Source organism: Nocardia otitidiscaviarum NBRC 14405, assembly GCF_000308635.1.
Lineage (GTDB): Bacteria > Actinomycetota > Actinomycetes > Mycobacteriales > Mycobacteriaceae > Nocardia > Nocardia otitidiscaviarum.
On record NZ_BAGD01000281.1, the window covers coordinates 1 to 55692 of the forward strand.

The window sequence follows — 55692 nt, forward strand, 5'->3', positions numbered from 1 at the left end:
TGCCCGATTCGTCCTTGTCCTCATCGACCGGTGTCTGGTTCGTGCGATCTAGGCACGTAATGTCTGCGACGTGGCGGTGTCGCTTTACCGAGCATTCTCGGGTCGTCGCCGCGGTAGGTGATCTCCCTCCACAGCAGCCACCGAATCCACGCCAAATCCAACTGGACGGTCAAATCGTCAGGGTCGTAACCCATCTCGCGAAGCGCGCGACGCTGATACATGGTCCGTGCACCAGTTAGACGCCGATCCGCAGGCGCCGGTTCCCTCAACACAGCGCTCGCGTGCCAGGCACATGCGACCCGCCGCAACCGGACCCGGTGTCGCGACCGCCGCGCTGTACCGCTACTGCCCCGACCGGGAGACCCTGGTGGCAGCGTTTCCGGGCGCCGGCTCGGACACGGTCCCGGCCGAGATCGCCGAACTACTCGACCCGCGCATCCGCCCGACATTGCACCGGATGTTCGCCGCCCGCCCGCCGAGTCCCGCACTGTCCTTCGACGACCTGCTCACGACCGGAGTCGGATTGCTGCTCGACGGCGTCGCGGTGCGGCACCGATCGGCGACGGAATAGTCCGGGGTGATTCCGGTAGCTCGCGGTGCCTACCATCGGCACATGTCCTACGAGGAGAGTCGCCGCGTGCAGCGGGAGGCCGTTGCGGAGTTTCGGGCCAATGGGGGGAAGTTGGGCGGGGTGTATGCGGAGTTCGATGTGTTGTTGCTGACCACCGAGGGGGATGGCGGGGAGCGGCGAACCGTACCGGTGGGGTATGCGCGGGATGGGGAGCGGTTGGTGGTGTTCGCGGCGGACAACGGGCGGGAGCGGGGGCCGAATTGGTTTCATGATCTGGTCGCGCGGCCGCGAGTGGAGGTCGAGGTCGGGCGCGAGGTGTGGTCGATGGTCGCGTCGGTGGCGGCGGGGGAGGAGCGGAAACGGTTGTGGGATAGGCAGATCGAGCGGTGGGGATTCCTCAGGGATATGCAGGATGCGGTGGAATGGGAGATTCCCGTTGTGATATTCACGCGCTGATGGCTGTGTCAGTCCGGTGACCGGTCTCACAGGGTCCAGATTCTCTGAATTCCAAGTTAATAACGGCCCAATAACTGTGATTGTCGAACTATTCGCGAAATCTATGAGTCCCGGTAGCTGTGTGGGTATGAGATCTGCTGATCGGGATGTATTCGGCTCGATTTGATTATTGTGATCAGCGGTGTCCTTCTTTCGATTCCACGGGTTGTCGACCGCAATTGCCGGTGTTAGCTTTCCCCTTGTCCCCGAAAACCCTCCTCATCAGTACAGGTGGTTCAGAAATGATTAACTTCGTCAGCGGAATCGATGCTGGTTCCTCGGTGCTCAACAGCGGTTCCGGCGTGCTCGGGAGCGGCCTGGACCTGGGCACCGCGATCGTCAAGCTGATCGGCTCGATCGTCGGAATCTTCGCCTGATCCATCACGAACGCGGCGGTGCATTGCCATGGGCATGCGCCGCCGCATTCGTATATATGTCGTAAATTTCAGGAATTCCAGCGGAAGGGGTATCGAGTATGCGTCGATATTCGTGCGGAATTCGCCGACGGCAGCGGTATGGACCGAGTGGTCCAGAACTGGACTACCATCGTGGTATGTCGAATGACCCGAAGACCACCCGGGGGCGCGCGACCCGGGAGCGGATTGTCGAGCAGGCGGCCGAACTCATCGGCGAGCGCGGGGTGGATGCCACGAGTCTGGACGTGGTGCGCGCGGCGACGGGGGCGAGCAAGAGCCAGCTGTACCACTACTTCGCCGATCGGGACGATCTGATCGCCGCGGCGGTGGGGTATCGGTGCGGGCGGGTGATCGAGGAATTGACTCGGTTGCTGGGTCGGGTGGCGAGTCTGGAGGGGCTCGAGCAGGCGCTCGCGGGGTTCGTGGCGGTGTACGAGCAGACCATGGCCGGATGCCCGATCGGGACCCTGGCCGGTGAGGTGGGGGATCGGAACGAGGCCGCGCGGCAGCAGGTCGCGTCGGCGTTCGACGCGTGGGAGCGGCTGTTCGCCGATGCCATCGCGCGCATGGTCGAGCGGGGTGAGTTGCGGTCGGGTGCCGATTCGGCGGCGCTGGCGACCGGACTGCTGGCGAGCTTGGAGGGCGGGTTGCTGCTGGGGCATGCGCGGCGGGACCCCGTCTCGCTGCGATTGGCGGTGGAGGCCGGGCTGGCGCGGCTGCGGATGGAGGCCGCCTGATTTCACTGTGGGCGGACGGCCCGTCACCACTCTGGACTGAATAGTCCAAAGACTGCTACCTTCGATTGGACTAAACAGTCCAATCGAAGGTGAATCATGGTTGCCGAAACCGACTCCACCCTGACCTCGGCCCGCGGCCGGTTGATCCTGCTACTCCTCTGCGCGGTCCAATTCCTCGATATCGTCGACTCCTCGATCCTCAATGTCGCCCTGCCCTCGATCCGCGCGGACCTGCCCTTCACGGCGCACGGCGTGCAGTGGGTGCTGAGCGGCTACCTGCTCACCTACGGCGGCTTCCTGCTGCTCGGCGGGCGACTGGCCGACCTGGTCGGACGCCGCCGCATGCTGGCCGCCGGATTCGTCTCCATGTTCTTCTTCCTCACCCTCTACATGCAGAATGTGCTCGGCTTCTCGCCGACCCAGGCCGGTGCCGCGTATCTGCCGGTGACCGTGGGCATGGGCATCGCCGCCGGTGTGTCCGCCAAGCTGTTCGAACGCGTCGGCACCCGGCCGGTGATCGTGGCGGGTGCGCTGATCGCCGCGGCCGCCATGTTCCAGCTGTCCCGCATTCCGGTCGGCGGCGACTACCGGTCGGATCTGCTGCCCGGCCTGCTGGTGGTGTCCATCGGACTCGGCGCGGTATTCGTGGCCGTGACGACCGCGGCCAACGCGGGGGTGCCCGCCGACCGGGCGGGCTTGGCGGCCGGACTGCTCAACAGTTCGCAACAGCTCGGCGCCGCAATGGGTTTGGCGATTCTGACCGCCATCGCGACCTCGCGGACCAACGAGCTGCTCGCCGGGGCGGCGGCACCGCCGGAGGCGTTCACCGCGGGCTTCCAGCGGGCGCTGTTCGTCTGTGGGATCTTCGCGCTCGCGGCGGCCGTGCTCGCCCTGCGCGCCGGTGAACTGCGTATCGGCAAGAACCGGTCGGACATCGATGCGGCCACTCCCGCCGTTGAGCTGAAGGGCCTGGCATGAGCGCCACCGACCGCACCCGGGTACTGGTCACCGGAGCCACCGGATTCCTCGGTGGCCGCGCCCTGCGGGCACTGTCCACGCGCACCGGTGTCGAACCGATTGCCGCCTGCCGCAACCCGATTCGGTTGCCCGACTGGTTCACCGGCCAGGTGCGATCGGGCGACCTGCTCGATCCGGACTACCGCCGCGAGGTGGTGCGCGATGTCGATGTGATCTGCCACCTCGGCACCTGGGGTGCCTTCTGGGGTCATCGCCGCGAAGAGCGCACCCACTTCCTGGAGCCCGCGGTCGACCTCGTGAATCAGGCGGTGGCGGCCGGGGCCCGTCGCTTCGTGCTGGCCGCCACGGTGGCCATCGCCCCGCCGAGCCGGGACGGCACGGCGGTCGGCGATTTCGCCCCGGCCAGGTACACGGGACTCTGGCCGCATGCCGACCGCTTGATCGACCTCGACCGGCACCTGCGCGAAAGCAGCGGTGCGGGAACGGAAATGGTCACGCTTCGGCTCGGGCACTTCGTCGGGGCGGGGAATGCGCTCGGTCTGGTGTCCGCGCTCGCGCCCCGCCTGCGCACCCGGCTGGTGCCCTGGTTGAACGGCGGACGTGCGCGTCTGGCCCTGGTCGGGGACCACGATCTCGGCGAGGGCGTGGCGCGCGCGGCGCTCGCGCCGGGACTCGATCCGTACGAGTCGTTCAATATCTGCGGTCCCGAATTCCCTACCGCCCGAACGGTTATCGAGTTCATGGCGGCCGAGATCGGCGCGCCCGCGCCGTGGTTCAGCGTGCCCTACCGTGCCGGATACGCCTTCGGTCGACTGATGGAGGCGCTGCATCCGGTGCTGCCCGGCGCGGATCCGTTCCTGACCCGGTCCCTGGTGCACGTCGCCGAGGACTGGTGGTGCCCCAGCGACTACGCCACGGCGAAGCTGGGATACCTGCCGACCCAGGATTGGCGCGATGCCGTGCGGGAGAACCTGCGATGGCTGCGCGACCAGCCGCATACCTGGCCGCGCCTGGCGCAGGCGGTCTGACCTGGGCAGCGTCGTTCCGGTGGGGACGGCGCGGGCGGTTCGCTCGCCTTGTCGGCTGCTGCCGCCGGGGCTACTATGTGATTCGCATCACGTCTCGGGAAGATCGGGTGCGGCGCGTATTCGACATCACAGCGGGTGGGGTGGGTGTCACACGGAAGCGGTGGGGGCGATCAGCGCTCGTCGACCGCGCTGATCAACAGGTCGAATCATTCGGAATCGAGATGTCATGTCCGACGGTACTCAAACACTCGCAGCCGTCCCCGCGACCGGATCGGAGGATCCGGAATTCGCCGCCCGGGCGGAGGCCTTCGGCAATCGCATGCTGGAACTGATCAACGATGGCTTCCTGACGCTCATGGTCAGTATCGGCCATCAGACCGGGCTGTTCGACACCATGAGCGGTCTGCCCCCTGCGACGAGTGCGGATATCGCCCGCGCCGCGAATCTGAACGAGCGCTATGTGCGGGAGTGGTTGTCCGCGCTCACCGTCGGGAAGATCGTCGACTACGACCCGGGCAGCCGTACCTTCGCCCTGCCCCCCGAACATGCGGCGGCGCTGACCAGAGCAGCCGGTCCGGAGAATGTCGCCGCCTTCACCCAGTACATCCCACTGGCGGCGAGCGTCGAACCCGATATCGTCGGCTGCTTCCGGCGGGGCGGCGGCGTGCCCTACTCGAAGTACGGCCGGTTCCAGCAGCTCATGGCGGAGGAGAGCTCCGCGATCCACGATGTCGCGCTGATCGATGTCACCATCACGCTGGTACCGGGCCTGCCCGAGCGGCTCCGCGAGGGTATCGACGTCGCCGATATCGGCTGTGGCAGCGGGCATGCGCTGAATCTGCTCGGCCGGGAATTCCCCAACAGCCGGTTCGTCGGTTACGACTTCTCCGAGGAGGGCGTCGCCACCGGTCGCGCGGAGGCGACGGCGATGGGCGTGACCAATACCCGGTTCGAGGTGCGCGATGTGACGAATCTGGGGGTGGTCGACAGCTACGACCTGATCACCGCCTTCGACTCGATTCACGATCAGGCGCATCCGGCGCGCGTGCTGCGCGGCATCGCCGACGCGCTCCGGGAGGACGGCACCTTCCTGATGGTGGATATCCAAGCCTCCAGCAATCTGGAGGACAACATGGAACATCCGCTCGGCCCGTCCATGTACGCCATTTCCACCATGCACTGCATGACCGTGTCGCTGGCGCTCGACGGTGACGGGCTCGGCACCATGTGGGGCGAGCAGCTCGCGACCCGCATGCTGCACGACGCCGGATTCGCCTCCGTCGAGGTGAAGCACATCGAGGCGGACATCTTCAACAGCTACTACGTCGCGCGAAAGAGATAGCGGCTCGCAATTCCTTTCTCCGAACGCCCTTCCCAGGGCGGTGTCACACGCGGTAGCCTATGACCGACCGGTCGGTCACTCCGTCGATGTGGTGACCGCCCGGTGCTTCGGCGGGAAGGGATGCGGTGGAATTCGTGACACGATGCGCGGCACTGGTCGCCACGGTGGCGGTGCTCCTGGGTGGGGTCGCGGGTACGGCCGCGGCCGAGCGGGACGAGCCGGTGCCCTACAGCTATCTGGCCGGACTGGCAGCACAGGCCGCCGCCCCGGGTCAGCCGCCGCCGGGCGCGAACGACTGGTCCTGTCGCCCGAACGAGCATCATCCGCGCCCGGTGGTACTGCTGCACGGGCTGGGCAATGAGACCGTGACATGGCAGACGCTGTCGCCCCTGCTCGCGCGGTCCGGATACTGCGTCTTCACCACCACCTACGGCACGGGTGCGCTCGGGCCCGCGGTGGGCGCGCTGGCTCCGGTCGAGCGCAGCGCCGCCGAGATCGGCGCGTTCATCGACCGCGTGCGCACCGCGACCGGTGTGGACCGGGTGGATGTCGTGGGGCATTCGATGGGTGCCGCGGTGCCCTTCTTCTACATGCACCACCTGGGTGGCGCGTCGACCATCGCCCGCCTGATCGGCCTGGGTGGGCCGTTTCACGGGACGACCGTCAGTGGGCTGGCCATGCTCGGCGACCGCATCCGTGATCTGCCGGGCGCGGCGGCGATCGTCGCGGACTGCGGACCCTGCCAGATGTCGCCGGGTTCGCCGATGATCGACCTGCTGCGCGCCGACCCGCGGCTGCTGCCCGACACCGAATTCGTCGGCATCGTCAGCCGATACGACGAGATCGCCACCCCGTACACGACCGGACTTCTGGAGGGGCCCAACGCGCGCAACGTGGTGCTGCAGGATATGTGCGCCACCGACTTCAGCGAGCACTACGGCCTGACATCCGACCCGGTCGCGGTCGCCGAGGTGCTCAATGCCCTGGACCCGGAGCGGGCGCGGCCGGTGGACTGCACCGTGGTCGCACCGCTGCTCGGGCCGTTGGCGCCACCGGTCGAGCACGGGGGTGTGCGGTGAACCGCCCCGCCCGCCTCGACATCGATACGCGCCACGGCCGCGTGGCGGTGTGGTTGTCCGGTCCGGAACGTGGCGATGTGCCGGGAGTGCTACTGCTGCACGCCAATCCGGGCGATCATCGCGATTTCGATGCCGTCGCGGCGGAATTCGCTCGGGAGCTGCCGGTAGCGGGTGTCGACTGGCCCGGCTACGGCGATTCGTCCGCCGCGCACCCGGAGGAGATGACCGCGGACAGCCTCGGAGAAGTGGCGGTCGAGGTGGTCGACGCGTTGGGGTGGAGGGGAATTCAACGCGTTGCCATTATCGGCAACAGTGTCGGCGGCTATGCCGCGGTGCGCGCGGCACAGCTCCGGCCGGAACGGGTGCGGGCGGTGGTGCTGGTGCAGCCCGCCGGATTCACCCCGGCGACCATCGCGACCCGTCTGGTCTGTCGAGCGATGGGGCGGCCCGCACTGGCGCGCCACCTCGTCCGGCCCAGTGCCCGCGCCTACCTGGGACCGCTGCGCGACGCCGGACACCGCGCCATCTACGAACGGGCGCAACGGGTTCCGGACGATCCGGTGCGGCTGGCCGTCTATTGCTCGCTGTGGCGCAGCCTCGCCGATCCGCGATGCGATTTGGTCGCCGAGGCTCCGCTGTTGCCGCACACCCCGGTTCAGGTGGTGTGGGGTACGCGCGATCCGATCAATCCGTGGCCGCTCAACCGACGCGGTATCACTCGCGCCCTGCCGCACGCTCGCATCTCGACGCTGCCCACCCGGCACGAACCGTTCAGCGAGCACCCGGGGCTGTTCCTCGACGCGGTGCGGCCGTTTCTCGAGCACCGGGCAGGATCGGTGTCATGAGATCCGCCGAACCGGGCCGCCGCGCCCTGCTGGACGCCGGCCGCACCCTGCTGGCCACCTCCGACCTGTCCAAACTGTCGGTCAACTCCATCACCGCCACCGCCGATATGGCCAAGGGCAGCTTCTACCAGCACTGGCCCAGCCGCGACGACTACATCCTCGCCCTGCACCGCGCCTTCCACGACCATCTGTTCGAGCGCGTCCAGGAGCGGATCGCCGACCAGCGGCCCGGAGCCGAACGCCTCGCCACCGGCATCCGGGCCTACCTCGACGGCTGCCTCGCCGAACCCGCCACCAAGGCCCTGCTCGTCCAGGCCCGCACCGAGGCCGCCCTCGGCGACGAAGTGGCACAGCGCAACAGGCAGGCCGCCGACGTCCTCACCGCCGATCTCACCGCGCTCGGCTGGAGCGACCCCGAACCGATCGCCGTCCTGCTCGTCGCCGCCATCGCCGAAACAGCGCTCATGGAACTGACGGACCGCGGCCCCCGTCCGGATCTCCGAGCCGCGCTGCTCCGTTTGGCCGCACCGCCCCGCGGCTGAGCGGGCCCGGCCTCGCAGGCCGGATTCGACGTTCCCGTCTGCCGGCATCCGTGCCCCACGATCATCGGCCGGAGTCGGTCCGCTCCGCACGCAGGATCAGCAGGGTGATCTCGCTGGGGGCGAAGACGCGGAGTTGCGGGCCCCAGAAGCCGGTGCCGCGGCTGGTGTAGAGCTGGGTCGCGCCGTGCCGGGACAGACCCGCCACCACCGGCTGGTCGAGGCGGACCAGGTAGCGGAAGGGCCAGATCTGGCCGCCGTGGGTGTGGCCGGAGATCTGCAGGGCCACGCCCGCCGCCTGGGCTTCGATGATCTGCTTGGGCTGGTGGGCCAGCAGGATGACGGGGAGGTCGCGGTTCGCGCCGTCCAGTGCGGCGGTGAGGTCGGGGCCGTGGCCGGGCAGGGTGGTCCCGGTGGGGTCGTCGATGCCCGCCAGGATCAGGCTGTCGCCGCCGCTGGTCAGCACCGCGTGCTGATTGCGGAGGGGCTGCCAGCCGATCGAGGTCATATGGTCGATCCAGCCCTGCGCGTCGCCGAAGTACTCGTGGTTGCCGGTGATGTAGTAGCGGCCGAGCCGGGCCTGTACCTTGCCGAGCGGATCCACCTGCCGGTGCCGCTTCTCGACCGAGCCGTCGGCGAGATCGCCCGCATGGCAGGCGATATCGGGATCGAGCGAATTGACCACCTCGACCACGCGTTCGGACCAGCGCAGTCGGTCGGTGGCGGCGTAGTGGGTATCGGTGACAACCGCCACGCGCAACCCGTCGAGCCTGGTGCCCAGACCGCGGATGGGGATCTCCAGGGTGCGCACCCGGGGAACGCGCCGGGCTTCGACGACGCCCCAGACGCTGAGCGCCACGGCGACGATGAGCACTCCCGCGGCGATGATGCGCGAGCGCGCCGGATCGTCCACCCCCGCCACGGTCAGCCCCAGTCCGGCGACCAGGCCGATGGCCGACCAGCTGAACAGCACCCACATCACGCCCAGCAGCGTGTCGCCCACGATCGACGCCGCATCCGACTGTCTGCTCCCGTGCCCGAGCAGCATGGTCGTCGGCAGCACGGCGTAGCCCAGCAGGAATACCGCCGTACCCAGCCAGAACAGCGTGCTCGCGCCGTCGGTGGGCGCGGCGACCAGCGTCCACCAGGGTAGGAGGAACAGCAGGGCGGGAATCGCCAGGAACAGGATGACGCGGGGGAGGTATTTCACGGGAGGACCATTCTCGTCGGCGCGGCGCGAGATGCGACAGCGCCGCGCCAGTGGTCCCATCGACAGTAACAGCGTCAGCGGGAGAGCCGTTCCAGCTGTCGCAGCAGCTCCGAGGCGGCGACGGGCTCCAGCGCCCCGAAGACGCCGCCGCTCACCTCCACCCCGAAGATGCGCAGCTCGTCGGGGTCGTCGTGGAACCCGCCCCGGATGCCGTGGTCGAGAGTGAGCGTCACCTGGTGGCGGGCGTCGACGCGGCGGAACGCGCGCCGGTCGGCGAGCACCCACCCGTACTGCTGAAGCCCGAACACCCGGCCGGTGCGTACCCGTCGATTGTCGAAGCGGGCCAGGCGATTAGAGGCCGCCTCCGCCGGGGTGAGGGTGTACACCTCACGATCGAGCTGGGCGAACGGTTGTGACAGCCCGCGGTCGGCGAACACCGCGCGCCACCGGTCGAGGCCGTCGGCGAGCTCGAGCGGATGCGCGATCCGGACGAGCGTGTCGTCCGCTGGCGCGAGCACCCGCCCGTCCGGGTCGACGTACCCGCCGTCGCGCTCGATACGAAACGACTCGGTGACAGCATCGTCGGCGTCGACGATCGCCCAGACGAGCCGCCGCGCCGGTTCCCCGCGCCCCGGCTGTTCCACGATGGTCTTCCGATGCGCGCCCACCCGCCAGCGGCGGCCGTCCACCATCGCCCCCTCGAGGTGCCGAATGTGTTCGGTGGCCATCTGTCAGCTCCTCGGCGCGGGCGCGGAAATCGGATACGCGCAGTCGATTGTCCAGGTGGGCGCCTGCGCGGGGCAACGCACCCGACCCTGGACAATTAAATACGATCGTATGTATTGTTTTGGCCATGGTCACCGATCGAATGTTCGAGCTTGTGCGGCAACTCGCCACGGCGAAGGGTCGGGCGGATGTTTCCGCCGCGCTGCGGCTCATGCACGACGACATGGTGCTGGAGGTTCCGGCGTTCGGAGCGGTGGTGCGCGGCCGATCGGCGAACGAGACGGCACTGCGCTGGTTCTTCGCGACATTTCCCGACTATCGGGTCGAGGTGACCGGCCACCTCGCCGACCGGACCGGACTCGTCGCCTGGGGAACCGCGCGAATGACGTTGACGGGCAACGGGTTGGGTGTCTTCCCCACCGGCCGCGGTGCCGAACTGCCGGTCTTCCTCCGCTTCCGCTTCGCCGACGATCTGATCGTCGGCGAGTACTTCCACTTCGACCTGGCCGAGTTGTGCGCGCAATCGGGTGTCTCCGGCGACGAGGTCCGGCGGCACCTGTTCCGGGACGGGAGATGATCATGGACAGTCGTATCCGGGATATCGCGCCGATCGCGACGCGGCGGCTCTTCGACGTGGTGGTCGACCTGGACGCGCCGCTGTCGATCGGTGGTCCGCTCGGGCAGCGGGTGCTCTTCCGGGCCGTGGGAGGAACGTTCGAAGGAGAGCGGCTGCGCGGGGAGGTGGTGTCCGGCGGCGGGGACTGGGCGGTGTTCCGAGCCGACGGGGCCATGGTGCTGGATGTGCGGGTGACATTGCGGGCCGAGGACGGCGCGCTGGTGCAGATGAGCTACGGCGGGCGCTGGATCATGCCCGGCGATATCCGCGCGGAGATCGGGAATCCGGCCACGCGGCATCTGGTCGATCCGTCGCGGTACTACTTCCGGACGGCTCCGTCGTTCGAAACCGGGGCGCGAAACTACCTGTGGCTGAACGACGTCGTGTGCGTCGGGTCGGGCTACCCGGTCGAGAACGGCGTCGCCTACCGGGTGTTCGAGGTGCTGTGACGCGTCGAGGGCGCGAGCAGGGTGTCCAGAGCGCGGTGTGCTCGCCGCACGCTGTCCGCATCTCCCCAGCGCAGCGCGATGTTCATGGCGCTCAGCACGGCCTGGAGCTGAAAGGCGGTGACTTCCGGCTCGGGGGCGGCGATCTCGCCCCGGTCGGCGGCCACCCGCAGTTCGTGTGCCAGGGCCGCCAGCCAGGCGTGGTGCTGCTCCATCAGCGCATCCCGCACCGGCCCGGGGCGACTGTCGAACTCGGCGAGATTCGCGGTCCAGAAGCAGCCGCCCGGGAACAGTGGTGCGGTGGCGTAGTCGATCCAGTTTCCGATCAGCGCCCACAGTCGCTCGGCTCCCTCCGGAGCCGTTACGGCCGGTCGAATCACCGTGTCCACGAAGACTGTTCGCGCCTCGTCGATGGTCGCCAGCTGAAGCCGCTCCTTGGTTCGGAACAGCGTCTGAATGCCCGCTTTGCTGATGGACAGTTCATCGGCGAGCCGACCGAAGCTCAATCCGTCGAGTCCGTCCAGCGAGGCGAGATCGACCGCGCGGCGTGTAATCGCCTTGCGCGATCGATCGCCTCGACTGCGGCGACCATCGGTGGGGGGTGCACCCGGGGAGGTCGCGTCGTCGGGCATCCGATCGGCCCCGGGGTCGGCGACGTGCTCGGCCATACGGTCGATCGTATGCCATGGCCGTTCAGTCCAGGCGGACCCGCAGCACCGTACCGCTTTCCGTGCTCACCAGTAGATCCCGGCCGGGGCCCGCGGCGACGGCCGTCATGGGCTCGCCCGCCAGCACGGTACAGGTGGCGTGGGTCTCCGAATCGACGCGTACCAGGTGGCCGCTGGTGGTGGCGACGTAGAGTCGGCCGTCCGGGCCGACGGTGAGATCGTCCGGGAGTGCCGGGGCGGTGAACGGGGCGGCCGCCAGGTCGGCGGCGACGGTCGGGTGGCCGGGGTCGGCGATCGGAACGCGCAGCACCCGGGCGGCGGGACTGCCCATGAGCGTTACGAACACCGAATCACCTTGCACCGTAATGCCATTGACTGCCAGCCCGTTCTCGCTGACAGTCTTGGGGGCGCGGGCGGTCCAGTCGGCGTCGACGGTGCCGTCGGGCCGGATGCGGACGACCCCGGCGGTGGTGTCGCCGACGTAGAGGTTGCCCGCCGCGTCGAAGTCCGCGCCATTGGCCATGCCGAGGCCGCTCACGAAGGGCTCCGGCCGAGGGGCGGCGGCGGTCGGGTCCAGCCGGACCACGCCGCCGGTGCGGGTGATCGCGGAGAACGGCGCATTGCCGGTGTTGACGTACAGCAGCCCGTCGGGGCCGAAGGCGATCGCGCCGGGGAAGGCCACGGGAACGGTCGCGGTGAGTTCACCGGAGGGGTTGTAGCGCTCCACCACGTTCCGATACATGCGACCCACCCACACATTGCCCCGGTCATCGACGCCGATGCTCTCCGCCCAGTCCAACACCGGAATGCGCAGTGGCAGAGCCGTTGTCGTGACGGCGGTGCATCCGCCCGGTTCGGCGCTCGCCGGGGCGGGGGCGATGGCGACCACGGCGGCCAGCGCCGCGGCGCCGGCCGCGAGGGGCAGCCGGACGGTCGGGCGTGCTGCGATGGCGGCGATGCCGCGGTTGCGTTCCATGGACTCTGGTACTCCCGTTCGACTATCCGACCCGGAGTCAGGCTAGCGGTTCGCCGTCGTGCCCGCGCGGGCCGATTCGCCGGGTCGGTGACCGGCGGGTAACCTTCGGCTCGCACAAGATCTGAAAGGACCGTGGTGAAGACTTCGGGCTCGGAGGAAACGACTGCCGAGCGCGTCGTGGACGTCCTGGTGGTGGGTTCGGGAGCGGCCGGGATGAGCGCCGCGCTGACCGCCGCCACCCACGGCCTGGCTACCGTGATCATCGAGAAATCCTCGTACTGGGGCGGTTCCAGCGCACGGTCCGGTGGCGGCGTATGGATTCCCGACAATCCGGTGCTGCGAGCACAGGCCCCGGCCGACGACCTCGAGGACGCCCGTCGCTATCTGCACGGCATAGTCGGCCCGCATGCCGATCCGGCGCGGATCGACGAATACCTGGACCGCGGTGCGGAAGCCCTGACTTTCCTCATCGACACCGCCCCGCTGCATCTGGAATGGGTGCGCGACTATGCCGACTACTACCCGGAGGCCCCCGGCGGACGGGCCGCCGGCCGCTCCTGCGAACCGCTGCCCTTCGACACCCGCCGACTCGGCGCCGACGCCGCCACCATGCATCCGCCCTACAGCGCCGCACCGACCAATCTGGTCGTGAAGCAGTCCGAATACCGTTGGATCAGTCTCGGATTGCGCACCTGGCGCGGCCCCGCCGCCATGCTGCGGGTCGCCGCGCGGGCGCTCGGCGCCTACCTGCGCGGCCGCCGCTTGCGCGGACTCGGCGCAGCCCTCATGGGCGAGCTCATGCTGGGCGTGCGGGCGGCCGGGGTGCCCGTGGAACTCGATACCGCGCTGACCGAACTCATCACCGAGAACGATCGCGTGGTGGGCGCCCGGGTCGAACGCGACGGCCGCCCCGAGGTGTGGCGGGCCCGACACGGAATCGTGCTGGCCTGCGGTGGTTTCGAGCACAATGCCGAGATGCGGCGCAAGTACCAGCGTGAGCCCGTCGGTTCGGAGTGGACCACCGGCGCGCCCACCAACACCGGTGACGGCATCACCGCCGCGCTGAAACTCGGTGCGGCCGTGCGTCTCATGGACGACGCGTGGTGGGGCCCCGCCATCCCGCTGCCCGAGGGGCCGTGGTTCGCGCTGACCGAACGGTCACTGCCGCGCAGCATCATCGTCGACGCCCGGGGTGAGCGGTTCATGAACGAGTCGCTGCCGTATGTCGAAGCGGTGCATCGGATGTACGGCGGCGACTTCGGGCAGGGCGACGGTCCGGGCGAGCACATTCCCGCCTGGCTGATCTTCGACAAGAAGTACCGCAACCGGTACATGTTCGCCACGCTGCCCGGCCGCGCCCCGCTGCCCAAGGCGTGGCTGGAGTCCGGCGTGCTGGTCGAGGCGGCCACCATCGCGGAACTGGCGGAGCGGATCGGCGTGCCCGCCGCCGCCCTGACCGCCACCGTCGAGCGCTTCAACGGCTTCGCGGACAACGGGGTGGACGAGGACTTCCGGCGTGGCGAGAGCGTCTACGACCACTACTACGGCGATATCGCCAACAAGCCGAACCCGAGCCTCGGGCCGCTGACCAAGGGTCCGTTCTACGCGGCGCGGCTGGTGCCGGGCGACCTCGGCACCAAGGGCGGTATCGACACCGACGCCGCCGGCCGCGCGCTGCGGGCCGACGGCTCGGTGATCGCGGGACTCTACGCGGCGGGCAACACCAGTGCGCCGGTCATGGGCCATACCTACGCTGGACCGGGGGCGACCATCGGTCCGGCGCTGGTGTTCGGGTACCTCGCGGCGCTCGATATCGCCGGCCGGGCGCGCGGCTGACACACCGATCCCGCGCGCCACGCCACCGCATCGTCGACCATCGGTCATTCTCGACCGTGGGTGGACAGGGTGGTTCCGATACCGAAGGGGGCTTCATGGGTGGCGTGGGCAGGTGGTGGCGGACGGCGGTGGCGGCCGTCGTGGTCGCGGTGATCGCGGCATGCGGTACGTCGGACGGTGCGCAGGATCCGCACCTGTGGCTGGAGGAACTCGACAGCCCCCGGGTGCGGCAGTGGGTGGCCGACCAGAACGCGCGGACTCTCGATGTGCTGGAACGGCACCCGAACTTCCCCGGCAACCTCGCGGTGGCCCGGGAACTCGGCAACTCGCCCGATCGGATCCCCGTGCCCAGGCTCGAACACGGACGGGTCGGCAACTTCTGGCAGGACGCCGAGCATCCGCGCGGCATCTGGCGCGAGACCACCCGAGCCGATTACGAGTCACCACAACCGAATTGGACCACGGTGCTGGACCTCGACGCGGTCGCGCGGGCGGACGGCAAGAACTGGGTGTGGAAAGGCATCGACTGCGACCCGGTCCGGCACACCCGATGTCTGGTGCGACTGTCCGAGGGCGGCGAGGATGCCGTGACCGTCCGGGAATTCGACCGCACCACAGGCGCATTCGTCGACAACGGGTTCACGCTGCCCCGCGGGAAGCAGTACGCGGCCTGGCTCGACCTCGATACGCTGCTGGTCTCGCGGGAGTGGCGGCCCGGCGAGGTCACCGCCTCCGGCTACCCCTATATCGTCAAACAGCTGCGGCGCGGCCAGCCACTCGACGCCGCCGTGGAGGTGCTGCGCGGCGACCCCGCCGACGAACTCGCCACCCAGCCGGTGCTGCTGGAGGACGGCGCGGGCGGCCGGATGAGCCTGATCCGGCGCGGCACCACCTTCTTCGAGCACGAGGTGAGCCGTTTCGACGGCCGCGCGCCGGAACCGCTCGGCATCCCGCCCAAGCACGACCTGGAGGGCCTGATCGGCGATCGACTGCTGATCGGCCTGCGGCAGGACTGGACCGTCGCGGGTGTCACCCATGCCGCCGGAAGCCTGCTGTCGCTGCGGGTGGCCGAGCTCACCGCCGACCCGGGCCGGATGCGGCCGGTGCCGGTGTACGTGCCCGGACCGCGGGAGGCGCTGGGCAGCGTCCTGGTCACCCGCGACCGGATCGTGGTCACCTCGCTCGACGATGTGCGCGGACGCGCCGCCGTCCACACCCCGCTTCCGGACGGAACCTGGTCGGCCGCACCGGTTCCGGTGCCCGAGAACGCCACTGTCGAGGCCGTGGACGCCGACGCGGCGGGTGATATCGCCTATCTGTCGGTGACCTCGTTCCTCACCCCGACCACGCTGCTGAGCCTGGATACGGCCAGCGGCGTGGCCACCCCGGTGAAAATGGCTCCGGCCCGGTTCGATTCGTCGCGCTACGTGGTGGAGCAGAGGAAGACCACCTCGCCGGACGGCACCAGTGTGCCCTACTTCGTGGTCCGGCCCGCCGGGATGGCCTTCGACGGCACCAATCCCACCGTGCTGTCGGCCTACGGCGGGTTCGGTTCGGTATCCACGCCCGGCTACGACGGGGTGCTGGGCCGCCTGTGGCTGGAGCGGGGCGGCGTCTACGTGCTGGCGAATATTCGCGGCGGCGGTGAATACGGGCCGCGCTGGCACGAGGCGGCGCGCGGGGTGCACCGGCAGCGCGCCTACGACGACTTCGCCGCCGTGGCACAGGATCTCATCGCAGGCGGCATCACCACGCCGCGCCACCTCGGCATCCAGGGCGGCTCGAACGGCGGACTGCTGGTCGGCGTGCAGCTCGTGCAGCGCCCGCACCTGTGGAATGCCGTCGATATCGCGGTGCCGCTGCTGGATATGCTGCGCTACGAGGAAATCGCCGCGGGGGCGTCCTGGGTGGACGAATACGGCACGGTGGCCGATCCGGAGCAGCGCGCCTTCCTGGCCTCCATCTCGCCCTACGCCCAGCTGAAGCCCGGGGTGGTCTATCCGGAACCGCTGGTGTGGACCACCACCACCGACGATCGGGTCGGCCCGCAGCACGCCCGCAAATTCGCCGCCCGGCTGGCCGAACAGGGGCATCCGTACCTGTTCTACGAGGCCACTCGGGGCGGCCACGGCGGCGGCTCGAACAATGACGAGCGGGCGTACACCACCGCGCTGGAATACACCTACTTCCAACGCCAGCTCGGCTGATCCGGCCGTCAGCGGTCGATGAGAGCGACCGCGATCGGCACCAGCAGCTCCACGAGCTCGTCGACCGGTGGGCGAGGCTGCTCCAGCAGCCATTCGTGCGCCAGGCCGTTGATCGCGCCGATGAGGGCGCTGGTGGCCAGGGCCGGATTGCCGCGCACCCGCGCACCGGATCCGGCGATGGGTTCCAGTGCCGCCAGCACCACCCGGCCCCAGGCGTGGCGACGGGCGCGACGATGCTGTTCCATGCGCTCGCTCACGCCGACCACCTCGATGAAGGCCACCTTGGCGCGGTACGGATCGGAGTCGATGGAGGCCAGGTACGCCGCCAGCACCCTGGTGACGGCGGCGGTGGGATCGCCGCCGGTGAGATCGCCCAGCGCCGCGGCGATGGCGGCTCCGGCCTCGTCCTGGATCCGGTCGTAAGCGGCGACGAGGACGTCCTCGCGGGTCTCGAACTCCTCGTAGAACTGTCGTTTGGACAGTCCGGCCGCCGCGCACACGTCGGCCAGCGAGCAGTTGGCGTAGCCGCGTTCGGCGAAGATCTTGGTCGCGGCGTCCAGGAAGCGCTGCCGTCGCTCGGCCCTGCGCTCGGCCACGGCCCGCCCGCCGTACTGCCTGCCCTCCACTGTCACGTCACACACCGTAGCCGGGCGGCTGCCGGGGCGGGAATCGCTCAGGGGCGGGGACGCAATCCGTGGGTCAGGTGGCGGACCATATCGGTCAGTAGCTGGTCGGCGTCGTAGTCGCTGGTGAAATCCGAGGCCACGATGGTGGCGACACCCTGGAGTGCGGCGATGGCGGTCAGACCGAGGCGTTTGGGGTCACCGGCCACGATCTCGCCCTCGGCCTGTCCCACGGCGATGAGGTCCACCGGCACCGCGAAGGCGCGCTGCACCGCCGCGGACAGTTCGGGGGAGGTGGAGCGCTGTTTGCGGGCGAACATGAGGGCCAGCAGTTCCGGATTCTCGACGGCGAAGCGCAGGTAGGCGCGGGCCATGCCGTAGAGGCGTTCGGTCACCGGGCCCTCGGTGACGGTGTGGGCGAAGCATTCGCCCAGCCGGTCGAAGCCGGTGGCGGCGAGCTGGTCGAGCAGGGCCTGCTTATCGCGGAAGTGGCGGCTCGGGGCCGCGTGGCTGACGCCGATATCGCGGGCCAGCTGGCGTAGCGACAGGCCGTCCACCCCTACTTTGCGCAAGGTGGCCTCGGCGCGTTGGAGCAGCGCCGAGCGCAGATCACCGTGGTGGTAGCGAGAACGGATGGACATGGTCCACACAGGATATCCGACACATCCGCAATGTTGGCATTGACTACTTTGTAGCCACTGCCTACATTGGCGAAGGTTATGACGAACCAGAGCGCCCCCGCATCTGGACGCCACCTCTCCCCGCGCGGGTGGGCCTTCCCGATCGCGGTCGTGAGCCTGCTCGCCGCCCTGCTGGGCACCATGTACCTCGGCTACACCGCCGACCCGGAGAAGAATCTGCACGACTTCCCGGTCGCGCTGGTCAATCAGGACGTCGGCGACACCCTCGACGGGCAGCCCGTCAACTTCGGCGACCAGATCACCGCGGCCATGGTCGAGAAGGTTCCGGCCGACAAGATCGACCTGCGCCTGCTCGGCATCAACGAGGCCCGGCGGCAACTCCAGCACGGACAGGTCTACGGGGCCATCGTCATCCCCGGGGACTTCACCAAGCGGATGGCCATTCTCGGCGCGGCCGCCGTGGTGCCCGGCGAGGTGGAACGGCCCATCATCACCGTCAACACCAACCCGCGCGCGGGCACCTACGCGGCCTCGATCATGCAGCGGGTGACCGATCGTGCCATGCGCGAGGTGAACGCGACCGTCGGCACCCAGCTCACCGAGCGGGTGGAGGCGCAGCTGCGACCGCCGCCGGGCGGCGAGACCGCGGCCGCCGCGCTCGCCGGGGCCGCGCGCCTGCAACTCGCCGAGCCGATCAATGTCGACATCGCGCCCTACCGTCCGCTGCCCGAGGGCACCGGACAGGGGCTGTCGGCCTTCTTCTACACGCTCATCCTGTTGTTCGCGGGCTTCAGCGGTGCCATGATCATCCACTCGCTGGTGGACTCCTCGCTCGGCTACGCGCCCGCGGAATACGGTCCGTACTACCGGAATTCGCCGCCCGCGCCGATCAGTCGCCGGCGTACGCTGCTGCTCAAATGGGGTGTCGCGGTGGTGACCGCGCCCATCGTGTCCGCCATCTTCCTCGGCATCGCCACCCTGCTGGACATGCCCGTCGACCATCCGCTCACGCTGTTCCTGTACGGCACCCTGGCCGTGGTCGCGGTCGCGGTGACCGGGCTGTCGGTGCTGGCCGCCTTCGGCACGCCGGGGCTGGTGGTGAACATGGTCCTGTTCGTGGTGCTCGGACTGCCGTCCTCGTCCGGGTCCATTCCGATCGAGGCGACCCCGCGCTATGTCGCCGATCTGGCCGCCTTCGAGCCCATGCATCAGATCTACCTGGCCGTGCGCGCGATCCTGTTCTTCGACGGCCATCTGGAAGCGGGACTGAGCCAGGGTATCTGGATGACGGTGCTCGGACTCGGGATCGGCCTGCTGTTCGGGGCCGTCGCCACGCACACCTACGATCTGCGCGGACTCTCCCGGCTCGGTGTCCCGCACCGGACGGTCGCGGAATCGTAGCCACCGCATCGGGAACGTACCGACCGATCGTGCTGTGTACGAGGGACTTTCGACTCTGGACCGGCCGGGCTACCCTGCGGATACTGGCTGCCAACAAGGTGTCGTGGGGTGGTTCGGTGCGATGGGTGCTGCACAGTTCGATCAGCTGACCGGACAGTTCCTCCGGTCGGTGCGCGACGGCGGCGGCGGACTGGTGGCCGTGTGCGGGGCCTGCGTGCACGTGCTGCCGGTGCGGCGGGCGGCCATCGTGCTCGAGGAGCGCGATGCCGGACTGCAACCCTGGTGCGCCAGTGACGAGATCGCCGACCGGGTGGAGGCCGCGCAGGCCACCGCCGGGGAAGGGCCGGCGGTGTCGGCGGTGGACGACGGTGTGCCGGTCGCCGTTCCCGACCTGGCCACCGAGGTCGAGCGCTGGCCCGGATTCGCCGAGGCGCTGGGCGACGCTGCCCCGCGCGGATCCCTGCTGGCGATTCCGCTGCGCCTGGGCGGAGCCAGGCTCGGCGCGCTCGATCTGTACCGGGACGCTATCGGGCGGCCCGGGCCCCGGCTGGTGACGGCGAGCCTGCACGTCGCCGACCTGGTCACCGCCAGCCTCGTCCTGGCGGCCGAGGGGGAGACGCGGCGCTGGGGGCAGCCGTCGTCGAGCCGGTGGATTCACCAGGCCGCGGGGATGGCCAGCGCCCAGCTCGGCATCGAGGTGACCGACGCCTACGCGCGGATGCGCGGATACGCCTTCTCCCACGGGCTTTCGCTGGTTCAGGTGGCACGGGGCGTGGTGGACCGGAGCATATGTTTCGAGCCGGAATGAGACGGCTATTCCGTTGAAGCTTCACGTTCTCATACGATGGGATGTTGGGCGGCGCTGCACGGGAGTTCTTTTTCGCGGCGGAGACGTATGTCCGGCGATCGGGGTGATGGCGGTGTCAGACGGTGAGCTGCTGGTCCTGCGCAGCGCCATGGGCGTACTGGAGCCCGACGGGGTCACCGTCGCGGTCCGGCTGCCCGATCAGCCGGAACTGTTCGGGGCGCTGCCCGAGGAACTGCTGGAACTCGAAGCCTGCCAGTGGGATCGGGGCGACGGCCCCGGCGCGGTGGCCTTCTCGTGCCGAGCACCCATGACCATCACCGAGATCGAGCGCTACCGTGACATCTGGCCGGAGTACGCCGACCTGGCGCGACGGCACGGCATCTGCGCCGTGGCGGCCATCCCCATGCGCGTGGACGACACCGAAGCCGGTGTGTTGAGCCTGTATTCGCATGAGCCGCGACCGTGGTCGCGGCGCGACGTGCACCGTGCCGCGCTGTTGGCCACCATGGCCGCCGAACACATTCTCAGCAGGCATCAGGTGCGCCAGCACCAGCGCACCACCGCCCAACTGCGGCACGCGCTGACCTCGCGGATCGTGGTGGAACAGGCCAAGGGCGTCATCGCCCACGCGCACGGCACCACGACCGCCGTGGCGTTCGAGCTCATTCGTGCCCACGCCCGGCGCAATCGGGTCACCGTGCACGCCGTCGCCCGCGGCATCGTGGAGCTGGGTCTGCGAATCTGAGTGACCTGGCGAAGATCCCCGATGTGGATTTCGCCGACGGAGTAGCCTGAGCACTGCGGAGCCGAGATCCCCTGTCCCCGGATGGATTCCGCAGTGACAAGCGAGCGTCCAGAACCTCGACGCCCGTCCGCGATCCTGCATATCCACCCGGGGGCTTCACTCATGTCACAACCACCGTGTACCACGGCGGCACCCGCCGCCGCCCGCCCGATCCGCCGCGGCAGCGACTACGACGATCTGCTCCGCCGCGTCGGCGACCGTGACCGCGACGCCTACGACCGGCTCTACCGCGCCACCCGCACTCTGGTGTTCTCCCGGGTGCGGGCCGTCGTGCGTGACATCGGATACGCCGAGGAGACCTGTCATGAGGTGTACCTCCAGGTCTGGCGCAGCGCCGCCGCCTTCGACCCGGCGCGCGGCAATGCCCTCACCTGGCTGTGCGCCCTGGCCCACCATCAGGCGGTGGACCGCGTGCGGCGCGAACGCACCGCCTACGGGTACGAAAACCGCTGGGGTGCGAGCGATTACCGCCGACCGGCCGACGTGGTGGCCGAGGAGATCGTGCGTCGCCACGAAGAACACGCGGTACGAACGGGTTTGACCGCCCTCACCCCGCGCCAACGCGAATCGGTGATACTGGCCTTCTATTGCGGCCTCACCTACCGCCAGGTCGCCGCCCGCCTCGGCATCGGCGAACCCGCCGCCAAGGCCCGCATCAGATCCGGCCTGGCCCAACTGAAGTCGGTCCTGCTGTCCGACGCCGCACCCGCCCGCACCTGACGACCCCCACCGACAATCGTTCCGGCCCACGTTCGATGCAGCGCCGATCCAACGGTCACTGCCGCTGCACGGTTCACCGGCCGTGACCATCAGTGGCTGGCGGTGGCCTTGAAGCCGCGAGGGACTAGGGTCACCGCGAGCACTGCCACGGTGCCGACCAGCGCCACCGAGATCCACGCCGTGGTGGTGAGGGCGAGGTCGAAGGCGTGGCTGGCGGTGGTGAGGATCTGCTCGGCGATCGGACCGTCCGCACGGCTCGCCACATAGGCCGCACCGCCGACTGAGCCCTGCGCGGTCTCGAGATCATCGCCGCGCAGCGGCAAACCCGTCATATGGGCGGCGAAGATCCGGGCGTGGATACTGCCGAGCAGCGCCACCCCGAGACCGATGCCGAGTTCGTAGTTGGTCTCCTCGACGGCACCGGCCTGACCCGCACGCTCGGGCGGCACCGCCGCCACCATGACCGCGGCGGCGGTCGTGACCGCGAGCCCGTCCCCGAGCCCGAGAGTGACCAGCACCAGCGCCACCACGGGGTACACGGTGGGCTCCGGCGACATCGCCAGCACGGCGAAACCGGCGGCGAGGGCGAACAATCCGACGCCGAGCACGGTGCGCACCCCGACGTGGCGCAGCAGCCACGGCGTGGCCAGCGACCCCAACAGCGTCGCCACCGCCGCCGGAATGGTGCGAATACCCGCCTCCAGCGGTGAATAGCCGTGAATGTACTGCAGCCACAACGAGATCAGGAACAGCGCCGCGCCGATGGCGAGCATGGCCACCAGTGTCGCCAGCGCCGCCGCCAGGAAGGTGCGATTGCGGAACAACCGCACATCCAGCAGCGGATCGGCCGAGCGCAGCTGCCGCAGGGTGAACAATGCCAGCAGCGCCAGCGCCACCAGCAGCATCGCCGCGTCGAGCACCGTCACACTGCCCGCGGCGAGGTGTTTGATGCTCCAGGCCAGCGCCACCACACCGGCGATGGACAGCGCCGCACTGGTGAGGTCGAGGCCACCCTGCTGCGGCGCGCGGTACTCCGGCAGCAGCGCGATACCGGCCGCCACCGTCACCACGACCACCGGAACGTTCATCCAGAACGCGGCCGACCACCCGAAGTGCTCCACCAGCACACCACCGGCGACCGGGCCCACGCACGCGCCCGCCCCGGCCACCGCCGCCCAGATGCCGATGGCCAGCGTGCGTTCGTGGTCGTCGGTGAAGATGGTGCGGATCAGCGACAGCGTGGACGGCATGACCATGGCCCCGCCGATGCCGAGCAGCACCCGCCCGAGAATCAGCTGCCAGGGCTGCTGCGCCGCCGCCGCCACCACCGAGGCGAGGCCGAACAGCACGAAACCGATGAGGAACAGTCGCTTTCGGCCCTGCCGGTCGCCCAGCGCACCGCAGGTGATGAGCAGGCCGCCCAGGACGAGGCCGTAGATGTCGATGATCCACAGCTGTTCGATCGGGCTGGGCTGCATGTCCTGGATGAGCGAGGGCAGCGCCACATTCAGGATGGTGGCGTCCATGGCCACCAGCAGCAGGCTCGCGCACAGCACCGCCAGCATGGCCCAGCGTCCGGGCAGCGGGGCGTCCGCGCTGTCGGAATCGGGTGCGGGCACCTGCCCGCGGGGGACCCGGCCCATCGTCGCGCCTCCTCGCCTCGCGTGTTGGCAATGGTTCGGCTAACGACGATAGCCCGAAACGGAGAATGTCCGCGCCGGGCACGGCCGTTCGCGCTACTTCGTGGCCGAATCGCCGTTCGGCCCGTCGCCGGTGGCACGCGCCGCCAGCGCGTGCTTGCCGTCACCCGCGGCGCGCTGCGCCACCAGCAGGTCGCGGATCTCGGCGAGCAACTCCAGCTCGGTGGGATCGGCCTTGACCTCGGTCGGGGTCGCGAACCGCTTCTTCAGGTGGTTCATCGGCAGGATGAGCACGAAGTACAGCACCGCCGCCACCATGACGAAATTGATGGCCGCGCTGATGATCGGCCCCACCGCCACGAAGGTGGCGGGTTTGTCGCCGATGATCTGAAAGCCCAGGCCCAGTTCGCCATTGGTGCCCAGAATCGCCAGCAGGGGTTCGATCAGCCCCTTGGTGACCGAGGTCACGATGGCGGTGAAGGCCGTGCCCATGACGACCGCCACCGCCAGATCGATGACATTGCCCCTCATCAGGAACTCTTTGAAACCCTTGAACATGATCCGCTGAATCCAATCCGCGCCGGTTCACTAGTGCCGGGCGCAGTCTAAGGCGGATCGAGCCGCGATTTCGCCTCGGCGACCGGGTTTATTAGCTGTGAAGTTGCCAACGTCGGTGGGGTGGTTCGTGACTCAGCCCACCCCCGCGCGTTTCGGCGTCCGGCCGGTGCGGGTCGCGCGGTCGCTGCGGAAGGTGCGCACCAGGGCCACGCACATGGCCAGCATGACCACGCTGAAGGGCAGCGCGATGAGCACCGCCACGGTCTGCAGGGTGGTGAGCGCCTGTGCGCCCTCGCCGCTGGCCACCAGCAGCGCGATGGCCACGGTGCCCATGGAGCAGGTCCAGAACACCCGGCTCCATACCGGCGGCTCCGGATTGCCGCCGGAGGAGATCATATTCACCACCAGCGCACCGGAATCGGCGGAGGTGACGAAGAACAGCACGATCACCAGGATCGCGATACCCGCGGTGAGCGCGCCGCCGGGCAGCGTGTGCAGCAGGGAGAACAGCGCGCTGTCGCGATCGGGACCCTCCGGCCCGACGAGTCCACCGCCGCCGAACATCTCGCGGAACAGCCCGGCACCGCCGAAGACGCTGAACCAGAGGAAGGTCAGCAGCGTCGGCACCAACAGCACTCCGGCCACGAATTCACGCACGGTGCGCCCGCGCGAGATACGGGCGATGAACACGCCCACGAAGGGTGCCCAGGAGATCCACCAGCCCCAGTAGAAGACCGTCCACTGCTGCGTCCAGTTGGTGCCCTTCGGGCCCTCGGTCGCGCCGGTGTAGAGGCTGATCTTGGGCAACTGCTGGAGGTAGGTGCCGATGTTCTGCACCAGGTCGTTCACGATGAACAGCGTCGGACCGACCGCCAGCACGAACAGCAGCAGCATGCCCGCCAGCCCCATATTGATCTGCGACAGCCATTTGATGCCCCGGTCCACGCCCGTCACCACCGAGACGGTGGCCAGCAGGGTCACAGCGATGATGAGCACCACCTGAAAGCCCTTGCCGGGCTGGTTGATCCAGCCCTGGTAGTTCAGGCCCGCCGAGATCTGGAGCACGCCCAGCCCGAGCGAGGTGGCCACACCGAATACGGTGCCGATCACCGCGACGATGTCGATGAGGTCACCGCGCCAGCCGCGAATGCGTTCCGGAGCGAGCGATTCCAGCGCCCATCGAATGGACACCGGACGCTTGCGGCGGTGGATCGAGTACGCGATGGCCAGTCCCACCACCACGTAGATGGCCCATGGGTGGATTCCCCAGTGCAGGAACGTCTGCACCATGGCGGCGTCGGCGCGCTGGGCGTCCGTATCGCCCACGCCCGGGCGGGGATCGTCGTAGTGGAACAGCGGTTCGGCCACACCCCAGAACACCAGCCCGATTCCCATCCCGGCGGCGAACAGCATGGCCAGCCAGGCGGTGATCGAATACTCGGCCGGTTCCCCGTCGTCGCCGAGGGTGATGTCGCCGAATCGGCCCAGCCCCAACCAGATCGCGAACACCACGAACAGTGACACGATCACGATGTAGTACCAGCCCATGCCGCCGATCACATTGTCCTGCAAGGCTTTCGCCTGCTCGGCGGCGGTTTCGCGGAACACGATGGCATAGACGGTGAACGCGACCACCACGATGGCGGCGGGCCAGAACACCCTGGGTTCGACGGCGGATCGAGGGTGAACCGCGCTCGTATCGGATGAAACGCTGCTCGGTGCGCTCACGTACTCCGTCCTCTGTGGTGTTGGCATGTCCCCTGCGAATCCCCCGTGCGGACGGGTTCTCGACCCCGGCCCGCAGACGGTCGGGGTCGAGAACCCGCAGTGCTACGAATCGCCCATCTTGTTCTTCAGGTTCTCGACGATCTCGTTGAGCGCCCGCATGGCGTCGGCGGCCGCGCCCTCGAGATTCGCACGAGCCTGTTCGAGCGAATTCTGGATGTCCTCACCCGCGAGTCTGTCGGCCAATGCCTTGGCCATATCCGCGAATTCGGCCGCGGCCGTCTGGGCGCGGTCGGCCAGTTCGGCGGCGGCGCTGCTGGCCTTCTCGGCCAGTTGCCCCGCCGCGTCCCCGGCGCGTTCGGCCCACTCGCCAGCGGTATCGCTGATGTTCTCGGCGAGTTCGTCGGATGTCGCGGTGAGATTGTTGTCCTCGTCGGTCACGCGTGCTCCCGCCTACCGGCCGCCGCCGAGCTTGTCCTTGGCGTCGCGCATGGCGCCTTCGGCCTTGTCCCGTGCCTCGGTCGCCCGGCGCTTGGCGTCGCCGGTCGCCTCGTGGAACTTGGATTCGAACTCGTCGGCCTGATCCTCGATCTTGTTCCCCATGCGGTCGGCCTGCTCCTTGGCCTTCTGCGCGGCCTCCTTGGCCTTGTCCATGAGCGACATCGAAACCTCCGTAGGTGTGGCACGCCCGGACCGGGCGTGCTGGTTCGGGGTACTTCGACGAGCGATCTTTCAGCAAACGATCCTACGCCCGTTCGGTACGAAAAAGCCCGGTCGGTCCGGAAGTATCCGGAACCGACCGGGCAGGAACGGCTGTTGTCGCAGGTCAGCGTGTCGGGCCGAGCACTCGATCGAGGTAGGGATTGGCGAAACGGCCGTTCGGATCGAAGCGACGGCGCACCGCCGCGAACCGCTCCCACTCCGGGTACCTCTCGGCCAGGGTCGCCGCGGTCTGGAAGTGCCGCTTACCCCAGTGCGGACGACCGCCGTACCGGTCGAAGACCGCCTCGCACGCCCGGAAGTACGGCTCGTACTCCATCCCGGCGTACTGGTGCACCGCGATATAGCAGGTGGCACGCCCACCGGCGGGGGAGAGGAAGGCATCGTCGGGCGCGACCCACCGCACCTCGATGGGCATGACGGTGTCGAACCGCTTGGCCACCTCCTTGATCTCGCGAATGGCGTCCACGGAGTGTTCGCGCGCGATGGCGTACTCCATCTCCGTGAAGCGGAACAGCCGCGGGCTGGCGAACACCCGGTAGGAGCGTTCCACCTGGCGTCGGTAGCTACCCGCCAGCGCCGAGAACTGCTGCACCCGGGGGATGAGCGCGGGGGTGCGGCGGGTGAGGCGGCACAGCGCGTCGAACACGTGGTTGTTGATCAGGATGTCGGAGAACCATTCGACGGCCCGCCCGCGCGGCTGCTCCGGCAACTGCACGGTGTTGTTGCGCTTGGTCATGGCGATGTCGCTGTGGGCGAACATGTAGAACTCGAAGTGCTCGTTGCCGTCCACGTGGGAATCCAGATCGGCCAGCACGTCCTCGAGCGGAAGCGGCCGTTCGATGCCCTCGAGTACGAAGGAGGGCACCATCTGCAGCGTCACCGCGGTGACCACGCCGAGTGCGCCGATGTTCACCCGCGCCGCGCGCCAGCCGTCCGGATCGGTCTGCTCGTTCAGTTCCACCCGGCTGCCGTCGGCCAGCACCATCTCGACCGAATGCAGGGCGGCGGAGAGGTTCTGGAGTTTGGCCCCGGTGCCGTGCGTGCCGGTCGCGGTCGCGCCCGCGATGGTCTGCACGTCGATATCACCCAGGTTGGGGAAGGCCAGGCCGAGCGGGTGCAGGGAATTGCTGGCGGCATTGAGCGTCAGGCCGGCGTCGACGCGCACGAGTCCGCTGGCGCGGTCCACCGAGTGGATCCGGTTCAGCTTCGACAGCCGCATGAGGGTGCCGTCGGTGCAGACGGTGTCGGTGAACGAGTGGCCCGATCCGGCCACCCGGACGGTATGCCCGGCGGCCTCCGCCCGCGCGAGCAGGGCGGCGACTTCCTCGGGCGAGCCCGGTTCGGCGATGGCTGCCGGAGTACAGCGCTGATCCCCGGCCCAGTTCACCCAAGAGTTGGTCATGCGTCCAACTCTAAACCGGACATGTGATCGGCGCTACCGTTTGCGGTTCATGCACATGGCCGCCTTGCCCCGCTCCACCTCCTCCTCGGTGAGCGGTGGCACGTCGAGGGGGATGCGGGGGACCGCGTCGCCGCGCACGCCGTTGAGGATGAGTGCCATGTAGCGCCGCCAGACGTCCGGGTTGACCGGTCGGGCGAAACCCGCGACCGCGTCGACCATATTGACCATGGCGAAGAAATCGCCGGACTCGATCTCGGGCCGCAGCGCTCCGGCGTCCTTGGCGCGCTGCACCACCTGGAACATGCCGGGCCGGACGCGGTCGCGCATGCACTCGAAGCGCTCCATGCTGTCCTTCATCTCGAGCAGCACCTCGCTCAGGCCGCGATTGGTGGCCATGTGGCGGCAGGCGTACTCGAACAGATCCACCAGGCCCGTCCATGGGTCGGGATGGTGCAGGGCGGTTTCCACCGCCGCGGCGAACTCGTTGACGTTCTGGTCGAACACCTCCGAGATCAGTTCCTGCTTGTTGGCGAAGCGGCGGTACACGGTGCCCACGCCGACTCCCGCCTTGTCTGCGACATCGTCGAGGGTGATCTCGAGTCCGTGCTCGGCGAACAGCTCGCGCGCGGCGGCGATGATCCGCTGCTGATTGCGGGCGGCGTCGGCGCGCAGGCGACGGGTGGGCTGTCCCGTGGCGGGACGACCCGAGGGGGTCGTCGCGGCCGCTGCGGCCGTGGTGGTGGCGTGATTCACACCCATATGCTAGCAACCTTCGGGATTAAGTGGAGGCTATCTCTCCGTTTTGATGGTAACTTCTGACAGGAAACCGGAGGGCCTTCCTCCACTAAGTGTACGGGACGAGGACACCGCATGACTTCCACCATCGACATAGCGAAACCGGCTCCGCCGACCGGTCGTCGCGGCTCCCACGCCCTGCGCTGGTGGGTGCTCGCGGTACTCGGCGTCGCCCAGCTCATGGTCGTGCTCGACGCGACCGTGGTGAATATCGCGCTACCGGAGGCACAGGCCGATCTCGGCTTCTCCAACGCCGACCGGCAGTGGGTGATCACCGGCTACGCGCTCGCCTTCGGCAGCCTGCTGCTGCTCGGTGGACGGCTCTCCGATCTGTTCGGCCGGCGCACCACCTTCATCGTCGGCCTGGTCGGCTTCGCCGTCGCCTCCGCGGTGGGCGGGGCGGCCGCCAACTTCGAGATGCTGGTCGCCTCCCGGGTCGCCCAGGGCGTCTTCGGTGCGCTGCTGGCCCCGGCGGCGCTGTCGCTGTTGACCGTCACCTTCACCGAACCGGGCGAACGTGCCAAGGCATTCGGCATCTTCGGCGCCATCGCCGGTGCGGGCGGCGCGCTCGGTCTGCTGCTCGGCGGAGCACTCACCGAATGGGCCTCCTGGCGCTGGGTCATGTACGTGAACCTGATCTTCGCGGCCGTCGCGCTGATCGGCGCGGTGCTGCTGCTGGCCAAGCACGTCACCACCGGGGATCGGCCGAAACTCGACATTCCCGGCACCATCACCGTGACCGCGGCGCTGTTCGCCATCGTCTACGGCTTCTCCAAGGCCGAATCCGACGGCTGGACCGACTCGGCCACGCTCGGCTTCCTGATCGGCGGCACGGTGCTGCTGGCGGTGTTCTTCTGGATCGAACAGCGGGTAGCGCATCCGCTGCTGCCGCTGCGGGTGATCGCCGACCGCACCCGCGGGGCGTCCTACCTCACCGTATTCGCCATCGGCATCGGCATGTTCGCCATGTTCCTGTTCCTCACCTACTACATGCAGCAGCAGCTGGGGTACACCCCGATCGTGACCGGCGTGGCGTTCCTGCCGATGGTGGCGGGCATGGTGATCTCCTCGACCACGGTGCCGTCGCTGGTGCTGCCGCGGGTCGGGCCGCGGGTGACGGTGGTGTCCGGCTACCTGCTCGCCACCCTGGGCATGGTGCTGCTCACCCGCATCGGCGTGGATACCGGCTACGCCAGCCACATCCTGCCGAGCCTGATCATCATGGGCGTCGGTCTCGGTGCGGCCATGTCCACTGCCTTCGCCGGCGCCACCGCCGGGGTGCACCACACCGACGCGGGCGTCGCCTCGGCCATGGTGAACACCAGCCAGCAGGTCGGCGGCTCCATCGGCACCGCACTGCTGAGCACGCTGGCGGCCAGCGCCTTCGACGGCTACGTCGCCGATCACCTGCCGCCCGACCCCGGCGTGCTGGCCCAGGCCGCCGTGGAGAGCTACACCACCACCTTCTGGTGGGCGGCGGGCATCTTCCTGGTCGGCGCGATCATCACCGGCATGATCATGCCGAATACCGTGCCGGTCCCGGCCGAAGGGGAACCCGTACTGGCGCACTGAGTCCCAGCGCCACGCGCCGGAGCGGTGCGCCGATATCGGAAGTGCCCCGTCCGCTATCGCGGACGGGGCACTTCTCGACGCGGTGCGTGGGTCCCGACGACGGCCCGCGCGGGTTGCCGGTGCGCCCTGCCGAGCGCGACGGCGGTCCGTGCTCAGCAGTTGGACGGGGCCGCGAGGCCCGCGAAGCGATCCGACAGGTAGTTGAAGGCGCGCGGCGCTCCGGAGAAGATGGCCGTGCCGTGATCGGCTCCCGGGATCACGTCGAACAGCACCGGGGTCCCGGCGTGGCAGTAGCGTCCCGCCACGCTGAGCGCCAGATCCAGCGGCACCTGGTCGTTGCCGCCGTGCCACTGATAGACCGGCGCGCGCGGCACGCCGGGATAGATCTCCAGGCTGTTCTCGTGCAGGATGCGAATGTTGTTGGCGCTGGCTTCCATTCCGGGACGGAACATCTCGCCGATGGAGTGGTTCGCGCCCGCGCTGATGATCTCGTTCACGCAGGCATTGGCGATCTGCGAGCGCAGTGCCAGTCCGGCCGGGCTGAGCGCGTCGTCGAGATTCATCTCCGCCGGGTACTCGCGCTCCAGCCCGACCGCCACCGCGAAGCCGAGCCCGAACAGCGGATGCGGCGCATTGCCGATCTGCAGCGCCATCTTGCCGGGATTCACCGGCACGCCGCCGAGGGCCACCCCGACGATCGGCAGCTCCGGCGCGTACTCCGCCGCCAGTGCCGCCGCGAAGCCGGTCGCCATGGCGCCACCCGAATATCCGGCCAGGCCGACCGGCGAATCACCCAGTCCCGCGGGGGCGAAGCGCTTCACCGCCCGAATGCCGTCGAGGGTGATCTGTCCGCCCATCCGGGCCGCCCCGTACGCACTGGTCGGCCCGAGGTGATCCGGCACCGCCACCGCCCAGCCCCGGGCCAGCAGCAGATTCAGCGCCGGAGCCTCCTGCAGGCTGCCGTCGAACAGGCTGTGCGACGGAGCGCACTGCGTGCCCAGGGAATTCACGAACGGCTGATACGACACGATGGGCCGTGGTCCGCCACCGCCGGGCAGGATGAGCGTGGTCACCGCCGAGATGGGGGCGCCCGCGGAATTGGTGGAGCGGTAGTTCAGCTGCCACACCGTCGCGCCCGGATAGCCGTGGGCGGGGACGATGCGGCTGTTGATGACATCGCCGGGGGCGAAGGCGCCGATATTGCCCGGGGGCGCGTAGAACGCATCGGGGTCCGGGAAGGGATAGATGGCGCCGTGGGCGACCGGAGTCGCGCCGAGACTGCTCGCCAGAGCCGCCGCTACGGCCGCGGCGATAACAGAGCTCCGGACCAGCAACCCCCTGATCGACTGCCGTACCGTCAACTTCGCTCCTCCAGGCCGATGGGACAACGCTGAGATGGCGGCACTATCCTCGCAGTCCCGAGGTGTCGTTCGGCCTCAGCAACACGCCGAACAGCAACGAATTGGCTATCGAGGCGGAGGGGTGGTGGTCGCAACGTTCGCACGATCCGACGCACCGGCTCTCGCCGCCATCGCCGCGGGCGGCGCGCTGGGGTCGAGCCTGCGCGGTTTCACCACCTTCTCCACCTTCGGTGTGGAAGTTCGTACACTGCTCGAATCGGGGCGGACGGTTTCCGCGCTCGGCTATCTCGGGGGAACGGTGGTGGCGTCGGTGGGCGCGGTCGTGATCGGGGCGGGCGCGACGCGGTGGTGGAGACGGACCGGGACAGGCACGGCGAAAGGGGGCAGGCGATGAACGACCCGACGGGTGCGCGCTGGCGGCCCGCCTCGCGGCTCACCGTGCTGCTGAGCGAGGACGACCGGTGGCAGCATCGCCCCCGCTACCACGAGATCGTGCGGCGTGCCCGAGATGCCGGATTGGCCGGGGCGAGCGTATGGCGCGGCATCGAGGGATTCGGAGCGTCGGCGGATATCCACACCACTCGACTATTGGATCTGGCCGACCGGCTGCCCGCGCTCGTGATGCGGGTCGACGACACCGACGCGCTGCGGCGATTCGTGGAAACCAATGCGGACCTGCTGAATTCGCTCACCGTGACACTCTCGCCGGTGGAATCCTGGCAGGGGGAGCGCGCGTGACGATGCTGCTCGTGGCGCTCGGCGGCATGGTCGGAGCGCCGGTTCGCTATCTGGCGGATCGCGCGATGGCCCGTCGATTCGCTAGTGTCTTCCCACTGGGCACAGTGACGGTGAACGTGACCGGGTCGGCGATTCTGGGCGCACTGATCGGCGCGGGAGCAAACCACTGGCTGCTCGCCGTGGCCGGGACGGGCTTCTGCGGTGCGCTGACCACGTTCAGTACGTTCGGATACGAGACGGTTCGATTGGCTGAGGAGGGCGCTTACAGCTATGCGGTGGCGAACGTCGTGATCGGCGTTGTGGCGAGCCTGGCCGCGGCCTTCCTCGGAGCCGGTGCCGCCCAGTTGTTCCTGGGCGCGGCGCACGGGGGGTTGCCGTGATCCTGATGACCAGCCGGGCACAGGCGATACGGAAGGGAGGCCCGAGCATGGCCCACGATCGAGCCGGTCGACCGGCCCGGGCCGCGGACCTCGTGGACGTCGCGCACCTGGTGACGGCCTACTACAGCCGTATCCCGGATCCCGCGGATCCGGCGCAACTGGTCGCCTTCGGCACCTCCGGGCATCGCGGGTCCAGCCTCGACAACGCCTTCAACGAGGCGCACATACTCGCCATCACCCAGGCGATCGTGGAATACCGCGCCACCCGCGGCATCACCGGGCCGGTGTATCTGGCCCGCGATACGCACGCCCTGTCCGAGCCCGCCTGGACCACCGCGCTCGAGGTGCTGGCCGCCAACGACGTCACCGCCATCATCGACGCGCGCGACCGCTACACGCCCACACCGGCTTTGAGTCACGCCGTGCTGCGGCACAATCGCGGCGGCACCCGGCATCAGGCCGACGGCATCGTGGTGACGCCGTCGCACAATCCGCCGCGCGACGGCGGGTTCAAGTACAACCCGCCGCACGGCGGCCCGGCCGACACCGTCGCCACCGACGCCATCGCCGCGCGGGCCAACGATCTGCTGCGCAACGGGCTGTCCGAGGTGAAGCGCACGACGCTGGCGCACGCGCTGGCCGGCCGGGTGGAGCGTTACGACTACCTGGACCGCTATATCGCGGATCTGCCGAACGTGTTGAATCTGGACGCCATTCGCGGCGCGGGCATCCGGCTCGGCGCCGACCCCATGGGCGGCGCGAGCGTGGACTACTGGGAGGAGATCGGGCAGCGCTACGACCTCGAACTCGAGGTGGTGAACCCGTTCGTCGACCCCACCTGGCGGTTCATGACGCTCGACAGTGACGGACGCATCCGCATGGACCCGTCGTCGCGCTACGCCATGGCGTCGCTGGTGTCGATTCGCGACGACTACGACATCTCCACCGGCAACGACGCCGACGCCGACCGGCACGGCATCGTGACTCCCGATGCGGGACTGATGAATCCGAACCACTACCTGGCGGTGGCCATCGAATACCTGATCGCCAACCGGATGGGGTGGGACGCGCTCACCAAGATCGGCAAGACGGTGGTCACCTCCGCCATGATCGACCGGGTGGTCCGGGTGCTGGGCCGCGACGTGTACGAGGTGCCGGTCGGCTTCAAATGGTTCGTGCCCGGATTGTTCAGCGGCAGCCTGGCATTCGGCGGTGAGGAGAGTGCCGGAGCCTCCTTCCTGCGCAGCGACGGCACCGTGTGGACCACCGACAAGGACGGCATCCTGCTGGCACTGCTGGCCGCCGAGATCACCGCCGTCACCGGGCAGAGCCCGTCCACGCGCTACACCGAGCTGGAGAAGCGCTACGGCAGCCCGGCCTACGCGCGCACCGACGCCGACGCCACCCCGGAACAGAAAGCCCGGTTGGCGGCGTTGACGCCGGATGTGATCACAGCGACCGAGATCGCCGGGGAGCAAGTCACCGGCATTCAGACCCGCGCGCGTGGCAACGGCGCGGCCCTGGGCGGGGTCAAGGTAACCACCGAGAACGCGTGGTTCGCGGCCCGTCCCTCCGGCACCGAGGACAAGTACAAGATCTACGCGGAATCGTTCGAGGGCCCGGAGCATCTGGCCCAGGTGCAGGCGGCCGCGGAGGAAGTTGTGCGACAGGCGCTATCGGAGTGAGCAGATCCAAATCCCTGCCGGTCGAGATCTGGGTGCTGGTGGGGGCGGCGTTCACCATCGCCATCGGGTTCGGGCTCGTCGCACCGGCGCTACCGCAGTACGCGCGCGGCTTCGGGGTGGGTGTCGCGGCGGCCTCGGCGATTGTCAGCGCCTTCGCGCTGATGCGACTGCTGTTCGCGCCCATGAGCGGGCGGTTGGTGCAGAAACTGGGGGAGCGGCCGGTCTATCTGGGCGGGCTGCTGATCGTGGCGGTGTCCACGGGGGCGTGCGCGTTGGCGCAGAGCTACTGGCAACTGCTGGTGCTGCGATCCTTCGGCGGGATCGGGTCGACCATGTTCACGGTGTCGTCGCTGGCGCTGGTGATCCGCATGTCGCCGCCGACGGAGCGGGGTCGGGTGTCCGGGGTGTACTCGACCAGCTTCCTGATCGGTTCCATCTCCGGTCCGCTGGTGGGTGGGGCGCTGGCCGGACTGGGATTGCGCGCGCCGTTCGTCATCTACGCGGTCGCACTGCTGGTGGCCAGTGCCATCGTGTATCTGGCGCTGAAGGATTCGCCGCTGGTGCGGCCCGAGGCGCTCGGTGACACCCCGGTCATGACCTTCCGGGAGGCGGTGCGCAAATCCGAGTACCGGGCGGTGCTGTGGTCCAACTTCGGCAATGGCGCGGCGGTGTTCGGGGTGCGCATGGCGCTGGTGCCGCTGCTGGTGGTGGAGGTACTGCGCTACGACGCCGCCCTGGCCGGGGTGGCGTTGACGGTGTTCGCGGCGGGCAACGCGGTGGTGCTGTTCCAGTCCGGGCGCTGGTCGGATCGCCTGGGTCGCAGACCGTTTCTGATCTGCGGCACGCTGCTGTGCGCGGTCGGCACGGCCGGACTCGGCTTCGCCGCGAACCTGCCCTGGCTGCTGGTCGCCTCCTTCGTCGCGGGCCTCGGGTCCGGCATGTTCACCCCCGCCCAGCAGGCCGCCGTCGCCGATATCGTCGGCGCGGGACGGCGCGGCGGACCGGTGCTGGCGGGCTTCCAGATGTCGGCTGACCTGGGCACGGTGCTCGGTCCGTACGCGGTCGGCCTGCTGGCCGAACACCTCTCGTACGGATTCGCGCTCGCGGTCACGGGCGCACTGCTGGCGTCGGCGGCGGTGGCGTGGGCGATCGTGCCGGAGCCGTTGCAGCGCAAGCCGCTGGTCGAGACGACGGCCGCCGCGACGACCCGGCCGCAGGATTGACCCGGTAGCGTTCGGACGGGTTGCGTACCCGCGCGGCGGTGGGTTGCGGCAGAGTGGTGGCCGTGAGCAAACCGACGACGAACTACACCCCGCGTCCGGTGTCCAACAAGACCACCTATGCCCTCGGGGCGGTGGCCGTGGTGGTGGTCGCGCTGATCGTGTTCGCCCTGTTCCAATGGAGCGGCGGCGACACCGAGATCCGCAATGACGGTTACGGTCCCGCGCACGACCCGGCGGTCGGCGTGGCCCTCGACTCCGATGGCGCGATCGTGCTCGGCAAGCCCGATATCGCCAAGACCGTCGAGATCTACGAGGACCCGCTGTGCCCCGCCTGCGGCTCCCTGGAACGCATCTACGGCCAGGAGATCGCCCAGCAGATCGACGAGGGCAAGATCGCGGTCCGCTACCGCCTGGTCAACTTCCTCGACGAGCGGTCCGGCAGCAAGGACTACTCGACCCGCGCCGTCGCCGCCAACGAATGCGTGGCGCAGGAGGGTGACGGCCCCGTCTACGCCAAGTTCCACGCACTCCTCTTCACCGACAAGCAGCCCGCCGAAGGCAGCGGCGACCTGGACAACCAGCAACTGGCCGCCATCGCCGCGGAAGCCGGAGCCCCCGAATCCGCCCAGCGGTGCATCACCTCCGGCGACCGCGTCGACTCCGCCCGCAACCACGCCGAAGCGGCCATCACCGCCCTCGAGGCGGCCAGCGGCGGCGCGGCGGGCACCCCGACGGTCTTCCTGGACGGCCGCGAGATCGACGTCAACAACAAGGGCTGGGTGCTCGACGCCGCCAAGTGAGCGCTGCCGACGCATTGGCGTCCGCGCTCGCCGACAGCCCTCGTCGCGCCGCCGACGCGGGACGCTCGTAGCGCCCGCTCCCGGCATCCGTTTGCCTCCCAGCATCCGGACGGATACAGCGGCACTGAGTGGGGGCGGCCGCAACGAGAGCGCACGAACGAGCCGCGGGCCTGGACCCACGGCTCGTTCTCTGTGCCGGACAAGCTGTGTGCCGGACAAGCTGTGTTCAGTTCAGTCGCGCTGCGTTCAGTTCAGTCGCGCCTCGCACCCGTGGGCCGGATGAGCGGTAGCCCGTGCCAGGTCGGCCCTCCGCTGCCGCGCCCGCCGCATCGGACGATTCGCGGTGCGAGCGGGACCCGGCGTGGCTTCGGGTGACGACACGACCGGCGTTGCTGGCCGGACGAGGCTCGCAGGTCCCAGGGGCCGTCGCCCGCGAAGTGCGGCGCTGCGCTTGTCGCGGTCGGTGCGTGGCAGCTCGCGCATGGCGGGGGCGCGTGGTCAGCGGCGGAAGGACGCGGTGTGGTTCACCGGTAGGTCGTCGGGGATGTCGTTGTCGGGGGTGCAGCGGGACAGCTGCGGGTGGATGAGGGCGTGCCCGTCGATCGGGTAGGTGAGATCGGCCGGGACGGTGCGCACCGGCTGCGGCGGTCGCACGTGCACCCGCTCGTAGGGTGTCGGCGGCACGGTGGGGGCGTCGATATCGGTGTGCGGGAACAGATACCGCGCACCTTCGCGCGTCGTGGTGTGGGTTTCGCCGCTGGGATCGGTCCACACGATCCGATCGGCGTCCGCGCGACGCACCCGCCACGCCTGACTGCCCCGGTCCGCCAGCATCTTCAGCCGGTGGTGCCGCGTGCACAACGCTGCCACGTGCGCCATACCCGGGAGCCGCGGCCGGGCGTTCGACGCCTCCACGTACGCGAGTTGGGCATCGGTGGCGGGCATGCCGCATCCGGGAAATCGGCACACCCCGTCGATGGCCCGCACATCCTCGGGTGACTGCGACGACGTCGGCCGCCGCGCCCCCGCCTCCGGTGCCGGCGGCTCCGGCACCACCTCGAACCGCGCATACTTCGCGAGCTCCCGAGCCAGTGTCGTATCGATCGGCCCGTACCCCACCAGCATGGCGGGATCGTTGCGCAGCCCGGCCAAGGTCTCGGCCGACACCCCGATCTGGATCAGCGGCGGCCGCGGCGGCTGCGCCCCGGGTCCTACGGGAGCCGAGCTGGAAGGTTCGATTCGCCCCGGTGCGGTGTCGTCGCGGCGGGGCGCGGGTCCGATCCACGAAGGCGCGGTGTCGCCGCCAGCTGCTTCGGGTCCGGTCTGCGCCGATCGGGTGCCGCCCACGGGCGCTGGGGGTTCGTTTCGCGCTGGTTGGGTGCTGTCCGGAGTCGCCGGGGGTTCGGTCTCGGCCGCTCCGGCATCGTCGTGAGTCGCCGGGCATTCGGTTCGTGCCGGTTCGGTGGTATCGCGCGGGGCCGCGAATTCGGCTCCGGTTGCGGAGGCACCCCCCGCGCCGCGGGTTCCGGGTGCTGAATCGGCTCCGCCCGATTCGGCTTCGGGCTGGGCGTGGTCGCCGTACGTGTGTGCCGGATCGGTCGCGGTGGATGCCCAGCCGCCGCCTCCGGGTGCGATCGCCGCTTTCGGGCAGCGCGCACCGCGCCCGCACGCGCACCACAACCGCTGCGACCCGTCCGCCAGCGCCACCAGTGCGTCCGCCCGGCGCTGCGGCATGGTGCGCGGGTCCTCGGCGCACACCTGCCCGCACAGTTCCCGCAGCCGATTGGCCACCGTCTGCGCCCCCACCGCGGGCAGCAGCCCGTCGAACACCGCCATCCCGTCCTGCACGGCACGAATGCGTACGTCCCGATCGTGTTCGCGCTCCTCGCGCCGCTCCCGCTCGCCGTCCGGATCCAACCGCGCCACCCACCGCCGCGCTGTCTGCCGCAGCCGCGCCGGATCATTGCGTGTCGCCGCGTCGATCAGCTTGGGCTCCACCGCTTCCCGCACCTCGCGCGCCAGCCCGCGAGTGGTCTCCGCGATCACCTGCACCCGCGCCAGATCGATCCGCCCGTCCCCGAACGCCTTCCGCGTCCCGGGTAGCTCGTCCAGGGCCAACCCGATATCGATGAGCGCCGCCGCCACCGGCTCGGAGATCTGCACCGCCACCGCCACCTCGGCTGCCGCGAACTCCCCGGCCCGCACCCCGCCGGCGCCCGGCGCCGCATTGGCCGCCCGATGCCGCCGATACAACTCCCGCACGGCTGTGACTTCCGCCGCCTGTGCGAATGCGGCGGCCCCGTGCGCCCTCCGCAATGCGTCGACCAGCTCCTCGTCACCCATCACCTGGACCTCCCTGCTGTCGAACATATGTTCGAGCCTACCCTCGAAGATCGCTCTTGTCACCCACCTGTCCAGGCGATTTGGTCCGCGCAACAGCGGTGGTGTAACTTCGTTCAAGCCAGCGGGGAACACCCCGCTGACACAGAACTGAACACGGGGCTATGGCGCAGCTGGTAGCGCACCACACTGGCAGTGTGGGGGTCAGGGGTTCGAGTCCCCTTAGCTCCACAGGAAATAAAGCCGCAGGTCGATGCCTGCGGCTTTGTTGTATTCGTGGCAGCGAGCGACCTGGTGACGAGGGTGCCCTACACGGCACTCTACGTTCATGAAGGCCAAAACGAGCGTGTACCTGGATCCCGAGCAGGCTGCCCGTCTCAAGGAGGCTGCCGAGGCTTCTGGACGGTCGGAAGCCGATTTGATCCGCGAGGGGATCGACCTGGTGCTGCTGCGGTCGCACCGGGTCCGCCGTACCCGTCCGTGGCCGTCGTTCGATTCCGGTGACCCTGGGTTCGCCGCCAACAGTGAGGACTTGCTCGGCGAGGCATACGGCGCGTGAGCTTCTTCATCGCCGATACCTCGGCCATCATCGCCGCGTACGATCGCGCCGCGGATCTGCACGAGCGGGCCCGTGAATTCCTCGCCACCTCCGTCGCGGTTGTCTCGCCGCTTGTTCTGGACGAGGTCGATCATTTGCTTGTCGCGCGATTCGGAAAGGACCGCCGGACAGCAGATCTCGTCCTTGATGACCTGCTCACCTCGGCCGAGGAAGGTGCGGTGCTCGTGCCACTGGTAGACCGCGATGACCTGCGGGTTGCTCAGAAGATCATCGGACAGTACCGCGGCCTGCGGCTCGATCTGGTCGATGCGGTCACTGTCGTGCTCGCTGAGCGCTACCTCGCCAACGACATCCTGACACTGGATGAGAAGGATTTTCGCGCCATCCGTCCTCTGATACCGGCTCATCCGTCGTTCCGGCTTCTGCTCCAAGGTGACTGAGTCCCCTTCCGGGCGCGGCGTGGTCTGTGAGGTGCCGCGCCCGTGCTGGTCAGCCTTCTCGAGGTGGTGTCCCGGGATTCGGCAGTCGTTCGACGAAGCGGGTGAGCAGGGTCGCGAACTGGGTGCGTTCGGCGGCGGTCCAATCGGCCATCGCCGCCGCGAACGTCTGGGCGCGCCGGTGGTGTGCGGCGGTGACCAGGGCCAGTCCCGCATCGGTCAACGCCAGTCGGGAGCGGCGACCGTCGCGTTGATCGGCCACCCGCTCGACATACCCGGCGTCGACGGCTGACGTTATCAGCCGGCTCACGCGCGGCTGGTCGGCGCCGAGGGCGGAAGCGACCGTCGAAACCGTTGCGTCCGGGATGGATTCGACGGCGTCCAGGACATCGAACGCCTGGCCGGTCGGCTCGCCCGGCGGGGCCAGGGACCGTCGGTTCTGCCTGCGCCTGATCGCCACCATCGCCCGCTCGATCAGATCCACATCGTCCACTTCGGCATAATACGTCTTTACAAGTAGTTGTAGTTAGACATATACATGTATAAGTGCAATCAAATCCGACGGGAACGGAACCCTCATGAGACTTCGCGCCTTCGCCGTCACGCTGGTGCTGGTCATCGCCGGATCGCTGGCGGCGTGCGGTTCGGATACCGCGCAGAGCACCACCACGACCGCTGGGAACACGGAAGACGAACGATCGGACCGGTTGATCGGCTACCAGCTCAAGCGTCTGGATCAACTGCTCGAATCGACCTTCGACCGCCTGCTCGGCGATGCGGGGCTCACTCGCCGCCAGTGGCAGACCCTCAACACTCTCGCCGCCGGTCCGCGCGGTCACGACGAGCTGATCGATGCCCTGCGGCCGTTCTGGGAGGTGAACAACGAAAACCTGACCGAATCGACCGACGATTTGATCGGCCGCGGGTGGATCCACGCTCAACCCGACGGCACCTTCGCCCTGACCGGCGCGGGCCGCTCCGTACACGCCGCGGCGGGCACGGAGGTCGCCCGCATCCGTGACATCGCCGCGCGAGGGATCAGCCAGGACGACTTCACGCTGATGATGGATGTGCTACGGCGCATGATCGCGAACCTCGACGCTGACGCCGACCATCGATGAGCGTCCGTATCGCACAGGGCCGCAATACATCAGCCGACTGCGCCCCAGCCGTGATCATCCAACGGCCTGCGGTCGAACCGGATTCGCGACATCATTCGTCGGGCTGATGTGCGGTGCCGGTCGCCGCCGTACGGTGGGAAGGGTCTTGTCCGGGCGAAAAGGGAGGCGCGGTGCGGGATCTGCGCGACAAGGTCGCCGTTGTCACCGGGGCGGCCAGCGGCATCGGGCGGGGGATGGTCGAGGCATTCCTCGATTCCGGAACCCGGGTGGTCCTCAGCGATGTGGAGGAGGATGCGCTCGCGGCGACGACTGCGGAGTTGCGGGCGGCCGGCGGGGACGTACACGGCATCGTGACGGATGTGTCGAACCCCGACGAGGTGGCCGCGCTGGCGGCCGCGACCCTGGAGCGGTACGGGGCCGTGCACATCCTGTGCAACAACGCCGGGGTGGCCGGTGGCGGCGTGCCGTCGTGGGCGAGCACGCTCGACGACTGGGCGTGGGTGCTCGGCGTCAACCTGATGGGCGTGGTGCACGGTCACCGTAGCTTCCTGCCGATCATGGTCGAGCAGGACGAAGAGGCACACATCGTCAACACGGCGTCGGTGGCCGGTGTGGCGGGTGGGTCCAGCGTGTACGGCGCGACCAAATCCGCCGTGATCGCGCTGTCGGAGACGGTCCACATGGAACTCGTCGGCGGCGGATTGAAGCCGCGGATCTCGGTACTGATGCCAGGGGTGGTCGACACCCGCATCCTGGATTCCGACCGCAATCGACCCGACCGCTTCGCCGACGTCGGCCCGAGTTCGCTTCCGCCCGAGGTGAGTATGGACGACCTGCGGCAGATGTTCGCCCACGGCACCAGCCCGCGAGTTGTCGCCGATCAGGTGCTGCGAGCCATTCGGGAGGAACGTCTCTATGTGCTGACCCACCCGGAGTGGAAGGGCCATATCGAACACCGGATGCAGGCAATCCTCAACGGCGAGAACCTGACTCCGCTGCCCCCACCGTGATGACTACACACCGTCATGGGGTGCGAGTACTCACTGAGGTGCGGCCCTCGCCTGCCTGTCGGAGCAATGCGAGGGCTTCCTCGGCAGGGGACCCGGAGGCGGTCGTGCACACGATCAGTGCCTGGCCGGGGGCACGGGCGATCGAGAGGGTCTGCTGCGTCACCGTCGTCGTGCCGACGACCGGATGGTGCAGTTCGTAGGACGCGGCGTCGCAGGGTATCACCCGGTGGTCGCCCCACAGTGTCACGAACTCCGGACTCTTCATCGTCAGCTCGCCGATCAGTTCCGCGAGCAGCGGGTCATTCGGGTACATACCAACGGCGATGCGCAGGTTGCCGACTACGGCGCGGGCCTTGCGTTTCCAGTCCGCGTACAGTTCACGACTGTGCGGGTCCAGGAAGGCCAGCCTGCTCATATTCGGCCGGCGCGATGGGTCGTCCGGGCTGTGGAAGTCCAGGTGCCCGGCCAGCAGGGCGTGTCCGAGAGTGTTCCACGCGAGCACGTCTGTGCGCCGGCCGAGTACCAGCGCCGGGACCCCGTCGACGGCGCGGAGCAGGTCGCGCGTCTCATCGGCGAGTTTCTCGGGTCGTGGTCGGCGTACTCGGGGTGTGTGGCGAGCGGCGGCGGCGAGGCGGTCGAGGTGCGCGCGCTCGTGGTCGTCGAGGCGCAGCGCGTGCGCGACCGCGTCGAGTACCTCGGCCGAGGCCCCGCGCGACGTCCCCTGCTCCAGCCGTGTGTAATACGAGACGCTGACCCCGGCCAGCTGGGCCAGCTCTTCGCGCCTCAAACCGCTGACCCGTCTGCGGGGTCCGGTCTCGCGCAAGCCGACGTCCTCCGGCCGCAGCCTTGCCCGTCGGGCTTGGAGAAAGTCGCCGAGGGGTCCGGGTCCGTCCATTGCTCCAGTATCCGGGGACGGGTCGGGCGCAGCCACACCCTGCCGGTGGTAGGACACAGCGGGAGTGGTTGGTCCGCGCCTCGATGTCCAGGCTCGACGACATGGAACAGATCACCCTTGGCGAGGTCACCGTCACCCGAATCAAAGAGTTCTACGGCACGGTCGAGATGAGCCCGGACCAGTTCTTCCCCGACAGCCCCGACGGCTCATGGGACGAACACCGTGGCTGGCTGGCACCCGAGTTCTGGAACCTCGAAACCGGCGAGTGCCACTCGGCGCTGCAGACCTGGCTGCTGCGCAGCGAGGGGCACACGATTCTGGTCGACACCGGTGTCGGCAACCACAAGGACCGGCCATACGCACCGGTGTGGAGCCGCCTCGATACGAACTACCTCGACAACCTCGCCGCCGCCGGGGTCCGCCCCGAGGACGTCGACGTCGTGATCAACACCCACCTGCACATCGACCACGTCGGCTGGAACACCCGTCTGGACGGCCGCACGTGGGTACCGACCTTCCCGAACGCGACCTATCTGATGCCGTTGCGGGACTTCGAGTTCTGGAATCCGGCCAACGAGCGTGAGACCGTACTCGGCCGCGGCAACCAGAATGTCTTCGAGGACAGTGTCACGCCGATCCATCAGGCGGGGCTGGCCCATTTGTGGGACGGGTCATATCGGATCGACAAGAACTTGCGACTCGACCTCGCGCCGGGGCACACGCCAGGCTCGTCCGTTCTCACCCTGGAGTCGGGCACCGACCGGGCGCTGTTCGTCGGGGACCTGATGCACACCCCGTTGCAGATCGTGGAGCCGCGAACCAACTCCTGCTTCTGCGAGGACCCGGCCGAAGCCCGCGCCACCCGGCACAGGCTGCTCGGTCAGGCCGCCGAGAACAACGCACTCGTCTTCCCCGCGCATTTCGGCGGCCAGGGTGCGGCGCGGATCGAGCGAACCGGGTCGAAGTTCTCGATCAAGGAGTGGGCGGGTTTCTCCCGCATCTCCTGAACTCTCCCGGAGAGGAAGTGTTTCCGATGCCTGTTGATCCAGACCCGATCGTTGAAACCCCCGCGGGCGCCGTGCGCGGTGGTCGCGACGAGTCCGGCCAGTTCTTTCGTGCCATCCCCTATGCGGTGGCCCCGATCGGTGCACGCCGATTCGCGCCACCCACAAGGCATCCCGGCTGGTCCTTCGTCCGCGACGGCACCCAGTACGGGCCGACGGCGCCCCAGCCCGCCCGCGATTTCGGCAAGCTCGACATGATTCCCTACTTCGGACCGGGCTGGGTGCGGGGCGCGGAGTACTTGACGGTCGATGTCCGCACACCTGCCGCCGACAGCGGCAAACGTCCCGTCATGGTTTTCGTCCACGGCGGCGGGTTCGTCACCGGCTCGACTCGCGCCATGCTCTACGACGGCAGCGCCTTCGCCCGCGACGGCGTCGTCCTCGTGACAGTGAACTACCGTCTCGGCGTTCCCGGCTTCCTCGACCTGGAAGGTGCGCCGGCCAACCGTGGGCTGCTCGATGTGCTCGCCGCACTCGGCTGGGTGCGCGACACGATCGCGACGTTCGGCGGAGATCCGGAGAATGTCACGGTCTTCGGTCAATCCGCAGGTGCCACACTGGTCGGCGCGCTACTCGCGTCTCCGGACGCCAAGGGCCTGTTCCATCGAGCGATCGTCCAGAGCGGCAATGGCACAGGCGCTTTCACGCCGGAGCAGGCGCAGCGGGTTACCGCGGCGGCGGCCGCCGTGCTGGGTGTGGAACCGACTGTGGAGGCGTTCGCCGCGATTGCGGACGAGCGTCTACTGGCTATCTTGCCTGCGCTGAGCGGTCTGGATCTGCACACAGCCACTGCGACGGATCCGCTGGTCGGTCTCAGCCCGTTCAGCCTGGTACTGCCCGTTCAACCTGCCGACGGTCTGGCCGACGGCCCTGCGAGCGAGGTCGAGTTGCTGATCGGTACCAACACCGAGGAGGGGCGTCTCTACGTCGTGCCCGCAGGAACTCTCGAGTCCACTACCGAGGCCGACCTACTCGCCGTCACCGACCGCGCGTACGCGGACCCGGAGACCGCGCTCGCCGAGCTTCGCGCGGACCGGCCGAATGCCGGACCGGGAGAACTGCGCTCCACAGTGCTCAGCGACACCCTGTTCTGGGCCGGCACCGCGCGGATGGCGCAGGCACACGCGCGGATTTCGGGTGGCCGCACGCACGTCTACTCGTTCGGGTTCCGTTCGACAGCTCTGCGCGGGCGGCTCGGCGCCGCTCATGCCGTCGAGTTGCCCTTCGTGTTCGACACGATCGACGAGCCACGGCTTCGCGGGGACACCGGCTTGCTCGGTCCCGGCGACGTCCCGGTCGGCCTCGCGGCCCAGATGCATTCCGCCTGGGTCGCTTTCGCGAGAGCAGGAGACCCCGGGTGGGCCACCTACGACCCGCGACAACCAGTCGTCCAGACCTTCGCCGATGCATTCTGACGCCGCCTACCACGGACTGTCCGGGGCGGGTGCTTCGAAGGCACCCAGTCCCGGCACGGCACTCAAAAGGGTGCCGTCGGCCAGCGTCGTCGGACTCACGCCACGCCGCTGCGCGTCCTCGCAAGCACTCACCTCTCCGGTGAGCACCGGCAACACCACCTGCGCGACGGGGTGTGGCGGACTGGGCCGATCCGCACTTCCACCGGCCCGGCGAGATCAACTCCGAGCATGGCGGGCGGGGTGTCTACTTCCGCGCCCCCGCTGGTCCCGGTATCGAGATGATCACCCGGCCGTACGTGTGATTCTCGAGTTCGCCGAGTGTGTTTACAGCGGGAGGGCGCTCGGCGGTCCAGCCGGTCGGGTCACCGCACGGCGTGTCGAGGCGAGTCGTCGCGTCCGGCGTGGGCGGTGGTGCGGGTGCGGTCCGCCCGGTAGAGGTAGTGGGTTCGACCGTCGACCGGGTTGTCCGGTTCGAGGTCGGCTTCGGCTACTCGGTGCAGACCGGCCTTCTCCAGCGCCCGCCAGGAGGCGCGGTTGGCGGCGACGACCGGGACCAGGATGGTTGTCGCGGTGGGGTGATCGGTCCAGGTCGCCTCGACGACGGCCGCGATCATGCGGCTGCCCAGGCCGTGGCCGGTGCGGTCGAGGTCGCCGATCAGATAGTCGATGGTCAGGGTGTTGGTGGGCACCTCGGTCGCGGCGGCCAACTCGTCGCGATAGTCGGGGTAGTCGGCCAGGGCGCAGCGCTGGACCAGGCCCACGGGGCGGCGGTCGAGAAAGACAAGGAGGTCCTCGGAGGGTTCCTCGCCGCGGGTGGCGGGTCCGAAGTCGCGGGCGACCGCCTCGGGGGAGGTTTCGTGATGCCACCAGCGGGCGACATGCGGCTGTTCGAGCCAGTGCGCGAGCAGGGGAAAGTCCTGCTCGCGCAGTCGGCGCCAGGTGATCACGGGTGCACCTCTCGGGGATGATGATGACGGCGGTAGTAGCGGGCTTGGCGGTCGCGGTGCCCGCAGGAGGGGTGGCACCAGCGTCGCCGCGCGTGGTTCTTGACGAACAGCAGGGAGCAGCCCGGACCCGAGCAGCGGCGCAGGGCGTCCGACTGTGGCCCGGTGAGCAATTCGATACTGCAGGTGGCGATGCGGCCCAGCAGAGCCGGTGCGCCGGTGGCGATGTCGAACCGTCGGGCTGCGGGCGCAAGATCCGACGTCCACGCCAACTGTGCGAATGTGGGTGCGGCTCGGGCGAATTCATTGACGATGTCGAGTCGTCGCGGATCCGGTGCGGCCCGGTCGGCGGCAGCGCTCAGGAGGTGACGCACACCGTCCCGCAACTGCCGCACCCGCTCACCGGCGCGCCCCATCTCACCCTCGATCGCGGGCGGGTGAACGAGCGCGAACCATCGATCGATCTGTTCGGCGCTCCGCAGGAAGTCGATGCGCTCCGCACCGCCGCCGTAGTCGGTGTTCGCGAACTCCACCGGCAGCGGCTCCGTGCCGAGGATGGGAAAGTCGACCTCCGTCACGATGCTGACGGTAACACGCCCATCCAAACGTCAGCCATTGATTTCGTGCCTCGCGCCTCGTGCCTCATTCCGAGTCGCCGCCCGGTGGCGCATTTTGTTCGCCCCGGCGGAGTACTTCGAACTCGCCGACGCGCGGGCTCGCCAAGCGCCGCAGATCGGCGGACTCTGGAATCAGGGGAATCAGGTCCAGCCGCCGTATCCACCGCAGTCCCTTCCGCCCGCACACTGATGCCGGCCGGGGCGGGTACACCACCAAGAACAACAAGTCGACCGTGGTCCATTCTTGGCAGTTCGTCGCACTGGCGCTGCCGTCGTGCCGTCCGTGGCTGAGCGTCAGCCGGGATTTCGGCAGCGGGTTGTTCTCCCGTCGCGGCCGCAAGGGCGTGCTGCTGGAGAGCCAGGAGTTCAATGAGCGCTTTCGAATCGACGCCGCCAGTGAGCGTTTCGCCTACGACGTGCTCAGCCCACGGATGATGGAGTGGCTACTGGCCGACGCCCGCGCGAACACCGTCGGATTCCGGTTCGAAGGTCAGTGGGCGATCACCGTGCGTGCGGGCCGTCTGCGACCGGAAGAGGTCTGGTTCCATGCCGATTCCCTGCACGATGTCATCGGGCTGGTATCGGATTTCGTGTGGCGATACTGACCGTCAGCCGCCGGTGTTGCCGCCGCCTTCGAGTTCCCGGATCCGCTTGGTGGCCTCGGAGAGTCGCTTCTTGCGGGCGGCCGCGTCGGACTTCTTCAGTTCCTCGTACACCTCCTCGTCGGAATCGCTGAAGCGCAGGATCATGCGCGGAATGCTCAGGGTGATGATCAGCGAGGGCCAGACGATCCAGGCGTAGTCCCAGCTCACGATCACCTGGAGGACGAGGAAGGTGATGAGGGTGATGCCGACGATGATCCAGTCGAGTGAGTCGATGGTATTGCCGCGGGCGCGGAGCGCGGCGAGTTCGGCCGCCGCGTTGTCGCCGCCCGTCGCCGGGAGGTTGTCGTTGACGGGGACCTTGGCCACCTGCCCGTTGACTCGCGTCAGCGGCACGCCGCCGGGCAGGCCGCTGAACGCCTCCCCGAGCGCACCCAGCGTGCGGGCGGTGGCGACCGCGCCCGAGCGGTCGTAGAACTCGGTGCTGTCCAAGCGCCCGTCGGCGTAGTGCTTGCCGAGCGCGTCGAGGGCGTGCGTCCGCTCCTCGTCGCTGAGAAACAGGTCGTCGGGGTCGGGATTGGCGGCCATGGCGTCGGCCCTCCCTTGTTCGAGCTGAAATCGTTGCCACCTCCAGTGTCGCATCGGGCCGATGTCGATTCCGTGCTGGTGAGCCGTGGGGGCGACTGCTGCCCGTTCGCTGCCCCTCAGGATGAGGGAACCCGCTCGGTTCATACTGGTCGCTACCCTGGATTTACAAGCAAGACGGTGGTTTGCGCCAGGTGCGGTGCCGGAACTCGGACGGGGTTGTATAGGTGAAGCCGGAGCTGGTTCTGACGCCGCTGATGAGCGGGCTGATCAGGGATGTCCTCGCGGTACCGGAGCGACTGTCCGCCATGGTGGACGCGCTCGGTTCGCCGCTGAATATTGTTGTACCCGAACAGATCACGGCCAACGTGGCGGAGTATCGCGCGGTGTACGATCGGCGGCGGCTGAGCGGAGAGGTGTACTTCGCGCACAAGGCCAACCGGTCCAGCGCGCTGATCCGCGAGCTGGCGGCGGGGGAGTGCGGGGTGGACGTCGCCTCACTCGGTGAACTGCGGCATGTGCTGGCGGCCGGGTTCAGCGGGGACCGGATCATGGCGACCGGCCCCAAGGACACCGAATTCCTGTGGCTCGCAGCCCGGGTGGGGGCGGTGGTGAACGCCGACTCCCGCGCGGAGCTGCGGGAGCTGGCCGCCATCGCCACCCGCTTCGGCCTACCGCCGGTGCGGGTGATGATCCGGCTCTCGGCCTTCGATTCGCCGGGGGTGCCGATTCTCAGCCGCCCCAGCCGATTCGGGGTGCACGCCCGCGAACTCGCCGACGTGCTGGACACTCTCGACGAGCACCGGGCCGTGCTGCGCCTGCTCGGCGTCTCCTACCACCTCGACACCACCGGCATCGAGGAGAAGGCGCTCGCCCTCGAAGGCTGCCTGCTGGCCATGCACGAGGCCCTGGGACGCGGCTTCGCCCCCACCGCGATCGACATCGGCGGTGGCTTCGGCGTCAACTATCTGGCCGACCGCGGCGAATGGGAGCGCTACACCACCGAACTCGGCACCGCGGTCCTCGGCCTGCGCCCGCCCATGACCTGGCAGAACCACGGCTACGGCCTGCGCGCCGAGGCCGGAACCCTGCGCGGCGCGCTGGGCGTGTATCCGGCCTACCGCGACACGGCCGGAGCGCGCTACCTGGACGAGCTGCTCGATCGCGAATCCGTCAGCCTGGAGCGGTCGTTCGCCACGCTGCTGCTGGAAAACCTCTACGACCTGTACACCGAGCCCGGACGCGCACTGGCCGACCAGTGCGGCCTCACCCTGGCCCGGATCGCCGAGGTGCGCACCACCCACAGCGGCGACCCGCTGGTCCGGCTGGCGGCCAATTCGCGCGATATCAGCGCGGAAGAGCATGCGGTGCTGATGGATCCGGTGCTGCTGCCATCGCGCCCGGGCACGCCGACCGGTGTGTACCTGGCGGGGAATCTGTGTCTCGAGGACGACCTGATCACCCGCCGTCAGGTCACGCTGCCCCGCCCGCCGGAGCCAGGAGATCTGCTGGCCTTCGTGAACACGGCCGGCTACTTCATGGATTTCGCCGCGGATCACGCGCTGATGCAACCCATCGCCCGCACGGTCGCGGTCCATCGCGCCGCGGGTGGATGGTCGTGGTGCCTGGACGAACAGTACTGGCCGGTGAAAGGGAACCGCTCATGAAGTACGACAGCATTCTCGACGCCATCGGGGATACGCCGCTGGTCCGGATCGAGCCGACCGTGCACGGGCTGCGCCATATCGACCTGTACGCCAAGCTGGAGATGCTCAATCCGTTCGGCTCCGTGAAGGACCGCCCGGCCTGGAACATGGTGCGAGAGGACCTGCCCGCGGCCATCGAGCGCGGCGACGCCATCGTGGAACTGTCCAGCGGCAATACCGCCAAGGCCCTCGCGGTCATCGCCGCCATGCACGGCCTGCCGTTCAAGAGCGTGACCAACCGCATGCGGGTGCCCGAGATCAAGGATCTGCTGCTGTTGCTCGGCGCGCAGATCGAGGAGCTGCCCGGCCAGACCGAATGCCTGGACCCGACCGATACCGAGGATCCGCTGACCCGCATGTACCGGATGCTCACTGAGGAGGGCAACGGCTATCTGCACACCGATCAGTACTTCAATCCGCGCAATCTGGATGCGCACCGGGTCGGCACCGCCACCGAGATCATCAAGGATCTCGACGGCCGCGCCCCGGACGTCTTCATCGCCTGCGTCGGCACGGCCGGGTCGTCATCGGGGGTGGCGGGTGTGTTGCGGGAACACGATCCGGCCGTATCGGTGGTCGGATTGGTCGCGGCCAAAAGCGATTTCATCCCCGGTATCCGAAATATCGACGAGGTCAACGAGGTCGGGCTGTTCGACCCGGAGAACTACGACACCCTCGACGCGGTGAGCGCCGCCGAGGCCATCGACGGCATGCTCACCCTCAACCGTCGCTGCGGCATCCTGGGTGGCCCCACCGCCGGTGCGGCGTACTTCGGCGCCCTGCGCCATCTTTCGGCTCTGGACGCCACGCTCACCGAGCGGCGCACCGCGGTGTTCATCGTGTGCGATCGGGTGGAGAGCTATATGAGCTATCTGCGCAAGCGCCGTCCCGACCTGTTCAAGCAGCCGCCGCGCCCCAATTCGGTGGATACGCTGACCGACGCCGAGATCGCCGCCGCCGTCCAGGTGGATGTGCCCGAGGCGCGCGAGTGGATCGAGCGGGAACGCCCGCTGGTGGTGGACCTGCGCGGCGGATTCGCCTACACCGCACTGCATATCGAGAACTCGATCAATATGGTGGACGAACTGTTCGACGACCTGCTGCGCGGCGGCCTGCCGTTCGGCTCGGCGCGCCCGGTGCTGCTGGTGTGCCCGGTCGGCGAGAAGTCCGTCCGCTACGCGGCGCTGCTGACGAGAATGGGGCATCGGGACGCGCGCAGTCTGCGCGGCGGCATCGTGGCCTGGCGCGACGCGGGCGCACCGCTGGTCCGGGACTGATGCCATGACCACCATGACGAATCCGGCCGAGGTCCTGCACCGCCTGGCGGACTGGCAGCGGGGATTGCGGGCGCAGTTCCCGATCATCGCGAACAATCCGGGACTGGCTTATCTGGACAGCGCGGCCACCACGCAGAAGCCGACGGCGGTGCTCGACGCCGTCACCGCGTACCTCACCACCGGCAACGCCAATGCCGGGCGCGGCTCCTACCCGTGGGGCACCGCCACCGGCCGACGCATCGACGCCGCCCGCGAGCGTATCCGACAGGTGCTGGGCGACAACGGCTCCGAATCGACGGTCGAGTTCGTCGGCGGCACCAGCGACGGGCTGCGGGCGGTGGCGCGGGACTGGCTGGCGGAGTCGCTCACCGACGGTGACGAGATCATCGCCCCGTTCGGTGATCACGAAGCCAATCTGCGGCCCTGGCTCGACCTGCGAGACAGCCTGTCGCGCAGTGGCATTCGTGTCACCGTGCGGCCGATGCCGGTGGACCCCGCGTCCGGGGACTACGACCACCGGGCACTGCCGTCCCTCGTGACCGACCGGACCCGCTTCGTCGCCGTCACCCATGTGCACCACGTATTCGGTGTCGACCTGAATGTGCACCGGGTGCGCGCCGCGGTCGGACCGGACGTGCCGATCTGCCTGGACGCCGCGCAGAGCGTGGGACATCGGCCGGTGTCGGTGGCCGATCTCGATGTCGACTTCGTCGTGTTCTCCGGGCACAAGGCGCTGGCGCTGCCCGGTGTCGGCGCGGTGTGGGCGCGCAATCGGCGCGGCCCCCGCTTCGCCCTGCGAGGCTGGGCGGGCACGCCGAATACGACCGGCATCGTGAGTCTGGCGGCCGCCCTCGACTGGCTCGACGCGGCCGGGCTGGCCGAGATCGGGGCCTGGAACACCGCCCTCGCCGCCCGCCTCACCGACGGCCTCGCCCGGTTTCCTGGGGTGCGGGTGCTGGGCTGTCAGGACAGCCTCGGCGCGGATTCCCCGGTGCAGCGCCGGGAGGGCATCGTGACCTTCCGGCACGCGCGGGTCCGGTCCGACGATCTCGGTTTCGTCCTCGCCGACGAGGGCATCATGGTGCGCGCCGACGGCCACTGCCAGGCCGGCCGGGATTCCGACGATCATGCGGTGCGGGTGAGCGCGCACGTCTACAACACGCCGGAGGAGATCGACCGGGTGCTCGAGGTGGTGCGGCGCTGCGAGGAGATGGCGAGCTGACTACGCCTCGGGCCTGCGCCCCCGCCAGCCGGTGCGGGCGGTGAGCAGGACCAGGTCGTGGCGGTGCCCGAGCCAGGCGGCGTCGTCCGGATCGAGCAGCCGCTGCCACGCGGCGGCGTCGTCGGCGGTCAGGAACGGTCCGGCCCGGCCGACGCGCGCCGCCAGTTCGGCCAGCACCACCCCGCGCACCTCGGCGGGCAGCGGTGCGGGAATGTCGACCAGTTCGGTGAAGGCGGTGACATCGGTGAGCCCGGCCCGGGCGAGGATGTCGGCCCAGCCCCGCCCGGGGCGTTTCGCGCCCGCCCGGCCGAAGAACCACTGGGTGAAATGCCGATCGTGGGCCTCGTCCAACCGGATCTCCAGTCCGGGGCGGCCGATGCCGGTGTCCCAGGGCAGGCATCGGGTGGGCAGCCCGCCCTCCGCCAGGCACAGCACGCCGCCCGGCCGCAGCAGGCCGACCAGGGCCCGGGTGGCGGCATCCCAGTCGCGGGCGTGGTGTACGCACCATGACGACCACACCGCGTCGACGGCTTCGGGCAGCGGCGGTGCACCGTCCTCCAGATCGTGCAGGACCGGCCGGATCCGATCGCCCACACCGGCGTCGTGGGCCGCGGCCATGGTTGCCTCGAGCATGGCCGGATCCAGGTCGACGGCGTAGACGCGACCGCGCGGGCCGACGGCGTGGGCCAGTGCGACGGCGGCGGTTCCGGCTCCGGGACCCACGTCGGCGACCACGTCGCCGGTCGTGACGCCCAGCGGTGCGAGCAGGCGCATGGTCGCGTCCAGGAATACGGCTTCGGCGGCGGCCGGATCGTCGGTGGACGTTCCGGTTCCCGGTTTGCCGGTCCGCTGCTGCGCGCTGATCGTCACGCGGCGATACTACTGAACATCGTTTTCAATGCGAAGTCGACGCGGCGTCGGCGTTTCCGACCGGGCGCACCCGCAGCGGCCGGAAGCGCGGACACCGGCGCGTGCGCTACACGGTCACCCGCTCCCCGGTATCGACGCTCTCACCCTCCCGAATACCGAAGCGGGCGTGCAGATGTCGCAGCGGCGCTGGCGCCCACCAGGTCCACCGGCCGCCCAACCGCATGGCCGCGGGCAGCAGGAACCCCCGGATGAGGGTGGCGTCCGCGAGCACCGCGAGCGGCAGCCCGATGCCGAACGCCTTCATGAAGGTGATGTCGGAGACCAGGAAGCCGAGGAACACCACGGAGATGAGCACCGCGGCGGCGGTGACGATGCGGCCGATGCGCTCCAAGCCGCTGGCCACGGCCGCGGTCGGATCGCCGGTGCGTTCGTACTCCTCGCGGATGCGGGCGAGCAGGAACACCTGGTAGTCCATGGCCAGGCCGAACGCCACCCCGAACAGCATGATCGGGACGGTGGCGGTGAGGGTGCCGGTGACGGTGAACCCGAGCAGTTCGGACAGATGGCCGTCCTGGAAGATCCAGACCAGTGAGCCGAAGGTCGCGGTGAGGCTCAGGCAGCTCAGCAGCACCGCCACCACCGGCAGGAAGACGCTGCCGGTGAGCAGGAACAGCAGCACCACCATGGCGGCGACCACCACCGTGAGCGCGAGCGGAAGCCGTTGCACGAGAGCGTCGGTCGCATCCAGGCTGACCGCCGCCACCCCGCCCACCAGCGCCTCGCCGGGAGCGTCGACCGCGCGGATATCGGAGACCAGCGCCTCCAGCGTCCCGGCATCGTCGGTGTCGGGCACCACGGTGAGGAAGGCGCCGCCGTCCGCGCCGTATCGCGTGTGCGCGGCGGTCGGCGAAACCACCTGTGCGCCATCGGCGTAGCCGCCGGTGACGGTATCGATCCGCTGCACATGCGGCAGTTCCGAGAGACGCGCGGCATATGCGCCCGGATCGGCGTCGAGCCGGGGCAATACGACGGTCAGGGCATTCTGCTCACTGGTGTCGAAGTCGGCGCGCACGGTTTCGGCGACCTGCCGGGCGCTGGAGGATGCGGGCATGGACCGCTCGTCCGGGAAGCCCAGCTTCAACCCCAGGAACGGCGAACCGACCGCGAGCAGCAGCGCGATCACCGATACCGCGACCGTACCGGGCCGCCGCATGACGAAGATGGCGAGCCGATGCCAGCGGCCCTCGTGCACGGCCCGGGACTCGTTGTCGGCCGTGCGGATTCGCCACTTGTCCACCCGCCGTCCCAGTACCGCCAGCAGGGCGGGCAGAACGGTCAGCGAACTGAGCGCCGCGATCAACGCCACCGCGATACCGGCGATACCCACCGACCGCACCGCCTGCAACGGGAAGAACAGCAGCCCTGACAGCGCCACCGCCACGGTGACCGCGGAGAACGCGACAGTCCGTCCCGCCGACCGCATGGTCGTCGCCAAGGCCGGACCCGGCTCGTCCCCGGCCGTGAGTTCCTCGCGGAAACGACTCACGATCAGCAGGCTGTAATCGATGGCCAGGCCCAGTCCCAGTAGCGTCACCACGTTCATCGACAGCGCCGACAGGTCCATCGCCCCGGCGAGCAGCCAGATCGCGCCCATGGTGAGCAGCACCGTGACCATCGCGACCAGCAGGGGCAGCAGTGCCGCCACCACACTGCCGAACACGAACAACAGGGCGACGAGCGTGATCGGGAAGGCGATGGATTCGCCCGCGATGGCGTCACGCTCGCTCTGCTCGAACATCTCCCGCTGCAACATGGCGTAGCCGCCGACCCGCACCTCGAGTCCGTCGTGGGCACCGGCGTAGCGCGGGGCGATATCGGCGATCCGCTCGTCGATATGGTCCGGGTCGCCGAGGATGGTCGCGATCACCAGCGCACGGTCGCCGCCGGAGCCGCGCAATACCGGAGCCCTGCCCGCGGTCCAATAGGACGTCACCCCGGTGACGTCGGGTTCCGCGCCGAGGCGCGCGGTGAGCGCCGTGGCGGCGGCGGTGGCGGCCGGATCGTCGACCGAACCCGGCGTCCGCACCAGCAGCACCAGATTCGGTTCACCCTGGCCGAACTGCTCGCTCAGGATGTCGGCGGCGGCGCGGGATTCCGCTCCCGGATCATCGAATCCGCCGCCTTTCAAACGGTCGAACAGGGTCGCGGCCGCGATGCCCGCCAGTAACACGGCGATCGTGGCCACGACCAGTACCGCCCGCCGATGGCGTGCGCACAGGCTCGTCGTTCTCTCCAGCACCTCTGTCTCCTCCCGTCGACCGCGGCAATGCGGTGGTGCGTATGAGAGACGGGCGGGAGCGGTGAATGTGACGGCGTGCGATGCGGATCACATGCGGTCGCCATGTCACATTTCGCGGTGCGGGGGCCCTCCTAAGCTCGACACCGTCAGAGGAGGAGACGTGACCGACGCCGCCGCGGACACCGCGACCGAGACTTTCGCCGAACATCGCGATCTGCTGTTCGCCCTGGTCTACAACCTGCTGGGCAGTATCGCCGATACCGAGGACGTGTTGCAGGAGACCTGGCTGTCCTGGATGTCGCGGCGGCGACGCGGCACGGACGAGATCGCCAACCCGCGCGCGTATCTGGTGCGCATCGCGGTCAATGCCGCCCTGGCACGCCAGTCGGACATCGCTCGTCGCCGCGAAACCTA

At 69.0% G+C, this 55692-nt stretch carries 59 protein-coding genes and 1 tRNA gene (1 of these 60 only partly in view); 38 read left to right on the plus strand and 22 right to left on the minus strand.

The genetic code is table 11. The features are described from left to right. The first annotated feature begins 292 nt into the window (after nt 1-292). From ON31_RS33215 to ON31_RS33255, 10 genes are all read left to right on the plus strand, one after another. The gene (locus ON31_RS33215) at nt 293-571 is read left to right on the plus strand and encodes a hypothetical protein (RefSeq protein WP_039819203.1); all 279 of its coding nucleotides are present in this window, start codon (nt 293-295) and stop codon (nt 569-571) included. 66 nt (nt 572-637) lie between these two features. Beyond that, nucleotides 638-1027: a nitroreductase/quinone reductase family protein gene (locus ON31_RS33220; protein WP_039819354.1), complete on the plus strand. Its 390-nt coding sequence runs from the start codon at nt 638-640 to the stop codon at nt 1025-1027. 281 nt (nt 1028-1308) lie between these two features. Continuing rightward, complete coding sequence (locus ON31_RS38360; protein WP_255222359.1) at nt 1309-1443, plus strand: hypothetical protein; 135 nt, start codon at nt 1309-1311, stop codon at nt 1441-1443. Between the two features lie 176 nt (nt 1444-1619). Further along, nucleotides 1620-2219, plus strand: coding sequence for a TetR/AcrR family transcriptional regulator (locus ON31_RS33225; protein ID WP_039819204.1), 600 nt, complete (start codon nt 1620-1622; stop codon nt 2217-2219). A gap of 96 nt (nt 2220-2315) precedes the next feature. Beyond that, complete coding sequence (locus tag ON31_RS33230) at nt 2316-3197, plus strand: MFS transporter (RefSeq protein ID WP_039819205.1); 882 nt, start codon at nt 2316-2318, stop codon at nt 3195-3197. Continuing rightward, nucleotides 3194-4225, plus strand: coding sequence for an NAD-dependent epimerase/dehydratase family protein (locus ON31_RS33235; protein WP_039819206.1), 1032 nt, complete (start codon nt 3194-3196; stop codon nt 4223-4225). Before ON31_RS33230 ends, ON31_RS33235 begins: the two co-directional genes overlap by 4 nt. 319 nt (nt 4226-4544) lie before the next feature. Further along, nucleotides 4545-5567: a class I SAM-dependent methyltransferase gene (locus tag ON31_RS33240; protein ID WP_039819355.1), complete on the plus strand. Its 1023-nt coding sequence runs from the start codon at nt 4545-4547 to the stop codon at nt 5565-5567. Nucleotides 5568-5692: 125 nt separating this feature from the next. Further along, nucleotides 5693-6646: a lipase family alpha/beta hydrolase gene (locus ON31_RS33245; protein WP_051038243.1), complete on the plus strand. Its 954-nt coding sequence runs from the start codon at nt 5693-5695 to the stop codon at nt 6644-6646. Further along, complete coding sequence (locus tag ON31_RS33250) at nt 6643-7491, plus strand: alpha/beta fold hydrolase (protein WP_051038244.1); 849 nt, start codon at nt 6643-6645, stop codon at nt 7489-7491. Before ON31_RS33245 ends, ON31_RS33250 begins: the two co-directional genes overlap by 4 nt. Beyond that, complete coding sequence (locus ON31_RS33255; RefSeq protein ID WP_039819207.1) at nt 7488-8033, plus strand: TetR/AcrR family transcriptional regulator; 546 nt, start codon at nt 7488-7490, stop codon at nt 8031-8033. The genes ON31_RS33250 and ON31_RS33255 overlap by 4 nt, the downstream gene beginning before the upstream one ends. A gap of 61 nt (nt 8034-8094) precedes the next feature. On the opposite strand, the gene ON31_RS33260 is transcribed toward ON31_RS33255, so the two are convergent. Further along, complete coding sequence (locus tag ON31_RS33260) at nt 8095-9240, minus strand: metallophosphoesterase (protein ID WP_039819208.1); 1146 nt, start codon at nt 9238-9240, stop codon at nt 8095-8097. Between the two features lie 74 nt (nt 9241-9314). After that, on the minus strand, nt 9315-9968 hold the full coding sequence (locus ON31_RS33265) for a DUF4132 domain-containing protein (protein WP_039819209.1): 654 nt from the start codon (nt 9966-9968) through the stop codon (nt 9315-9317). Between the two features lie 125 nt (nt 9969-10093). Between ON31_RS33265 and ON31_RS33270 the strand changes: the two genes are divergently transcribed. Both ON31_RS33270 and ON31_RS33275 read left to right on the plus strand, forming a co-directional pair. Beyond that, a complete protein-coding gene (locus ON31_RS33270; protein ID WP_039819210.1) occupies nt 10094-10543 on the plus strand; it encodes an ester cyclase in 450 nt (149 codons plus the stop codon). A 2-nt stretch (nt 10544-10545) separates the two neighbouring features. Next, a complete protein-coding gene (locus ON31_RS33275; RefSeq protein WP_039819358.1) occupies nt 10546-11031 on the plus strand; it encodes a DUF3237 domain-containing protein in 486 nt (161 codons plus the stop codon). On the opposite strand, the gene ON31_RS33280 is transcribed toward ON31_RS33275, so the two are convergent. Next, nucleotides 11007-11696, minus strand: a complete 690-nt coding sequence (locus ON31_RS33280) for a TetR/AcrR family transcriptional regulator (RefSeq protein ID WP_039819211.1) — start codon at nt 11694-11696, stop codon at nt 11007-11009. The two genes, ON31_RS33275 and ON31_RS33280, sit on opposite strands and share 25 nt — an antisense overlap. Nucleotides 11697-11721: 25 nt before the next feature. Beyond that, nucleotides 11722-12672 carry an SMP-30/gluconolactonase/LRE family protein gene (locus tag ON31_RS33285; RefSeq protein WP_051038246.1) on the minus strand — a complete coding sequence of 317 codons (951 nt, stop codon included), beginning with the start codon at nt 12670-12672 and terminating at the stop codon, nt 11722-11724. 135 nt (nt 12673-12807) lie between these two features. Between ON31_RS33285 and kstD the strand changes: the two genes are divergently transcribed. After that, entirely contained in the window at nt 12808-14508 is a 1701-nt protein-coding gene (kstD, locus tag ON31_RS33290) for a 3-oxosteroid 1-dehydrogenase (protein WP_255222361.1), read from the plus strand. A 95-nt stretch (nt 14509-14603) separates the two neighbouring features. Then, nucleotides 14604-16715, plus strand: a complete 2112-nt coding sequence (locus ON31_RS33295) for a prolyl oligopeptidase family serine peptidase (protein ID WP_051038247.1) — start codon at nt 14604-14606, stop codon at nt 16713-16715. Between the two features lie 8 nt (nt 16716-16723). Here the strand turns inward: ON31_RS33295 and ON31_RS33300 are convergent, their stop codons facing one another. Beyond that, nucleotides 16724-17347, minus strand: a complete 624-nt coding sequence (locus ON31_RS33300) for a TetR/AcrR family transcriptional regulator (RefSeq protein ID WP_029931855.1) — start codon at nt 17345-17347, stop codon at nt 16724-16726. A 41-nt stretch (nt 17348-17388) separates the two neighbouring features. Continuing rightward, the gene (locus tag ON31_RS33305; protein WP_039819214.1) at nt 17389-17979 is read right to left on the minus strand and encodes a TetR/AcrR family transcriptional regulator; all 591 of its coding nucleotides are present in this window, start codon (nt 17977-17979) and stop codon (nt 17389-17391) included. A gap of 78 nt (nt 17980-18057) precedes the next feature. Here ON31_RS33305 and ON31_RS33310 point away from each other — a divergent pair, with 78 nt between their 5' ends. The 4 genes from ON31_RS33310 (at nt 18058) to ON31_RS33325 (ending at nt 21713) form a co-directional block, all read left to right on the plus strand. After that, nucleotides 18058-19380: a YhgE/Pip domain-containing protein gene (locus tag ON31_RS33310; protein ID WP_051038248.1), complete on the plus strand. Its 1323-nt coding sequence runs from the start codon at nt 18058-18060 to the stop codon at nt 19378-19380. Nucleotides 19381-19501: 121 nt separating this feature from the next. Beyond that, nucleotides 19502-20188, plus strand: coding sequence for a GAF and ANTAR domain-containing protein (locus tag ON31_RS33315; protein WP_051038249.1), 687 nt, complete (start codon nt 19502-19504; stop codon nt 20186-20188). A gap of 112 nt (nt 20189-20300) precedes the next feature. Continuing rightward, complete coding sequence (locus tag ON31_RS33320; protein WP_169335064.1) at nt 20301-20933, plus strand: GAF and ANTAR domain-containing protein; 633 nt, start codon at nt 20301-20303, stop codon at nt 20931-20933. A gap of 162 nt (nt 20934-21095) precedes the next feature. Then, nucleotides 21096-21713, plus strand: coding sequence for a sigma-70 family RNA polymerase sigma factor (locus tag ON31_RS33325; RefSeq protein WP_081592934.1), 618 nt, complete (start codon nt 21096-21098; stop codon nt 21711-21713). Nucleotides 21714-21802: 89 nt separating this feature from the next. Here the strand turns inward: ON31_RS33325 and ON31_RS33330 are convergent, their stop codons facing one another. From ON31_RS33330 to ON31_RS33360, 7 genes are all read right to left on the minus strand, one after another. Further along, nucleotides 21803-23356 carry an MFS transporter gene (locus ON31_RS33330; protein ID WP_218007425.1) on the minus strand — a complete coding sequence of 518 codons (1554 nt, stop codon included), beginning with the start codon at nt 23354-23356 and terminating at the stop codon, nt 21803-21805. A 93-nt stretch (nt 23357-23449) separates the two neighbouring features. Next, nucleotides 23450-23911, minus strand: a complete 462-nt coding sequence (gene mscL / locus ON31_RS33335) for a large conductance mechanosensitive channel protein MscL (RefSeq protein WP_039819215.1) — start codon at nt 23909-23911, stop codon at nt 23450-23452. 132 nt (nt 23912-24043) lie between these two features. Then, nucleotides 24044-25570, minus strand: coding sequence for a BCCT family transporter (locus tag ON31_RS33340; protein ID WP_063821608.1), 1527 nt, complete (start codon nt 25568-25570; stop codon nt 24044-24046). 171 nt (nt 25571-25741) lie between these two features. Continuing rightward, nucleotides 25742-26077 carry a hypothetical protein gene (locus ON31_RS36385; protein WP_039819216.1) on the minus strand — a complete coding sequence of 112 codons (336 nt, stop codon included), beginning with the start codon at nt 26075-26077 and terminating at the stop codon, nt 25742-25744. Between the two features lie 12 nt (nt 26078-26089). Further along, nucleotides 26090-26299, minus strand: a complete 210-nt coding sequence (locus ON31_RS33350; protein ID WP_115061632.1) for a CsbD family protein — start codon at nt 26297-26299, stop codon at nt 26090-26092. 163 nt (nt 26300-26462) lie between these two features. After that, nucleotides 26463-27761 carry a D-arabinono-1,4-lactone oxidase gene (locus ON31_RS33355; RefSeq protein WP_039819218.1) on the minus strand — a complete coding sequence of 433 codons (1299 nt, stop codon included), beginning with the start codon at nt 27759-27761 and terminating at the stop codon, nt 26463-26465. Between the two features lie 33 nt (nt 27762-27794). Next, nucleotides 27795-28520, minus strand: a complete 726-nt coding sequence (locus ON31_RS33360) for a TetR/AcrR family transcriptional regulator (protein ID WP_081592936.1) — start codon at nt 28518-28520, stop codon at nt 27795-27797. A 111-nt stretch (nt 28521-28631) separates the two neighbouring features. Here ON31_RS33360 and ON31_RS33365 point away from each other — a divergent pair, with 111 nt between their 5' ends. Continuing rightward, nucleotides 28632-30128: an MFS transporter gene (locus ON31_RS33365; RefSeq protein WP_039819219.1), complete on the plus strand. Its 1497-nt coding sequence runs from the start codon at nt 28632-28634 to the stop codon at nt 30126-30128. A gap of 152 nt (nt 30129-30280) precedes the next feature. Here ON31_RS33365 and ON31_RS33370 read toward each other — a convergent pair whose 3' ends face one another. Then, nucleotides 30281-31489, minus strand: a complete 1209-nt coding sequence (locus tag ON31_RS33370) for a lipase family protein (RefSeq protein ID WP_255222364.1) — start codon at nt 31487-31489, stop codon at nt 30281-30283. 124 nt (nt 31490-31613) lie between these two features. Here ON31_RS33370 and ON31_RS35145 point away from each other — a divergent pair, with 124 nt between their 5' ends. From ON31_RS35145 to ON31_RS33400, 6 genes are all read left to right on the plus strand, one after another. Further along, the gene (locus ON31_RS35145; protein WP_147287188.1) at nt 31614-31883 is read left to right on the plus strand and encodes a fluoride efflux transporter FluC; all 270 of its coding nucleotides are present in this window, start codon (nt 31614-31616) and stop codon (nt 31881-31883) included. After that, a complete protein-coding gene (locus tag ON31_RS33380; protein WP_051038252.1) occupies nt 31880-32227 on the plus strand; it encodes a DUF190 domain-containing protein in 348 nt (115 codons plus the stop codon). The genes ON31_RS35145 and ON31_RS33380 overlap by 4 nt, the downstream gene beginning before the upstream one ends. Before the next feature lie 2 nt (nt 32228-32229). Further along, nucleotides 32230-32607, plus strand: a complete 378-nt coding sequence (gene crcB / locus ON31_RS33385; protein ID WP_051038253.1) for a fluoride efflux transporter CrcB — start codon at nt 32230-32232, stop codon at nt 32605-32607. A gap of 47 nt (nt 32608-32654) precedes the next feature. Continuing rightward, complete coding sequence (pgm, locus tag ON31_RS33390; protein ID WP_039819220.1) at nt 32655-34292, plus strand: phosphoglucomutase (alpha-D-glucose-1,6-bisphosphate-dependent); 1638 nt, start codon at nt 32655-32657, stop codon at nt 34290-34292. Beyond that, on the plus strand, nt 34289-35515 hold the full coding sequence (locus tag ON31_RS33395) for an MFS transporter (protein WP_063821609.1): 1227 nt from the start codon (nt 34289-34291) through the stop codon (nt 35513-35515). Before pgm ends, ON31_RS33395 begins: the two co-directional genes overlap by 4 nt. A 62-nt stretch (nt 35516-35577) precedes the next feature. Further along, nucleotides 35578-36315 (plus strand): DsbA family protein, encoded by a 738-nt coding sequence (locus ON31_RS33400; RefSeq protein WP_051038296.1) that lies wholly within the window; start codon nt 35578-35580, stop codon nt 36313-36315. 498 nt (nt 36316-36813) lie between these two features. On the opposite strand, the gene ON31_RS35150 is transcribed toward ON31_RS33400, so the two are convergent. After that, the gene (locus ON31_RS35150; protein WP_051038254.1) at nt 36814-38685 is read right to left on the minus strand and encodes a DUF222 domain-containing protein; all 1872 of its coding nucleotides are present in this window, start codon (nt 38683-38685) and stop codon (nt 36814-36816) included. A gap of 128 nt (nt 38686-38813) precedes the next feature. Here ON31_RS35150 and ON31_RS33410 point away from each other — a divergent pair. From ON31_RS33410 to ON31_RS33420, 3 genes are all read left to right on the plus strand, one after another. After that, nucleotides 38814-38886, plus strand: a tRNA-Ala gene (locus tag ON31_RS33410). A gap of 97 nt (nt 38887-38983) precedes the next feature. Continuing rightward, on the plus strand, nt 38984-39214 hold the full coding sequence (locus tag ON31_RS33415; RefSeq protein WP_039819221.1) for a ribbon-helix-helix protein, CopG family: 231 nt from the start codon (nt 38984-38986) through the stop codon (nt 39212-39214). Next, nucleotides 39211-39654, plus strand: a complete 444-nt coding sequence (locus tag ON31_RS33420) for a PIN domain-containing protein (RefSeq protein ID WP_051038255.1) — start codon at nt 39211-39213, stop codon at nt 39652-39654. The genes ON31_RS33415 and ON31_RS33420 overlap by 4 nt, the downstream gene beginning before the upstream one ends. A gap of 49 nt (nt 39655-39703) precedes the next feature. On the opposite strand, the gene ON31_RS33425 is transcribed toward ON31_RS33420, so the two are convergent. Further along, complete coding sequence (locus ON31_RS33425) at nt 39704-40144, minus strand: MarR family winged helix-turn-helix transcriptional regulator (RefSeq protein WP_051038256.1); 441 nt, start codon at nt 40142-40144, stop codon at nt 39704-39706. An 85-nt stretch (nt 40145-40229) separates the two neighbouring features. Here ON31_RS33425 and ON31_RS33430 point away from each other — a divergent pair, with 85 nt between their 5' ends. Both ON31_RS33430 and ON31_RS33435 read left to right on the plus strand, forming a co-directional pair. Then, complete coding sequence (locus ON31_RS33430) at nt 40230-40772, plus strand: MarR family winged helix-turn-helix transcriptional regulator (protein ID WP_255222365.1); 543 nt, start codon at nt 40230-40232, stop codon at nt 40770-40772. Between the two features lie 170 nt (nt 40773-40942). Continuing rightward, the gene (locus ON31_RS33435) at nt 40943-41782 is read left to right on the plus strand and encodes an SDR family NAD(P)-dependent oxidoreductase (protein WP_039819222.1); all 840 of its coding nucleotides are present in this window, start codon (nt 40943-40945) and stop codon (nt 41780-41782) included. 13 nt (nt 41783-41795) lie between these two features. On the opposite strand, the gene ON31_RS33440 is transcribed toward ON31_RS33435, so the two are convergent. Beyond that, nucleotides 41796-42677, minus strand: a complete 882-nt coding sequence (locus tag ON31_RS33440) for a helix-turn-helix domain-containing protein (protein WP_039819223.1) — start codon at nt 42675-42677, stop codon at nt 41796-41798. A 101-nt stretch (nt 42678-42778) separates the two neighbouring features. Between ON31_RS33440 and ON31_RS33445 the strand changes: the two genes are divergently transcribed. The 3 genes from ON31_RS33445 to ON31_RS38365 all read left to right on the plus strand — a co-directional run bounded on the left by ON31_RS33445 (nt 42779) and on the right by ON31_RS38365 (nt 45458). Then, on the plus strand, nt 42779-43684 hold the full coding sequence (locus ON31_RS33445; protein WP_085996533.1) for an MBL fold metallo-hydrolase: 906 nt from the start codon (nt 42779-42781) through the stop codon (nt 43682-43684). 26 nt (nt 43685-43710) lie between these two features. Continuing rightward, the gene (locus ON31_RS33450; protein WP_039819226.1) at nt 43711-45156 is read left to right on the plus strand and encodes a carboxylesterase/lipase family protein; all 1446 of its coding nucleotides are present in this window, start codon (nt 43711-43713) and stop codon (nt 45154-45156) included. A gap of 173 nt (nt 45157-45329) precedes the next feature. Next, the gene (locus tag ON31_RS38365; RefSeq protein WP_370450474.1) at nt 45330-45458 is read left to right on the plus strand and encodes a VOC family protein; all 129 of its coding nucleotides are present in this window, start codon (nt 45330-45332) and stop codon (nt 45456-45458) included. 60 nt (nt 45459-45518) lie between these two features. On the opposite strand, the gene ON31_RS33460 is transcribed toward ON31_RS38365, so the two are convergent. Both ON31_RS33460 and ON31_RS33465 read right to left on the minus strand, forming a co-directional pair. Further along, nucleotides 45519-46103 (minus strand): GNAT family N-acetyltransferase, encoded by a 585-nt coding sequence (locus ON31_RS33460; RefSeq protein WP_051038257.1) that lies wholly within the window; start codon nt 46101-46103, stop codon nt 45519-45521. Then, nucleotides 46100-46678 carry a CGNR zinc finger domain-containing protein gene (locus ON31_RS33465; RefSeq protein ID WP_051038258.1) on the minus strand — a complete coding sequence of 193 codons (579 nt, stop codon included), beginning with the start codon at nt 46676-46678 and terminating at the stop codon, nt 46100-46102. Before ON31_RS33465 ends, ON31_RS33460 begins: the two co-directional genes overlap by 4 nt. A 272-nt stretch (nt 46679-46950) precedes the next feature. Between ON31_RS33465 and ON31_RS33470 the strand changes: the two genes are divergently transcribed. Next, entirely contained in the window at nt 46951-47322 is a 372-nt protein-coding gene (locus tag ON31_RS33470) for a DUF3137 domain-containing protein (protein ID WP_051038259.1), read from the plus strand. Nucleotides 47323-47325: 3 nt separating this feature from the next. Here ON31_RS33470 and ON31_RS33475 read toward each other — a convergent pair whose 3' ends face one another. After that, complete coding sequence (locus ON31_RS33475) at nt 47326-47907, minus strand: DUF1707 SHOCT-like domain-containing protein (protein WP_039819227.1); 582 nt, start codon at nt 47905-47907, stop codon at nt 47326-47328. 224 nt (nt 47908-48131) lie between these two features. Here ON31_RS33475 and ON31_RS33480 point away from each other — a divergent pair, with 224 nt between their 5' ends. From ON31_RS33480 to ON31_RS33490, 3 genes are read left to right on the plus strand one after another with little or no spacing between them, the layout of a single operon-like run. After that, nucleotides 48132-49571 (plus strand): type III PLP-dependent enzyme domain-containing protein, encoded by a 1440-nt coding sequence (locus ON31_RS33480; RefSeq protein ID WP_218007426.1) that lies wholly within the window; start codon nt 48132-48134, stop codon nt 49569-49571. Then, a complete protein-coding gene (locus tag ON31_RS33485; protein WP_039819228.1) occupies nt 49568-50887 on the plus strand; it encodes a pyridoxal-phosphate dependent enzyme in 1320 nt (439 codons plus the stop codon). Before ON31_RS33480 ends, ON31_RS33485 begins: the two co-directional genes overlap by 4 nt. Nucleotides 50888-50891: 4 nt before the next feature. Next, nucleotides 50892-52109, plus strand: a complete 1218-nt coding sequence (locus ON31_RS33490; protein WP_039819229.1) for an aminotransferase class V-fold PLP-dependent enzyme — start codon at nt 50892-50894, stop codon at nt 52107-52109. On the opposite strand, the gene ON31_RS33495 is transcribed toward ON31_RS33490, so the two are convergent. Next, nucleotides 52110-52979: a class I SAM-dependent methyltransferase gene (locus tag ON31_RS33495; protein WP_051038260.1), complete on the minus strand. Its 870-nt coding sequence runs from the start codon at nt 52977-52979 to the stop codon at nt 52110-52112. Nucleotides 52980-53085: 106 nt separating this feature from the next. Continuing rightward, the gene (locus ON31_RS33500) at nt 53086-55278 is read right to left on the minus strand and encodes an MMPL family transporter (RefSeq protein WP_063821610.1); all 2193 of its coding nucleotides are present in this window, start codon (nt 55276-55278) and stop codon (nt 53086-53088) included. A 160-nt stretch (nt 55279-55438) separates the two neighbouring features. Here ON31_RS33500 and sigJ point away from each other — a divergent pair, with 160 nt between their 5' ends. Then, nucleotides 55439-55692, plus strand: partial view of an RNA polymerase sigma factor SigJ gene (gene sigJ, locus ON31_RS33505; RefSeq protein WP_039819230.1) — the start only. The gene runs 643 nt beyond the window's last position; only the first 254 of its 897 coding nucleotides appear in the window; it begins with the start codon at nt 55439-55441; its stop codon lies off the right edge, out of view.

What these genes read in the sequence shown, in the direction of transcription:
- ON31_RS33240 (WP_039819355.1), top strand. Translation starts at nt 4,545, where the DNA reads ATGCTGGAACTGATCAACGATGGCTTCCTGACGCTCATGGTCAGTATC.
- ON31_RS33255 (WP_039819207.1), top strand. Translation starts at nt 7,488, where the DNA reads ATGAGATCCGCCGAACCGGGCCGCCGCGCCCTGCTGGACGCCGGCCGC.
- ON31_RS33235 (WP_039819206.1), top strand. Translation starts at nt 3,194, where the DNA reads ATGAGCGCCACCGACCGCACCCGGGTACTGGTCACCGGAGCCACCGGA.
- mscL (WP_039819215.1), bottom strand. Translation starts at nt 23,911, where the DNA reads ATGTTCAAGGGTTTCAAAGAGTTCCTGATGAGGGGCAATGTCATCGAT.
- ON31_RS33285 (WP_051038246.1), bottom strand. Translation starts at nt 12,672, where the DNA reads ATGGAACGCAACCGCGGCATCGCCGCCATCGCAGCACGCCCGACCGTC.
- ON31_RS33380 (WP_051038252.1), top strand. Translation starts at nt 31,880, where the DNA reads ATGAACGACCCGACGGGTGCGCGCTGGCGGCCCGCCTCGCGGCTCACC.
- ON31_RS33350 (WP_115061632.1), bottom strand. Translation starts at nt 26,299, where the DNA reads ATGTCGCTCATGGACAAGGCCAAGGAGGCCGCGCAGAAGGCCAAGGAG.
- ON31_RS33355 (WP_039819218.1), bottom strand. Translation starts at nt 27,761, where the DNA reads ATGACCAACTCTTGGGTGAACTGGGCCGGGGATCAGCGCTGTACTCCG.
- ON31_RS33215 (WP_039819203.1), top strand. Translation starts at nt 293, where the DNA reads ATGCGACCCGCCGCAACCGGACCCGGTGTCGCGACCGCCGCGCTGTAC.
- ON31_RS38360 (WP_255222359.1), top strand. Translation starts at nt 1,309, where the DNA reads ATGATTAACTTCGTCAGCGGAATCGATGCTGGTTCCTCGGTGCTCAAC.
- pgm (WP_039819220.1), top strand. Translation starts at nt 32,655, where the DNA reads ATGGCCCACGATCGAGCCGGTCGACCGGCCCGGGCCGCGGACCTCGTG.
- ON31_RS33265 (WP_039819209.1), bottom strand. Translation starts at nt 9,968, where the DNA reads ATGGCCACCGAACACATTCGGCACCTCGAGGGGGCGATGGTGGACGGC.
- ON31_RS33440 (WP_039819223.1), bottom strand. Translation starts at nt 42,677, where the DNA reads ATGGACGGACCCGGACCCCTCGGCGACTTTCTCCAAGCCCGACGGGCA.
- ON31_RS33360 (WP_081592936.1), bottom strand. Translation starts at nt 28,520, where the DNA reads ATGGGTGTGAATCACGCCACCACCACGGCCGCAGCGGCCGCGACGACC.
- ON31_RS33305 (WP_039819214.1), bottom strand. Translation starts at nt 17,979, where the DNA reads ATGTCCATCCGTTCTCGCTACCACCACGGTGATCTGCGCTCGGCGCTG.
- ON31_RS33475 (WP_039819227.1), bottom strand. Translation starts at nt 47,907, where the DNA reads ATGGCCGCCAATCCCGACCCCGACGACCTGTTTCTCAGCGACGAGGAG.
- ON31_RS33280 (WP_039819211.1), bottom strand. Translation starts at nt 11,696, where the DNA reads ATGGCCGAGCACGTCGCCGACCCCGGGGCCGATCGGATGCCCGACGAC.
- ON31_RS33485 (WP_039819228.1), top strand. Translation starts at nt 49,568, where the DNA reads ATGAAGTACGACAGCATTCTCGACGCCATCGGGGATACGCCGCTGGTC.
- ON31_RS33315 (WP_051038249.1), top strand. Translation starts at nt 19,502, where the DNA reads ATGGGTGCTGCACAGTTCGATCAGCTGACCGGACAGTTCCTCCGGTCG.
- ON31_RS33365 (WP_039819219.1), top strand. Translation starts at nt 28,632, where the DNA reads ATGACTTCCACCATCGACATAGCGAAACCGGCTCCGCCGACCGGTCGT.
- ON31_RS33325 (WP_081592934.1), top strand. Translation starts at nt 21,096, where the DNA reads ATGTCACAACCACCGTGTACCACGGCGGCACCCGCCGCCGCCCGCCCG.
- ON31_RS33230 (WP_039819205.1), top strand. Translation starts at nt 2,316, where the DNA reads ATGGTTGCCGAAACCGACTCCACCCTGACCTCGGCCCGCGGCCGGTTG.
- ON31_RS33270 (WP_039819210.1), top strand. Translation starts at nt 10,094, where the DNA reads ATGGTCACCGATCGAATGTTCGAGCTTGTGCGGCAACTCGCCACGGCG.
- ON31_RS33415 (WP_039819221.1), top strand. Translation starts at nt 38,984, where the DNA reads ATGAAGGCCAAAACGAGCGTGTACCTGGATCCCGAGCAGGCTGCCCGT.
- ON31_RS35150 (WP_051038254.1), bottom strand. Translation starts at nt 38,685, where the DNA reads ATGTTCGACAGCAGGGAGGTCCAGGTGATGGGTGACGAGGAGCTGGTC.
- ON31_RS33450 (WP_039819226.1), top strand. Translation starts at nt 43,711, where the DNA reads ATGCCTGTTGATCCAGACCCGATCGTTGAAACCCCCGCGGGCGCCGTG.
- ON31_RS33225 (WP_039819204.1), top strand. Translation starts at nt 1,620, where the DNA reads ATGTCGAATGACCCGAAGACCACCCGGGGGCGCGCGACCCGGGAGCGG.
- ON31_RS33310 (WP_051038248.1), top strand. Translation starts at nt 18,058, where the DNA reads ATGACGAACCAGAGCGCCCCCGCATCTGGACGCCACCTCTCCCCGCGC.
- crcB (WP_051038253.1), top strand. Translation starts at nt 32,230, where the DNA reads ATGCTGCTCGTGGCGCTCGGCGGCATGGTCGGAGCGCCGGTTCGCTAT.
- ON31_RS33330 (WP_218007425.1), bottom strand. Translation starts at nt 23,356, where the DNA reads ATGGGCCGGGTCCCCCGCGGGCAGGTGCCCGCACCCGATTCCGACAGC.
- ON31_RS33430 (WP_255222365.1), top strand. Translation starts at nt 40,230, where the DNA reads ATGAGACTTCGCGCCTTCGCCGTCACGCTGGTGCTGGTCATCGCCGGA.
- ON31_RS33275 (WP_039819358.1), top strand. Translation starts at nt 10,546, where the DNA reads ATGGACAGTCGTATCCGGGATATCGCGCCGATCGCGACGCGGCGGCTC.
- ON31_RS33295 (WP_051038247.1), top strand. Translation starts at nt 14,604, where the DNA reads ATGGGTGGCGTGGGCAGGTGGTGGCGGACGGCGGTGGCGGCCGTCGTG.
- ON31_RS33490 (WP_039819229.1), top strand. Translation starts at nt 50,892, where the DNA reads ATGACCACCATGACGAATCCGGCCGAGGTCCTGCACCGCCTGGCGGAC.
- ON31_RS33445 (WP_085996533.1), top strand. Translation starts at nt 42,779, where the DNA reads ATGGAACAGATCACCCTTGGCGAGGTCACCGTCACCCGAATCAAAGAG.